A 55338-nucleotide genomic window follows, 5' to 3' on the forward strand; every position below is an offset into this window, starting at 1 on the left:
GAAGCGCGACGGCGCCTTGGGCAGGCCGGCGATCATCGCCGTCTGGGCCAGGGTCAGTTGCGCCACCGGCTTGCCGTAGTAGACCTGCGCGGCAGCGGCGATGCCGTAGGCGCGCTTGCCCAGGTAGATCTTGTTGACGTACAGGTTGAAGATCTCGTCCTTGGACAGGCTGCGTTCGATCTGCAAGGCCAGCAGGATCTCGGTCAGCTTGCGCGAGAAGGTCCGCTCCTGGCTGAGGAAGAAGTTCTTCGCCACCTGCATGGTGATGGTGCTGCCCCCGGAGCGCACATGCCCGCTCCTGGCCAGCTCCAGGGCCGCGCGTAGCAGCCCCGAGGGATCGACGCCGGAGTGCTGGCGGAAGTTGCCATCCTCGGCGGCCATGAAGGCCGCGAGGAAGTCATCGGGGATATCGGCGTTGGCGAGGGGAATCCGGCGGATCTCGCCGAATTCGGCGATCAGCTTGCCCTCGTGGCTGAGGATCTGCAGCGGCTCTTGCAACTGCACGTCCTTGAGCGTCGCTACATCGGGCAGTTGCGGTTGCAGGTACAGGTAGGTGCCGCTGGCGCCGAGCACCAGCAGGCTGGCGATGGCCAGGGCACACCAGCCCAGGTTCTTCAGTAGTCGCATCAAAGGTTCCTCGACTGCGGTTGGCGATGGGCCCGGCATGGGCCTCAAAGGGTTGCGCTGGCGGTGCGCCGTGGTTCGCCGAGCGCCGCCTGCTCCCCGGCGGCCGGCACGGCGTACTCGGCCTTGAGCCGGCCGCTGTCATCCAAGAGCCAGGCGTCCATCACCTGGCGCACCACCGGACCTGCCACCCGGGCGCCGGCCTCGCCGTTCTCGATCATCACGGCGACCACGATGGCCGGGCGCTGGGCCGGGGCGAAGCCGACGAACAAGGCGTTGTCGCGGTGGCGTTCATGGGTCTTGGCGCGGTTGTAGCGTTCGCCCTGCTTGATCGCCACCACCTGGGCGGTGCCGCTCTTGCCGGCGATCCGGTACTGCGCGCCACGGGCCGCCCGGCGCCCGACCCCGCGCGGGTGATGCATGACCATCTGCATGCCCTGGATCACCCGGTCCCAGGTCTGCGGGTCCTTGAGGCGGATGTCCGGCAGCGGCTGTGGGTCGACCAGGGCCTGGCCGCCGACCGACAGCGCCAGGTGCGGCCGGTGCCAGATACCTCGACTGGCGATCAGGCTGGTGGCCTGGGCCAGTTGCAGGGGGGTGACCTGCATGTAGCCCTGGCCGATTCCCAGGATCAGGGTCTCCCCGGGGTACCAGTCCTGGCGGCGGGTCGCGCGTTTCCACTCCGGGGATGGCATCAGCCCGGGCGACTCCTCGAACATGTCGATGGACACCCGCTGCCCCAGGCCGAACTCGCTGAGGTAGTCGTGCAGCCGGCGGATGCCCAGCTTGTGCGCCAGGTCGTAGAAGTAGGTGTCATTGGACCGCATGATCGCGTCGTACATGTCCACCCAGCCATCGCCGCCGCGATTCCAGTTGCGGTACTTGTGCCGGTAGTTGGGCAGTTCGTAGTAGCCGCGATCGAACACCCGCTGGCTCGGGGTGGTCACGCCGCTGTCGAGCCCGGCGACCACCACCATGGGCTTGATGGTCGAGCCGGGCGGGTAGAGCCCGCGCAGCACTCGGTTGAACAGCGGCATGTCGGCGGAGTCGCGCAGGGCGGCATAGGCCCCGGCACCGATGCCCTTGACGAAGGGGTTGGGGTCGAAGCTCGGGCGGCTGACCATGGCCAGCACCTGGCCGGTGTCCGGGTCCAGGGCCACCACCGCGCCCCGACGCTCGCCAAGGGCCGCTTCGGCGGCGCCCTGCAAGCGCACGTCCAGGCTCAGCACGACGTCCTGGCCGGGCACCGGCGGCTGGCGACGCAGTACCCGCATGACCCGACCCTGGGCGTTGGTCTCCACCTCTTCGTAGCCCATGCGGCCATGCAGCGCCTCTTCATAGAAACGCTCGATGCCGGTCTTGCCGATCAACTGGCTGCGCAGGTACTTGGCCGGGTCGAGACGCGAGTATTCCTGTTCGTTGATCCGCCCGACATAACCCACCGAGTGGGCGAAATGTTCCCCCAAGGGATAGACCCGCGAGAACTGCGCCTGGACGTCCAGGCCCGGCAGGTGGAACTGGTTCACCGCGATCAGGGCGATCTGCCGCTCGTTCAGGTCCGGCAGCAGCATCAGCGGCTCGAAGGCCCGCCCACGGCGTTGCAGCAACTTGGCGATCCGCGCCTGTTGCCCGGCGTCCAGGTCGAGGATCCGGCTCAGCCGGGCGATCACCGTCGCCACGTCGCCGGCCCGCTCGCGGGTGAGGAACAGGTTGAAGGTCGGCACGTTGCCCGCCAGCAGCACCTTGTTGCGGTCATACACCAGGCCCCGGGGCGGCGGGATCGGGCGCAGGTGGATGCGGTTCTTCTCGGACACCGCCACCTGGTAGTCGTGTTGCGTCACCTGCAGGACATACAGCCGGCCCACCAGCGCGCAGGTCAGGACGATCACCAGCACGGCGCTGGCGATGATGCGGCGGTTGACGATCCGCTGGTTGCCGGCCTGATCGTGGAAGGGGGTGTGCTCTGGCATCGAAGACTCTTGGGGCTGGGCAGTGACCGGCCAGGTGGATGGCCGGCCAGCATGGGGAACATTGGCGGTGGTCGCCGGGGGCAACCACGATCGTGGGTCGGAGCGCGGCGTGCCGTGGCGGTGGACGGATGCGCACAAGCATGGACATGGGCTGGCCTCAGCCCGGGTCCGGAGCGACCTGGTTCAGGCGCAGGGTCTCGGCCATGATCCGGCTGAACAAAGGCGCCGCTACCAGGCCGCCGAAGAAGCCGTGCCGGCGCGGGTTGTCCACCACCACCACGATCACGTAGCGCGGCGCGGCAGCCGGGGCGAAACCGGCGAACACCGCCCGGTAGGAGTGCGCCAGGTAGCCCTGGACTCCGGCACCGGTCTTGCGCGCCGTGCCGCTCTTGCCGCCCACCTGGTAACCCGCGACCCGCGCCCGGTAGATGCCCCGTGGCCCCTCGACCACCTGCACCAGCATGTCCCGCACGCGGTTGGCCACCTCCGGCGCCATGGCCTGCACGCCCTTGGGCGGCGCCGATAGCCGCAGCAGCGACAAGGGCAGGCGGACGCCACCGTTGGCCAGGGTGGCGTAGGCCCTGGCCAGTTGCACCGCGCTGACCGAGAGGCCGTAGCCGTAGGCGAGGGTAGCGGTTTCGCTCGGGCGCCAGGTTGCCCGGTTGGGCAGCACGCCGAGCCGTTCGCCGGGAAATTCAAGGCCCGTTGCCTGGCCCAGGCCGACCCGTTGCAGCAGGTCATGGATGCGTGGCGCGCCGATGTCGAAGGCCACCTTGCTGATCGCCACGTTGCTCGAACGCACCAGGATGCCGGTCAGGTCCAGGGTCTGGCCGGCGGTCCTGGAGGCATCGCGGATGGTGTAGCGGCCGACCTTCAGGGTGCCGGTGTCGACGTGCACGCTGTCGCCGGGTTTCCAGCGCCCGCTTTCCAGGGCCGCCGCCACCGAGAACGGCTTGATAGTCGAGGCTGGCTCGAACACGTCCACCACGGCGCGGTTGCGCATCATTGCCGGGCTCAGTTGTGCGCGGTTGTTGGGGTTGTAGCTGGGCTGGTTGGCCAGGGCGAGGATTTCTCCGGTCTTGACGTCTAGGATCACCACGCTGCCGGCATCGGCACCGTTGTCCTCGATGCCTTGGTGCAGCTCGCGATGGGCGACGTACTGCAAGCGCAGGTCCAGGGACAGCGCCAGGTGCTGGCCGGGTCGGGCCGGGCGGGACACGCCCAGGTCCTGGATCAACTGCCCACGCCGATCCTTCAGCACCCGTTGCAAGCCATCGTGCCCGCGCAGCAGTGGGTCATAGGCGAGCTCGATGCCCTCGCTGCCGCGGTTGTCGATATCGGTGAAACCCACCGCATGGGCCGCCGTCGCCCCGGCCGGGTAGAAGCGCCGCGACTCTTGCACGGCGTGCACACCGTCGATCTCGAGCGCTTGCACTTGCTGCAGCATGCGTTCGGCGACTTGCGGTGCCAGGCGCCGATGCAGGTAGAGAAACGCCTTGTGGCGATTGCCCAGCAGCAAGGCCTCCAGGCGGGCTGGCGGGATTTCCAGGGCCTGGGCCAGGGCCGGCCAATGCGGGCGTTGTTCGAGCAACTGCCGGGGGTTGGCCCACAGGGTGGTGACCGGGGTGCTCACCGACAGCGGCTGGCCGTTGCGGTCGGTGATCAGCCCCCGGTACGCGGGCAGGCCGAGGTGCCGCAGGCTGCGGGCATCGCCCTGCTTGATCAGGAAGGCCTTGTCGGTCACTTGCAGCTGGATGATCCGTGCGCAGATCGCCAGGGCCATGCCGGCGACGATGGCCACGGCCAGGCTGAAGCGCCAGGGCTGGCGGGTGGTTGATGCTGGAGTCATGGGGCAGTGCTTTGCAGGCCCGCGGCGGGCAGTCGATGGCTTGAAGAGGTCGTACACGGCGGGTCCAGCCGTGGCGTCATTCGGTTAACCAGGCAGGGCTGGGGATGTGCAACAACTTGAGGATCCGGGCATTGAGGCTGCCGGTCAGCGGCAACTCGCAGTCCATCTGGAATAGGAAGATCGCCTGGGCGGTCTGTTCACCCGCCACGCCATCGACCAGGCCCTGGTAGTAGTCCCGTGCGGCCAGCGCCAGTTGCAACTGGCTGATGACCTGCTGGCCGGATGCCGAGCCTGGGGCCTCCTGCATGCAGTGTGGCTCGGGCGCTGAGCAGGGGCCGGCGGTACCTGTGCCTGGCTCCTGGCTCGCCAGCGTTGCCGAGAACGCCCCGGCAGGCACCGCCAGCAGCAGGGCCAAGGCCGCCAGGGCTGCGCCGTGCTTGGCATGCTGTTTCATGTCTAGTCCCCTGGTATCCGCCGTGCCTTTCCTGGTGCCCATCGGGACCGGGTTGCACCGGCTGCGGATATTCCTGTGTCGCTTGAAAAGCCTTATCGCTCAATCGCTTAGTGGGCGATAAAAGGTTATGGGGGGACATTTTAAGAAGGCTAGAATATAGAGCAACGCGCTATATGGGCTATCTGATATGAATCCAGTTGATATCGAAGCGGTGGACCTCAACCTGCTCCGGGTGTTCGTCGCCTTGATCGAGGAGGGCGGGGCCAGTCGGGCCGCCATTCGCCTTGGGGTCACCCAGCCGGCGGTCAGCGCCGCCCTCGGGCGCCTGCGGGACATCTACGGCGATCCGCTGTTCGAGCGCACCGGCCGTGGCCTGCGCCCGACCACCCGGGCCAATGAGCTGGCGCCGCTGATCGGCGAGGCTATCGATCGTTGCCGCCTGGCCCTGAGCCTGTCGGTGGGCGGCCGGGAGACCCGTGGCCGGACCATTACCATCGGCCTTTCCGACGACAGCGAGATCGCCCTCGGGCAACAGATCCTGGCGGCGGTGGAGCAGCGCTTGCCCGGGCTGCGGATCATCTTCCGCCAGACCCACAGCGGCGTGGTGCAGGACATGCTCATGGGCCACAAGGTCGATATCGCCATCAGCGCCGGCGGCTTCTCATCCCAACTGGTGACCCGCACCCGCCTGGGCCGGGGCAACTACCTATGTATCGCCGATGCCCACAACTCGATCCCCCAGAGCGCCGCAGACTACGCGGGGCGCCCGCACCTGCTGGTGTCCTCGGCCGGCTACGTGGGCATCGTCGACGAAGGGCTGAACGCCGCCGGCTACAAGCGCACGGTCAAGGTCTCGACCTCGCACTTTGCCGCCGTGCCGTTCCTGCTGGTGGGCTCCAGCCTGATCACTACCGTGCCGACCCACGCCGCCCGGGCGATGGCGCGGATCACCTCGTTGCAAACCTTTCCCTGTCCCGTGCCGATGCCGTCCTACGAGCTGGAGATCGGCATGCGCGTGGGCAGCAAGCACGATGAAGCGATGCAGGTGGTCAAGGCGCTGATCCTGGATTGCATCAAGGAGCATTTCTTTTTGCAGTGAGAGGGACCTATTTACTCGAACGGATGTTAGAAAGCCGGAGTCAACCAGCTATCAGCGGCTCCACCTTCCAGCTTGGCTTTAATTTGAGTCGATTAGTCGGCGGACATAATCCATTGGAAGTTCAGTCGCTTTGCGTTCCGGTACCTTGATACCCGGAAAGATCTTGGCCACGCCTATGGCCAAGGTCATGCAGTCGTTGGCACCTAAGCTATAGCCTAGGAGCAACGGACCGGCAGACGTCATGTTTCCGGCGATTTGCTCCATCGAGGGACGAGCGAGCGCGAAAGCCCTGTCGTAATCCCCTTGGTTTACGGCGAGAACCAGGCACTGCTCTTGAGCATGCGTATAGCGTTCCTCGGTAAGGTATCCCGAAACATTCGGGATCAGGCCGGTGTAGGTCAACAGGGTTTGCGCCAATGGGGCGCTCGTGGTGTGGCCGATGGTGTAGTAGGTACGGTGCCCGGAGACGGCGGAGCGAGTGCTGAAGGCGAGGAACATATGGCCGGGAACACTAGCTGTTCCCGATGGACGAGCACAGATGAGTATCTCGCGCTCAAGCCCGTCGGCATCTGATTTCACCCGCAGATCCAGTTCCTTGTGTGGACCGGCCTGTGCGGCTGCAGAGGCCAGCAGTGCAAGGACTCCGAGGGTACGGGTCAGTATCGGCTTGAACGGCATAGTAAGAGCTCCGTTAACACCAGGGTAAACAAACACGCTTGCCACCGATTTTGCCCAGTACCATTGGTCGTGGCTGGGGCAGAATCTGGCCCGGATTGTTGAAGACTGAATTTGGCCCACCGAAGACTTGCTGGGGATTGTTGAAAAACGAATTGGGCCCGCCCAGCACCTGATTGGGATTATTGAAGACTGAATTTGGACCACCCCATATCTGACCAGGGTTGCGAGCGAAAGAGTTGTCGCCGCCCCATATCTGGTCGGGGTTGTGAATGACTGAGTTAGGCCCGCCAGCAATCTCCCCGAGGCTTCGTGCTACCCAACCGTTTTTACCAATCAGATCGTTGCTGTCACCAAAGCATCCGCTGCCGCCAATGCCCTCATTGAAGCATTTTGTAAGCTCGCGCATGGTGAGGCGGCTAGCCATGCAGCCAGCAGCGGAATACGGTTCACCGCCTGTGGCGGCGACGCACTGAACTGCTATTTGCTGTTCGGGATTGAGATTCAAGGCCATCAGGTTGGTACCGGCACAGACTGCGGTAGCCGTGGGATCACCACCACTTTCGGCGGCGCAACGTATGGCGATTTGTTGTTCGCGACTGAGATTCTTGGTCACTAGGTCGCCAGCTGCGCAAGCGGCAAAGGCACTGGTATCGCCCTCTGAGTCATGGGCGCACTTAAGCACGGCCTTTTGATCATTCGACAGGTTCTTCCCGGCAAAAGCGTTGCCAGCGCAGCTGAAAAAGTCGTTGGTGTCGCCTTTTGACTGCATGGCGCACTGAGCGACGACTCGCTGGTCCTCTGACGCTTTGATCGACAACTGGCCGGCGGCGCAAGAGGCAAATGCGCTACTGTCTTTTGACTCTACAGCGCATCGCAGGACCGCCTGCTCCGACTGCCCCATGACACTTGGCGCAGCGCAGTTGGCAAAAGACTCGGGATCGCCGGCAGTCGTGCCGCATTGAATGATGGCTCGCTGCTCGGAACTAAGCTCAATGGCAGGTATCGTCAGGCCCGTACAACTGATGAAAGCTTCTGGGTTGCCCTTGGCACTGAGGGAACACTGGACAGCTTTGCGTTGGTTCTCGGGGAGAGTGAGCCCGAAGTTTGGTGCGGCGCATTTGCTGAAGTCCAGAGCAGTGCGATTGCTGACGGCGCAGTCCAGAAGTGCCTGGTCGCGCTGGGGCAAGATGATTTTCTGACCTGCACAACCTGCGAAGCGACTAACGTCAGCACCTACTAGTCTTGCGCATTCCCTGGCCAGGCGCATTGGTTCACTCTGAAGCGCTGCCGGTAAGCCAAACTGTTGTTGTCCTGGAACTGGGCCTGACCAAGCGTCGAGCCCCATCTGTGGAAGCAGGGTGCAGGGCATGGGGCCCATCGGCCCCTGGCAGACGGGAGATCGTCCGAACGGGGTATTTACATTGCCGACGACATTTAGCTGTTGCAGATTTGGCGCCGCTGGTGGAGCTAGATTCATCGATTGTTGAAGAATGAAGACCTTCACCTGGGTACATGGTCCTGGTCCAAGCGGGCCAGCACAGATCGGCCCCATAGGTGTAGTGGTCAGAACTGGCAGAAGGATGGTGTTCTCGGCTTCGCTGGCCATGGCGATCCACATCGCTACGTCATAGCACGGACCTGGACCTAAAGGGCCGGAGCAGATTGGTCCTACTTGTGGATGGAAGTTTATTGGGGGCGCCATATGAATCATGGCCGCACGCTGCTGTAGTCCGATGTAGCGATTCACTGACTCACACATCGCCGGGCCGACCGGACCTTCACACATCGGCCCGAAGGTAGGGTCATTGCCGACCTGCATGCCAATCGGTTTCATGCCGTAATAGCCTGGTGTCACTGGACTGGGTACGGGACCGGGAATGAATACAGGCGGGCCGCCCTGCGCTATTGAAGCGAAGAACAAAAGGATGAGCAGGACACCCATTGGTAGCGCAAACTTCTTACGCCCTTGAGCACCCTGTACTAGGTGGGGCGCATAACAATCCTTGTCCATGGGTAGCTCCTTGTTCGGTCTTATCTCGTACTGGAAATACGAGATAACGCGAGGAGAAAGGGACATGGCTTCTGGCCATATCGTGCAGCTTAGCAGCGCATCCAGGGACTGCTGACTTTCTACAAGTCTCTTTTGTAGAGGGCGACCTTGGACCAGAGTCCAATCCTGAGGACTGTCCCTGATGGCCAGGTTGGATTCGCTAAAAACGACTAGGCTTCGAGCAAAAACGAGCAAGGGCTCGTCACACGCTGCCACCCTTCATTCGGGGCAGGCATTGCATGTACCGCAAGGAGCCACCAATGACCGCTTTATCCTGGACCCAGGTCCGTGAAATGCCCGGCGAATCACTGGAGTTCGGCGCCGCCCATGTGCGTTGTGCCTGGCGTCGCCACACCCTGGCGGCGCACAAGTTCGCCAGCCTGGAGCATGCTTTCGTCAGCAGCCCCCACGCGCTGCCGAGGCTCTTGCAGGACGTGGGCGGCAACCCCAATGCCCGCCAGCACGAGGAGCGTGGAACAGCGGTGTTTGCTGCGGTGTGGTACCCGACAGGGCAGTGGGCGATCTTGTGCGACGCGACCCGCGCCACCCTGGTGCCTCGCGCCGCAGTCGAGGCACTTGCGGCCTGCGGGCAACGCGATGACCGTGTTACCGAAGCGCTGCGGGTGCTTTTTGCGGCAGCGCCGGCGAGTCTTTTGCGGACGCTGGACGAGGCTTTTTATCGTTTGAATATCGCGCGACCTACTGCCTGAAAGTTGCATCTGCCTGCCGATCAACTCGGTTAAATCGCACGTTGTTTCAAACACCGAAGTTGAAAGCGATGGATATTCTTGGCCGGTTGCCTGAATAGCGTTGCACCGAATGCAAAAGCCATGAGGGAAACATCAGGAAGGTGCCACTTTCCGGAACTTGGGTGATGCCAAAGCCCGCAGCCAAACAGTCCTTGATGCGCATGCGCAGTGCCGGGTTATAAGTCGAGGCGATCATGCCCCTGGGGTCGATGAATTCGATATCGCCTCCCACCTGCAGTTGCTCTTCGCGCCCGCCGGTATCGACCCAATAGACCCCGGACCAGAATGCCCCGGGGTGCCCATGCAGTGCATTGGCATGGCCGGCTTGATTGACGTTGACCCAGGCGTTGATCTTCCACTCGAAGTTGGGTTCGACCAGGCCGTATTGTTCGCTGTGCACCGCAGTGAGTTGGCTGGCGAAGTCCTTGGCGAATTGCACCAGGGATTCGCAAGTCGTGCCTCCCCAGAGGTTGAAATCGCTCGCCGATTGCCAGCCGCCGTCGTTGCTGTGCTGCGCGCCGCGCAGGTCCTGGGCCATGCGGCTGTCGATCAGGGCCTTGAGTTGCACATTCAGCGCTTGGGCATCGGGGTGGCGCAGGCTCGCTACCGGCGTGGCGAACAGATGGCGGATATTGATCAGTTGCGGGTCCACGAGGGTGTTGGCAAGAGGCATGTAAATTCCATTTAAAGTACCAGGATGGCTCTGGCTAGTTGCAGGTCCGAGAGTTGCGAGTCTCCCGTTACTTGGCGAATCCTGGCAAATGCCGCTTCAATGCGGACCCCGCGAATATCGCCGTCACTGGCAACGAATGCCGCTGCATCGTCCTTGGCGGCCAGCACGATCTTGTCGTCCTTGAACGAGCCGCTAGTGCCTTTGGACGCACTCATGGTGAGACTGACCGAAATATCGGTGGTCATGACGAAACTGGTGGCGTGGGCATGCATGCTCATCAGGCCGCAAACAACACATAACAGGTGGGGAAAGTTTGGCCGTTTCATTGGATCTACGAAGGTTAAGTTGGGGTTAAATTCGGGGGTGAACCCTACCAACGGGTAACCTTCGGCAACCTCAGGGCTTTTGCTAAAGATTGTTAAAAAGTGCGATGGGCGGGTCTTTTTTAAACTTTGCAGGCAACTTTCAAGTTGCCCTCAACAGCCAGAAATTGATTATCGGAAACCGCCGCAGCGGCGCGGCGAATTAAGTGCCGGATCGCCTATTTTCAGCGCTGTTGGCTGGGTTTTCGCCGCCGCCTCTGCTGGTAGAGCAGCGGCGGGGTGCGGTAGCGGTTTCAGTCGGGGTAGGGGCTATGGCCTGGCGCCCAAGCGCTGCACCTCGGGGAACAGCTGGCCCAGGGTGCGATGGGCCTGGGCCGCCTCCAGGTAGGCGTAGAGCAGGTCGGTCAGGTCTTCGAAGCCCAGGCGTCGGCCGTCGAGCATGGGATTGCACAGCCACAGGCGGACCCGCATGCCCGCCGCCACGCTCCGGGCGTTGGGCGCGGCCACGGCCTTGAAGCCGGCCGGGGCCAGCTCTGGCGCGCGCTGGCCGGCGCTCACCGAGAACACCACGGCCAGGCTCAGGTAGCGCTGCTCCAGTTCGAAGGCATCGAAACAGGTCCAGGGCGTGGGTTCGGTGGCGTTGGCGAACTGCAGGCTGTCGGCGCTCAGTGCCAGCACCCGCTGGCCGTGGCGTCGGCGCAGGGCCTCGGCCCCCATCAGGCCGGCGAGCCCAGCGCCGAGCAGCAGCGCGCCAGGCACCCAGAACAACAGCTGGGCCGAGTGCAACTGCCAGGCCGTGGGCAGGCTGGCCAACCAGCCGCCGATGGCCAGCAACAGCACCGAGAGCAGGGCCAGCAGGGCCGCCTGGCCCAGGCAGCGCTCATGAATCTCGCACTGGCCCTGGGGGCCGTCGGCGGCCGCTTGCAGTTGTTCCAGCAGCGCTTCCTTGCCGGCGTTATCCACGGCCTTGCAGCTCATCCAGTTGCTGCTGGGCGTTGGCGGCCTGGCAGTAGGCGTCCAGCAGGGCCGAGATGTCATCGACGCTGAGTTTTTGCCCGGCGCGCATCAGGCCGGCGGAGTGGATGCGGATCTGCGGTTGCGGGTCGCGCAGGGCCACTGCCTGGTTGCCGAACAGCTGGCGCACCGGGCGATGGCTGGGCAGCGGGGCGTCGGCGCGCAAGGTCAGTTGTTGCAGGGTTTGCAGCAGCTCGTCCTTGACCTGGATGTCCACCACGTCGGTGAGGTTGACTGGCGCGCTCAACGGCTCGGCGAACAACTGGCGCCGGGTCAGGCGCATGAAGACCTGCTGGCCGGCGTTGCGGTGCTGCCAGCTGACCACGGCGAACAGCAGGGTCAGGAACAGGCCGCAGAGCAGCAGGCCGGTCTTGCCCTGGTGCAGGCCCAGGGCCAGGGCGCCGAGGGACGCGAGGGTCAGCAACGGGCCGAACACCTGGTAGCGGCGGGTGTTGGTGAACTCGCTCTGCTCAGGCACGCGCTCGATCACCTGTTGCAGCTCGGCGATCACTCGCTGGCGCTGGGCGGCCTGGGGATGCTCGGCCATGGGCGGGAGGGCGGAATCGGGGTGTTGGGCATCGGTCATGGGGGAGCCTTGGATCAGGGGAGGGAACAAGCACGGGCGGCGCGGGGGCGCTCGCCCGCGTGAGGGTCATTGCGCCTTGAGGTAGTCGTTGAGGAAGGCCTGGGCATTGCCATAGCTGGACAGGTTGTCGTCATAACCCACCTTCAGCGGCTTGGCCTGGCCCGGCAGGTGCAGCTCGCCATAGCCTTCCTGGAGCACCAGCACCACGAACTTCTGGCCGTCGACCTGGGTGAAATAGCGCGTGTCGCGGGAGGTCTGTTCCACGTTCATCTTCTGGATGCGCATGTTCCAGTCGTGGTCGGCGTCTTCCACCTGCACCAGCGCCTGGTTGGCGCTGCGCTCGCCGATGCGCAGGGTCCAGACCTTCACCCCGTGCGGGCCGTTGTAGGCCACCATCTTGTCCGCCACCTGCGGGCGTTCCTCGGCCTGGGCCATCCCGGCCATCCCGGCCACCAGGGCCAACGCCATGGCCCATGCGGCCGTCCATCGGCTATACAAGTGCATCCTTCACGCTCCTGAGAAATTGAAAAGGGGCAGCTATTGAAGTCGGCGCTGGCCGCGCTGCCAAGCACTATGACCGTCGCGCACACTAAAAATGCCGTCGCTCACAAGTGGCGATGGACAAAGTGTGAGTGGGTTACCATTGGCCACCGCACGCCAGGCAGTCATGGACACGCTTTACCGATGGAATGCTGGAACCCCTATCTCGACACCCAATTTCGCTTCGACCGGCCCGGCGCCCTGGCCCGTGCCGGGGTCTTCGATCCCACTGCCCGCCGAGTGATGGGCAGCGCCATCGGCCACTACCGCGCCCGCACCGTGCGCGCCCATGTGCAGTACTTCGACTGCAACCTGCAATTTCCCGAGCCGCTGCGCATCCACAAGGTGCTGCCCGACAGCCTGTGCATCGTCCAGGTGCTCGACGGCCAGTGGCGGCACCGGGTCGATGGCCAGCTCAACCACTACACCCCCGGTGCGCCCCACGCCCTGGGTCTGAGCGAGACCATGGAAGCGGTGGACCAACTGCCCGCCGGCAGCCACGCCTGCCTCTCCGGGCTGCGTATCGCCGGGCATTACCTGCGCGAACTGGCCGAGGAAGACTCCAGCCTGCAACCCTTGCTCGGCCTGCTGGACGACGGCATGTGCTTCAGCGAATTCCAGCGCTGCCAGGCCCTGGGCAACCTGCTGCGACGGCTATACCAGTCGCCGTACCAGGGCGCCCTGGAGCGCCTGCACCAGGAGAGCCTGAGCCTGGCGGTGCTGGTGGAGCTGGCGGCGCACCTGCAAGGCCAGCGCCCCGGGCCACCGCCAACGGTACGTGGTCGCCTGGACCTGGCCCACGAAGCCCGGCGCCTGCTCGACGCCCAGCTGATCGAGCCGCCCGGCAGCCAGGCCCTGGCCCAGCAACTGGGCGTGGGGGAAACCACCCTGCGCCGGGCCTTCGCCCAGGTCTTCGGCCAGTCGATGCTGCAGTACCTGCGCCAGCAGCGCATGGAACTGGCCCGCACCCTGTTGCGCCAGGGCAAATGGCAAGTGGCGCAGATTGCCTATCGCCTGGGCTACGCCAACCCCGCCAATTTCAACCACGCCTATAAAGCCCACTTCGGCCACCCGCCAGGGGTGGAACGCGGCAAGCCCTAGCCTCTTGAGGATGATGAACCATGAGCACATTGACTGCGCTGATCGCTGAAGCCAAGGCTGGCCTCTCTGTGCAGCAGAACATTCCCCAGGCTGCCTGGGAGGCCATCGCCCGGCAGTGTGGCGAGGCGGAAATCGTCGAGATCGAGGCGCGCATCGCCACGCTGACCGCCCAGCGCGAAGCGGTGGAGGAGTGGGATGGCGACACCCTGGATGACCTGTATTTCGCCATCGCCAACTTCACCCGCTTGTTGGCACTGGCCGTGGCCCATGGGCGTGGAGAGTGAGGGGGGCGGTTGACCGCGCAACGGATTAGTTCAAGGACAGCCTGAGTGAGCGCCACACTTTGGCTGACGCATCCCTGGCGCCCGAGCCCACTCAGACAAAGTCCGCAGGCTCGAAGCGCTCGCTGGTATCCATGCGCACAAAGCGCAGGCCCAGCGTTTGCAGATGGGCCTCATACAACCCCTGGGCGCAATAGCTGATCAGCAAGCTGCGGCGGCGCGCGCCGCCGGGGTTCAGGCTGGCCCCATGCACCAGATCGGCATCGAACAGCAGAATGTCTCCCGCAGCGCCCGAGAGCTGCACCGCATGGCACTCATCGCTGAAATCAAAGGGCGCCAAAAGCTCCCCCGGGCGGTGACTGCCGGGCACGATGCGCGTCGCGCCATTGGCCGGTCCATAGTCATCGAGATAGACCAGGGCAATGGCCCGATCCCCGAGGCGCTGCTCCGACAGATCCCGATGCAGCGCCTGATGACCGCCTCCCGGCAACGGCTCGCGGCCCTCCACCTGAGCCAGAAAAAAACGCTCCCCAATCAACTCGCCGGCCACCGCCAGCACCGCTGGCAACCGACAGACCGCCTGCACCCGCGCATCCAGATCCACCAGCGCATGACGCCAGTCCGGCCCCCGAGGCACCGGCCATTGCTCAGGCGCAATCACCCCCGCCTCGAACGTGGCCCGCAGCTCAGCCAGCCAATCGGCGGGCACTGCTTGGCGCAGCAACTGGTAACCGTTTTGATGGAGTTGTTCGCGGTCGATCATGAGGGGGCAGATGTCCTTATCCGTGGTGGGGGAGAGCATAACGGCTCGCTAATCCGAGCAACATAACCGGCTACGGTTTAGCGGTTGCCGGACCCTGAGCAGAGCGCCTAGCCTGCTGCGGTCGCTGCAAAATCAGCGACCGGGCCTGAGAACCCGGTAAGATGCAGGCGCACAAGCGCCCGCCCACGATGCTGGCGCATTTTTGTGCCCGTCTATTCGTGTTATGGCGGCTGTGCGTGGGAGACCTTCGGGTCTGCCGGGTTCCTGTATCTCCGGTTTCTCAGCCCGCGCACAGCTGCCACCCATTCGCCTGAGAACGAACGCGGCAGCTCTCATTACCGATATGGGAGTTTCAATCATGTACGCCCGTAATCTATCTGGACCTTCCTTTCGTAATACCCGTCTCCGGGCTGTTGTAGGAGGTGTCCGATGAGCACTTCCACCACAGTCAAGACGTTGGGTTTCGTTACCTTTGGCAGTTGTGCCGATCCTGAATTAACGCTGTTTCGCGTAAACGCTGATGTGCCTTTGGAGCAGGCGTTGGAGCACGCCTCGACACTCCTGTACTACGCCAAGAAACTTGCGCTGGATGCCGCGATGGAAGAGCAGGGTGAGCGCTATGCTTGGGCTTCGCACTTTTTGGCGGAGATGGGTAAGGCGGTGATAGATGATGTGAGTTTGGGGTTGGGTGGAAGAGCGGCTGAGGGAGGGGCTCTGAGTTAGGGCTACACCGTACTAAGTAGATAGAAGCGCCGCTTATTGTTGGTTGATAAGCGGCGTCTTTGAGATTTGAGGAGGCAGCTTTCGGCCAATAGCGGACGTCTGTTTCCTACCTTTCCTCTTCCAAAAGCTCATTATCCGGCTGTATCTGGCCGTTTGGCAGATTCAGTTTGGCCATCTCGGCAAGGCAGACGGTGATGTAGGCTAGCTCCTGAGTCAGCTCATCTGCCCGCCTGCGCAAGAGTCTCAGGCGCGCCTCAGCGTCCTTTTGCACCCCTTCTGGGGCCTGGGCAAGTTTGGCAAGCTTCCCTACCCACTGATCGATCTTATCGTTCACTTCAACCAGCAATGCCTTACATGCAATTTCCTTCTTGAGAGGGAAAAGCTGGCATTCAAGTAAGCGAATCGCGTCGTAGATCCTGACCACTTCCCTACTGGTTTTTGAATGTACGAAGTTTAAACTTCCCTCATCAAATGCGTGGTGTTCTTGGTTCTGGCCGGCCCAGTTCACCAGATCATTTTTGATCAGATTGAAGTGGACAGGATCGTAAGCGAGCACCGGCTCGAGCAGTGAGAAGGTTCTCTCCAAGCTGACCTGCAGATATACGTTCTTCTTCAGTTGAGACTTACCGAACTGAGCAGTGATAAACACGGCATTTTCCAGGCAGTACTCGATCACAATCGACTCGAACCAAATCCGGCAATAGATCAATGCCTGCCTCACGTCATAAACGCGCAATGCATCGTGCACCTTGCCTTGAAACCCACCGGAGTGGTCGAGCGCCACGATGCCTTTGTTCGTATAACTCAAAACGCAACTTGTATGCTGATCGGCTTGAGGGTGCCGATCAGCGATGATGCAGAAGCGCTCCCAGAACAGACGGTCATGTGTTGTCACGACCATCTGAGTACGCCGAAGGTAACGGTCAGAGAAGAATAGATCGATGATGTTCGACCGATGATCGCTATCGATCGCGTTCACGACGTCATCGAAGACAATCAGTGGGAGCTTATTCTTCTCTGCCATTGCCAGCAGAAGCGAGAGGCCGAGCACACGAAGGTGCCCTTCGCTCAACACCGAGAAAGCATCCTGCACTGTGCCGTTTGCGCCGTTGATCTTGATTCGATAGTTGTCGTTGATCTTCTCGAAGCGGATAGAATCAATACGCTCATGCTCATCGTCATGATCGTTGATGGCTTTGTAGTACTCAGCTGCTTTCGTCTCGATCCCAGTAATACGTGCTTTCTCAAGGTGCAGTTTGTATCCCTGCAGATCTTGATAGAGGTTGCTGTACTCATCCTGCAACTGACGAATGAGGGTATTGAACCGAGCCGTATCGGCATCATCACGTTTTAAACTATTTCGTCGAACAATGAGGCCCGCGATTTTTTTGCCTGCAGTCTCAATCAGTTTTCTGCAGGTGTTTTTGGTACCAAACAGGTCTTTGATTGAATCTTGCTTCTGCTGGAGTAACTCGACCGAACTACCTAGGCGAGAGATCTCCTCCGAAGCTTGCGCAAACACTTCGGCCTTCTGTTCACAAGCCTGTAGGTAGGTCTCAATCTCGGCTGCCTCATCTCTAACAAGCGAGTCAAAGTGACTTAGCACGCATGCCGCACACGCTCCTCGATCGGCAGATGTCTGGAGGTTGGCCAGTTTGCTTTTGAGGTCGTCTAGATGAAGACGACAAGGGATATCCAGCCGGGTGTTCTTTTCGACTCCCACAAGCCCAGCGGCCACCGCTTTAACGACTTGAAGAATCTTCTCGTCATTGCGTTGGTCAGCAGCTCTTAAGCGCTCCAGCCGGCTTAAGGCCTGAAGCTCTCGTTTTGCCTTTTCAAATGGGTTCTCCACGACGAGTTGCAACGGAGTAGAGCATGCTGGACAGGTGCCATTTTCTTCCACTTGGCCCAGGTCTTTAATGGCCAAGTAAACGGCTTCGTAGTTAACATCCTTGGCACTTTTTAAAAAAAGGGCCTCGATCATCGACTTTCGGGCAAGGAGGTAGCGAGCGGTACGTGCTGCGCGCTCGATTCGAACGAAAGAATCAACGACTGGAGCTTCTGCAAGTTTCAATTGTTCAGCCTTGCGGATCTTCAGCTCAATCTCGCTCTTCAGCCGCAAAAATCTAATTCGAACAGCAGATTGCTGATCCGACTGCAGACCGAGCGCCTCGCATACTTGGTCATTGATCTCAGTCATGCTTTTGAAGTGACCCTGGCGTTCGGCAAGAAGGTCTTTTCGGTCTAATTCAACCTGGGTCAACGCTTCGGCCTGGTCTGGCTTCAAGTACTGGGTGAGATTGAAACTCTCCGGTTTCACGAACCGCCCGATGACCTCTTGAAACTCTTCAAGGCCGAAGAGGCTGGCCACTACATCGCTTTCAGCGCTCCCAGTATCCTTAGAGCCGAGCAATGAGAACTCTTGAAGACGGTTGCGATCAATGAAGCACGCTGACCAAGCTAGACTCTTGGTCACGGCTTTTCTGTCCCGGCCCACCAACGACAGCGTCGGCTTTACACTGCCCCTCGCAATATAGGTCTTCACCTTCGTTTTCCGGCGATCTGCCTCTTTGATATGCCCGGTCGTGCCGTACTCAATCGCCTCGCAAAGCGAAGACTTCCCCCCACCATTAGGTGCGTAGAAGATGTTCTTCATTTTGCTAAAACGCAGAAAGCATCCCCTGTCATCCGCACTCAACTCGCCGAAGCCCCTGAAGTTTTTAACCTGCAAATCCAGCAATGGGCTGAGGCCTGAAAGCGCCACCCAGTCCAGTTCCGGCCTAGACTCCAGCCCCCTTTTAAACAGCGCACCAATACGTTGAAAATTAGTATTCAGTAGTTGGTCAGCGTTCGACGCGAGATAGGACTTGATGTGGTCTGAATAGCGTCCGCGATCCTGGCTCGCCTTGGCTATGCACCAGAGAAGGGCCAGATAACCATCTGATTTACCACTCAAGTGGCTTCTGGCAAAGCTCAATAGATATTGACTCATTCGCATGCCCTCCCTGAAGTATCTTCAGCCTAGCCTGAGCGGGGCATCTCGCCATCAGGCAGGTATCTGCAGTAACTCAGCTCAGCAATCCTACCGGCCGCTTTTGGCCGATAGCTGCCGTTTCCCCCTCAAAACGTCGGCGGCGTGATCACCCACAACACCACCTCATCTTCCGTCCCAGGGTTCCCATACTTATGCGGTTCCTGGCTGGAGAAATTAAAGCTGTCCCCCTAGCTCAGCTGAAAATACCGTTCCCCCACCCACAGCTCAAAGCCCCCCAGCAGAACATAGCCGGAGTCTTCCGGCATCATGGCTGTAACTTGTAGTGTTTCGATGGGCTGGTTACCCTCCCGAATGCGGCGGCCGGAGCGTGGTGAACGTGCCCGTTAGGCTAAATGGACGAGTTCCTCTGTTTGAAGTTTTCAAATACGAAGATCGTTTTTCAGCATGGAGAGAATGAAGTACTGAGCAGGTTGGAAGCGGTCATTCTGTCTTTTACCAACGTATGGGCGATTCAGCATTAGTTTTAATCATAATGAAGATACAAAGGACGTTCCCAGTGGAAAAATCATCCATTAAGAGCTTTTTGGCTCTTGCTTCTGTCTTTTTAGCTGCATTCGCAAGTGCGAATGAAAGTGATCTAAAAATATCCGCCGAAAGCGAGATGCTGTACTTCAAAGCGCTGCCTTACCTAGAAAAAATCGATGAATTACAAAACGATATGTTCACTTTTCGAAAGCAGTTAGCGGTCAGTGAAAAGGTTCCCGACCAAAAAAAAGAACAATATAGAGACGAAATGCTTCGGCTTGTAAATGAAGGAGTACCTTTGCTCAAGCGTTCTGCTGAGGAAGGCAACCCAGCAGCGCAGTACCGTCTAGCGCTAATGTTGTCGACATTTGAATCTCGCGATCAAGTCGCTGAAAAGGTCTGCACTCTCCTAAAATCCAGTTTCAGTAACGGATTTACTCCAGCGGGTTTGCAGATGCTTTTCTATTGCTTCGATGAGGTTAAAACACCTGGGTATCGGTCACTTGTCGACGCGTTGCCTAATGATGAAACCCTGTATAGCAGGTACTACCCCCAGCCAACGATGATGCCGAGTTGCGATAGAAATAGCCGCTCTGACAGCAAACCAATCGTGTTGCTCGACGAAAAAAGTTTTCGCGCCAACCTTTATATGAGTATGGCGACTCAAATGTTGACGCAAAACCTTAAGCAAGAGCAGGTGCGGTTTCTCAATAAAGCCGCCGAGCATGGATGCACCAGGGCAATAGAAAGGCTGAAGCTCAGCAGCGCCACTAATGAAACTCACCCGTAACTGGAAACAAATGATTAACCGCGCCTGAATGAAATGGGCGAGCAACCCGCTCTGCTGATCGAGGCACAGTTCAGCGAGTGGTTGCTGCAGCAGTTCTACTTCCCAGCCTGTGACAGTTAGTTGTCAGTAACGGAAAGAGTGATGCATGGCAATGTCGCCCAAGTTGAACGCGTTGTTAGAGATCTCTTTTTAATTCTCTGATATAGACGAAGCGATTTTTCTTCCAGCTAAATGAATGTGCTTTTACTGAATGTGTCGCTGATGACTCCCACTCGAAATCTATATATGGAAATCTGTTTTTCAACATAAAATCTTTACTGAAGGTAAAAAACATTTCTGGTATGTTTTTTATTGGCTTGTATTTTAAGAGTATGCCTGATCTTTCCCAGTCTTGCCCAAGGTGGCTAATTACATTGAGAACTATTAGCGCCTGCTCGTAATTTGAAAGCTTCGATCGAAGAACCTTGGCAAGAGAAAGTTTTTCATTTTTACTCAGGCTGGATGACTCAATAAATACATAGGCTGAGTATAGGTTTCTAAAGTAGTGAGAGAGTCGGTTCTGGTGTCCGGAGTATATTTTTTTGGGATCTTTATTTCCTCGTCTTGTCTCATGAATTGCATCATGCACGCTCTTTATGTGCTTTTGATCGTAGTGCTTTAACGCGGTCGAAGCCACTACGTGTGGGCCAAAAAAAGTGTACGTGTACGCAATATCGATCTGACTGTTTATGTCCCATGCTGCGCCAGTGTCAGATACGGATTTTGTTATTTTATAAATTGCATAAAACTCGCTCAGAACGAGAACGAGAGCATCGCGACCTTTAAAGCTGTTTACCTGCATAGAGGAAACAATTTCCTCATGAGTTCTAAGCATCTCGGCAAAAACTTGGTATGTCTTTGATCTGTATTCGGTATGCCTAGTCGCCCTCCATGTGAGAATTACTGCAATGAGGGTGAATGCTCCGATAAGTGTCCCCCAAAAGCCACCCATGTAGTCCCCAAGCAGCCCGTAGTACTGCATGGTATCAGTTTTAGGGAGGGACAAACTATTAGGGATTATCTTGCTAAAATCCATTTTTAGATCTCTGACTATAAGTAAACGACACAATTGGGAATGATTTTTTCGCCAATTATGTCTGATAAAGTTTTTTGTCCATTAATAACTCTTTCAGCAGGTTGATAGTAGCGGTGGAAATTCGACATGAGGCGGAAAAAAACGACCTAGCCTTCACGGAAATTACGAAGTCGCTAACAGCGTGTCCATAGGTTTTAGCCGGTTACTATCGCTCGTGACGAGGTATTAGCCATGTTCCCCTAGAGGTTGCTCCTGGCCGATAGCTTTCGTTCGGTGGCACCTCCGACTCATGCTGTCCTTGGTAGATCAATCTCGACCTTCTTGATCATGCATTGACCCCTCAAACCAATAATTTAATGGAGACAGATCTCCCATCTGCGCGATCGGTAGCAGCCTTTACCCATTCCCCTCAAAACGTCGGCGGCGTGATCACCCACAGCACCACCGCATCCTCCTCTCCAGGGTTCCCATACTTATGCGGCTCCTGGCTGGAGAACCTGAAGCTGTCCCCCTCGCTCAGCTGGAAATAGCGCTCGCCCACCCACAGCTCGAAGCTCCCCGACAGCACATACCCGGCTTCCTCGCCCTCATGGCTGTAGCTCTCCTTGCTGTAGGTGCCCGGGGGAAAGCGTGAGTGCAAGAATTCCAGTTGCTGGGTCGGTTGTGGGGTCAGCAGTTGGTCGACGATGCCGTTTTCGTAGTTCACCTGCAGCCGCTGTTTCTTGCGCACCACGTAGCCCTGGTCTTCGGGGGCGGTCTGGGTTTCGCTGGCGAAGAACCACTGGATGGTCACGCCCAGGCTACGGGCGATGTTGAACAGGGCGGGGATGGAGGGGTAGGCGAGGTTGCGTTCCAGCTGGCTGATGTAGCCGGCGGTGAGTTCGCTCTGCCGGGCCAGTTCGCTCAGGGTCAGGCCGCGGCGTTTGCGCAGGCCGCGGATGCGCGTGCCAAGGAACTGCGGGCCGCCGGGGGCCTGGTGGTCGCCGCCGGGCTCGGGCAGGTGGCTCGCGGGCGGCGTCTTGCTGCTTTGGGTCATGGCGGGCTCCAGGCTTGGAAGGCGGGCGCGTCCGAGCACCCGTCCTGCAAAAGCCCTGGAGTATAAAGCAGCCTCAAAGCGCCCAGGCGACTTTCAAGCCTTCGTGGATGGCTTCTTCGACGGTGCGCGGGGCCAGGCAGTCGCCGATGCGCTGGAAGGCCACCAGGCCCTTGAGTTGCTCACCCAGGTCGTCCACCGGCTGGTGGCCCTGGCACAGCACCAGGCTGTCGACGTTTTCCAGCAGCATCGGCTCGCCGCTGGCGGTGTGCTGCAGGTACACGGTGTTGTCGTCGCAGCCGTAGAGGCGGGCGTAGGGGATGATCGGCAGCCCCAGCTTGTGCAGTTCCCCGGCCAGTTGGTCGCGCACGTACAGCGGCAGGCTTTCGCCGCAGTGGGTGCCGTTGACCGCCAGTTGCACCTGGTGCCCGGCGCGCAGCAGGCGCTCGGCGATGCCCGGGCCGATCCAGTCGCAGCGCCAGTCGGCCACCACCACCGAGCGCCCGAGCTGGACCTCGTCGCGCAGCACTTGCCAGGCGTCCACCACTTGCAGCTCGCCGGCGCGCTCGAAATGGGGCCAGTAGGGGCGGGCGCCGGTGGCGATGATCACGTGATCGGGCTGTTCGCGCTCCACCAGGGCGCGATCGACCCGGGTGTTGCGCACCACCTCGACCCCGGCCAGTTGCATTTCCCGTTGCAGGTTGGTGCTGGCGCCGCCGAATTCGCTGCGCCGGGGCAGCAGTTGCGCCAGCAGCACCTGGCCACCGAGCTGGGAGCCGGCTTCGTAGAGGGTCACCTGGTGGCCGCGCTGGGCGGCGACGGCGGCGGCCTTCATGCCCGCCGGGCCACCGCCCACCACCAGGATGCGCTTGCGCTGTTGGGCCGGCCGAGCCTGGGCGTACAGCAGTTCGCGGCCGGTTTCCGGGTGCTGGATGCAGGAAATCGGCAGGCCCTTGTGGAAGTGGCCGATGCACGCCTGGTTGCAGGCGATGCAGGCACGCACGTCGTCGACCCGGCCGCTGTCGCTCTTGTTGGGCATTTGCGGATCGCAGATCAGCGCCCGGGTCATGCCGCACACGTCGGCCTGGCCTTTGGCGAGGATGGCCTCGGCTTCCTGGGGCTGGTTGATGCGCCCGGTGACGAACAGCGGGATCTGCAGCGCGGCCTTGAAGGTCCCGGCTTCGCGGGCCAGGTAAGCCGCTTCCACCGCCATGGGCGGGACGATATGCACGGCGCCGCCGAGGGAGGCCGAGGTGCCGGCGACGATGTGCAGGTAGTCCAGCTGGTCTTGCAGGTGTTGGGCGGCGGCCAGGGACTCGTCCTCGGTCAGGCCCTCGGGGTCGCGTTCGTCGGCGCTGATGCGCAGGCCGATGATGAAGTCGTCGGCGGTGCTGGCGCGCATGGCCGCCAGCACCTCGCGAATAAAGCGCAGGCGCTGCTCCAGCTCGCCGTTGTAGCCGTCGCTGCGGCGGTTGACCCGCGGGTTGAGGAACTGCGCTGGCAGGTAGCCGTGGCTGGCCACCAGCTCCACGCCGTCCAGGCCGGCCTGGTGCAGACGCCGGGCAGCGTCGGCGTAACCCTGGATGATCGCGTCGATCATCTCCTGGTCCAGGGCCCGGGGCATGACCCGGAAGCGCTCGTTGGGCACGCCCGAGGGGGCATAGGCCACCGCCAGCAGGCCGTCGGCGGACTCCATGATCTCGCGCCCCGGATGAAACACCTGGGACAGCACCAGCGTGCCGTGGGCATGGCAGGTCTCGGCCAGGCGCCGGTAGCCGTCGATGCAGGCATCGTCGGTGGCCATCAGCACGTGGCTGGTGTAGCGCGCACTGTCGTGGACCCCAGCCACCTGCAACACGATCAGCCCGACCCCGCCTTCGGCCCGGGCCCGGTGATAGGCGATCAACTGCTCGTTGACCAGGTTGTCGGTGGGCATCGAGGTGTCGTGGCCGCTGGACATGATGCGGTTCTTCAGGCGCTTGCCACGGATCTGCAACGGCGCGAAGAGGTGCGGGAAGGCGGTGGTCATGGCGCGGGCTCCAGGCTGGCCAAGGGCAGGGCGATGCCTTGGCGTTGTTATTGTTTGCCTATAAAAATTTACCGGTAGTAAAAAATCAACTTGTTTTTTTACTGATCCTTGCAGTAGCTTCGATTGGCGCCCCAGCCTGCGGGGCGCCCCTCACAACAATAAAAAAGGGCCGTGCCGGAGCTGTCCGGCAGGGCACCGTCACGAGGAATCACCGATGAAAGCGCTCACCCGCAAGCATGGTTGTTCGTTCCTGGCCCTGAGCCTCGCCCTGACATTGGGCCTGGACAGTGCCCGGGCAGCCCCCGACATGGTCGTGGTGGGGTACGGCGGAGCCGGCCAGAAAGCCCAGGATGTGGCGTTGTTCCAACCCTTTGCCAAGGCCGATGGCAGCAAGCTGATCCAGAGCGAGTACAACGGCGAGATGGCGCGGATCAAGGTCATGGTCGACACCGGCAACGTCGATTGGGACGTGGTGCAGATCGAAGGTCCGGACCTGATGCGCGGCTGCGACGAAGGCATGTACGAACCCCTGGACTGGAAGGCCCTGGGCCACGCCGACGAACTGATCGCCGATGCCGCCCAGCCCTGTGGCTCGGCTGTGCTGGTGTGGAGCGTGGCCATCGCCTACGACCGCAACAAGCTGGCCAGGGCCCCGGCCTCCTGGGCCGATTTCTGGGACGTCAAGCAGTTCCCCGGCAAGCGCGGCCTGCGCAAGCGCGCGGTGTACAACCTGGAGTTCGCGCTGCTGGCCGATGGGGTCAAGGTCGAGGACGTGTACAAGGTCCTGGCCACGCCTGAGGGGGTGGATCGGGCCTTCGCCAAGCTCAGCCAGCTCAAGCCGTACATCCAGTGGTGGGAGGCCGGGGCGCAGCCGGCGCAGTGGCTCAGCGCCGGCGATGTGGTGATGACCTCGACCTACAGCGGTCGCATCGCCGCGGCCGCCCAGGACGGTGCGCCCCTGGCCGTGGTCTGGCCCGGCAGCCTGTATGGCATGGATTACTGGGCGATCATCAAGGGCTCCAGGCACGTGGCCCAGGCCAAGCGCTTCATTGCCTACGCCAACCGCCCCGAGGCCCAGGTCGACTATGTGCGCGCCATTCCCTACGGCCCCACCAACACCCTGGCCGCGGCCCGGCTCGACCCGGCGCTGGCCCAGTGGGTGCCGACCTCGGAGCAGAACCTCAAGGGCGCCCTGGCGATGAACGTGGAGTTCTGGGTCGATCATGGCGAGGAGCTGGAAGAGCGCTTCAACGCCTGGGCCAGCAAGTAACCCCAACGGGCTGGACGTCGGCGGACGTGCGGCCCTATCGTTTGCCAGCCCAACAGCCTGGAGGACTCCAATAATGAATAAGATCGTGCCCAGCCCCCACGCCCTGACCGAGCGCAGCGCCACCGAGCAGCGCCTGCGCGAAGAGCTGGCGGCCTGCTACCGCCTGATCGCGCACTTTCGCATGACCGATTTGATCTTCACCCATATCTCGGTGCGCCTGCCCGGGCCCGAGCATCACTTCCTGATCAACCCCTACGGGCTGATGTTCGAGGAAATCACCGCCTCCAACCTGGTGAAGATCGACCTCGATGGCCAGGCCGTGGAGCCTTCGCCGTACCCGGTGAACCCGGCGGGGTTCGTGATCCACAGCGCCATCCATGGCGCCCGCGACGATGCCCAGTGCGTGTTGCACACCCATACCAAGGCCGGTTGTGCGGTGGCGGCGCTCAAGTGCGGCTTGCTGCCGGTGAACCAGATTTCCATGGAGTTCTATGGCCGGGTGGCCTACCACGACTACGAAGGCGTGGCCCTGGACCTGGCCGAGCAGCAGCGGCTGGTGGCTGACCTGGGCGACAAGAGCGTGCTGATGCTGCGCAACCACGGCCTGCTCACCGTGGGCGAAACCGTCAGCCAGGCATTCTTGCGCATGTATTACCTGGAGAAGGCCTGCGAGATCCAGCTGGCGGCCCAGGCGGCGGGGGAGATCGTGCTGCCACCGGACGCGGTCTGCGCCCACACCGAGCGCCAGTTCAACGACCCGGGCCGGCCGTTGCAGGAGGGCGAACTGAGCGACCCGGACGCCATGCAACTGGCCTGGGCCGCGCTGCTGCGCCTGCTCGAGCGCATCGCCCCCGACTACCGCGATTGACCCTCCACCCCAGCGGCCGCAACACCAAGCACCGCAGCGCGGCAGGCAAACCATGGATAACGATTGGCGGCTAGTGCCGAGCCGTGCGCAGCCTGCGGCAGCGGCTACACGAAGCCTGTAGTCGCTGTCGAGCGCAGCGAGGCTGCGTCAAGGCCCGCAGGGCCTTCAGCGATCGACCGGCCAACACCGTCCCGACACCGCTGGGAATCTGGCCAGTTCACAAAGGCTTGTTGTACAGTCGTTCAACTGTCATTTCCCGTCATTGCCAAGGAGTCATGCCCCATGAACCAGGAAGCGCGCTTTTCCCGCCTGGAACCCGGGTTGCGCAAGGCCGAGCTGATCGAGGCGACCCTGACCTGCCTCAAGCTCCACGGTTTCCAGGGCGCGTCGATCCGCAAGATCAGCGCCGAGGCCGGGGTCTCGGTGGGGCTGATCAGCCATCACTATTCCGGCAAGGACGAGCTGGTGGCCGAGGCCTATCGCTCGATCACCGGACGGGTCATGAACCTGCTGCGCGAAGCCATGGACCAGGCCGCGCCGGCGCCCCGGGAGCGTTTGTCGGCGTTCTTCCGGGCCTCGTTCTGCGCCGAACTACTGGACCCGCAACTGCTGGACGCCTGGCTGGCGTTCTGGGGCGCGGTGAAGACCGCCGAAGCGATCAACCAGGCCCACGACCATTCCTACGCCGAATACCGCAACGAACTGGCCGGGCTCCTGGCCAGCCTGGCCGGGGACCAGGCCTGGGCCGACTTCGACGCGGACCTGGCGGCCATCAGCCTCAGCGCCTTGCTCGACGGCCTGTGGCTGGAGTCCGGGCTCAACCCCGGGACCTTCAGCCCGCAGCAGGGCGTGCAGATCTGCGAAGCCTGGGTCGAGGGCGTGCTGGCCAGCCAGGGGCGGGGCTTTCGCCAGCCGACATAGGGCTGTTGATCGGTTGTTCAGTAATGGCTAGGCTGCTGCGCACAAGGCGACACCTCTAATAAAAATAATCAGGAACACAGGCGATGACTCCTCGGGTATTGATCGTCGACGACGATCCGTTGATTCGCGAACTGCTCCAGGCCTATCTGTCCCAGGAAGGCTACGACGTGCATTGCGCCGCCACGGCGGAACAGGCCGAGAGCTTCCTCGACCAGCACACGGTCGATCTGTTGCTGCTCGATATCCGCCTGCCCGGCAAGGACGGCCTGACCCTGACCCGCGAGCTGCGGGTGCGCTCGGAGGTGGGGATCATCCTGATCACCGGGCGCAACGACGACATCGACCGTATCGTCGGCCTGGAATGCGGCGCCGACGACTACGTGATCAAGCCCCTCAACCCCCGCGAGCTGGTGTCCCGGGCCAAGAACCTGGTCCGCCGCGTGCGCCATGCCCGCCAGCCGCCAGCGCCGGCCAGCCATCCCAGCCCGGTCAAGCAGTTCGCCGACTGGGCCCTGGACACCGACCGCCGCCGGCTGATCGACGCCCGGGGCGGCGAGACCCTGCTGACCCATGGCGAATACCAGCTGCTCAGCGTGTTCCTGCGCAACAGCGGCCACACCCTCAGCCGCGACCAGTTGATGGACCAGATCCGCAACCGCGAGTGGGTGCCCAGCGACCGCTCCATCGACGTACTGGTGGGGCGCTTGCGGCGCAAGCTGCATGACGACCCGGCCGAGCCGGAGCTGATCATCACCATCCACGGTGCCGGCTATCTGTTCACTGCCAGCGTGGCCGCCTGAGGTGCTGCGCCGCGCCTGGGCCCTGGGGCTGATGCTGCTGGCCGGCGCGGCGCTGGCCGAGCCCCGGCCGACCCTGAAATATTGCGACTACCCGGTGTACCCGCCGATCTCCTGGAGCGACGGCAGCCAGGTGCGCGGCCTGGCCCCGAGCCTGGTGCGCCAGGTGCTGGGGGACTTGGGATACCAGGTGCAAGTGGTGGTGCTGGGCAACTGGAAGCGCTGCCTGCTGGATGCCGCCGCCGGCCGCGTGGACGTGGTGCTGGCCTACCGCACCGGCCAGCGCCAGCAGGGGCTGCGGTTCTCCCGGGTGCCGGTGCTGCGCGAGGAGGTGGCGTTGTTCGTCAACCGCCGCCACTTGCCGCGCTTCCAGCAGTTGCAAGACCTCACCGCCTATCGCGGCGGCCTGCTGTTCGGTGAGAGCTACGGCCAGGATTTCGACCGTGAGGTGGTGCAGCACGGCAACATCGAGTGGGTGTCCAGCAGCGTGCAGAACTTCGGCAAGCTGATCCGCCAGCGCATCGATTTCATCCCCCACGAGCGGCGTACCGGGCAGTTGTTCATCGAACGCCTGCCGGGCGCCCAGGACATCGTCGCCTTGCCCCAGGCGATCAGCGTCGACTACCTGCGCCTGGCGGTGTCGCGCCAGTCGCCCTTGGCGGCGCGCATGGACGAGATCGACGCGCAGTTGCAGCGCCAGGTCGACAGCGGCGCGGTACAGCGCTGGCTGGACCAAAGCCAGGCCGACTACCGCGCCATGCTCAAGGCCCAAGCCGGTGTGGCGCCATGATCGGCCCACGGCCCGGCGGCCTGCTGCGGCGCCTGTTGCTGTTCATCCTGCTGTTCAGCCTGTGCTTCACCGTGCTGGCCAGCGCCGTGCAGCTGTACTTCGAATACCGCCGCGAAATGCGCGACATCGACAGCCGCATGGAGCTGATCCGCGCCGGTTACCTGGGCAGCCTGGAGCGCAACCTGTGGGACCTCAACCAGGAACAGCTGACGGTGCAGTTGCAGGGCCTGGTGGACTTTTCCGATGTGGCCCGGGTGCACCTGCTCAGCAGTGATTTCGACCTGCAACAGGGCAGTGCCGAGCTGATCGGGCCTTTGCGGGTGGAGCGCTTCGCCCTGAGCTACCAGCCGCCGTCCGGGCCGCGTCGCGAGCTGGGGGAGTTGCAGGTCAGCACTGACCTGGGGGCGGTGTACCGGCGCCTGTACACCACCGGGCTGGCCAGCCTGCTGTGGATGAGCGTGTTTCTCTGCGGCCTGGCGGTGGCGCTGTCCGGGCTGTTCTATCGCCTGGTCACCCGGCACTTGCAAGTCATGGCCGAGTTCGCCCGCCGCGTGGCCGGCGGCGACTTGCAGCAGCCGCTGCACCTGGACAAGCGCCAGCGCCCGGGCGGCGACGAGATCGACACCGTGGCCGGCGCCCTGGACGACATGCGCCGGGCGATTCTCGATGACATCCAGCGCCGCGAGCAGGACCGCCAGGCCCTGCAGGACAAGCGCGACGAATTGCAGAAAATGGTCCAGCGCCGCACCGCCAGCCTGATGCACGCCAAGGACGAGGCCGAGGCGGCCAACTTGGCCAAGTCACGCTTTTTGGCCACCATGAGCCACGAACTGCGCACGCCGTTGAACGGCATCCTCGGCATGGCCGAACTGTTGCGTGGCGCGCCGCTTGCGCACCAGGACCGCCAGCGTTTGCAGGCCCTGCACAAGGCCGGCGAGGGTTTGCTGACGATCCTCGACGAGGTGTTGTCCTTCGCCCGCCTGGAGGAGGGGCAAAGCCGCCCGGAGGCCCGGGATTTTTCCCTGCGCCAGTTGCTGGAGGAGGTCAGCACACTGCTCGAACCCCGGGCCCGGGAGCACGGCACGCAGTTGCAGGTGCACGTCGACCCGCGCTTGGCCCCGGGGCAGCACGGCGCCGAGCAGTACCTGCGCCAGGTGCTGAGCAACCTGCTGGCCAACGCCATCCGCTTTACCGAAGGCGGCTGGGTGCGGGTCGAGGTCCAGGTGCTGGAGGACGGACCACAACGGCAATGGCTGCGCTGCTCGGTGGCCGATAATGGCATCGGTATCGCGGCCTCGATGCGCGACAAGATCTTCGAGCGCTTCGTCCAGGCCAGTGACGCGGTGAGCCAGCGCTATGGCGGCACCGGCCTGGGCCTGGCGATCTGCAAGCACTTGGTGCAGCAACTGGATGGGCGCATCGGCGTGGACAGCGAGCTGGGGCAGGGCAGTCGTTTCTGGTTCGAACTGGCCCTGGGGGTCGGCCTGGGGCTACCGGCGCCACCGCCGGTCGCGGCACCGGTGCCGGGGCTGAAAATCCTGGTGGTGGAGGATGTGGCGCTCAATCGCGAGGTGGCCCAAGGCTTGTTGGAGCGCGACGGCCACCAGGTGTGGCTGGTGGAGGACGGCGAGGCGGCGCTGGAGCTGTGCCAGCGCCAGGGCTTCGATTTGTTGCTGCTGGACGTGCAACTGCCGGGTATCAGTGGCATCGAGCTGTGCCGCGAGCTGCGCCGGCGCCCGGGGCCCAATCGCCAGGCGCGGATCTTCGCCCTGACCGCCAGCGTCCAGCCGGCCCTGGTGCGCAGTTACCTGGAGGCGGGGATGCAGGGCATCCTCGGCAAGCCCTTGCAGATGGACAGCCTGCGCCAGGTGCTGGCCACTGCGGAGCAGGCCAGCGAGGAATTGGCGGCGCCAGCCCGGAGCGCCGAGGGCGTGCTCGACCAGGAACTGCTGGATACCCACCGCAGCCTGCTGGGGGAGCAGAAGTTGCAGGGGCTGTTCAAGGTCCTGGCGAGCACCCTGGACCAGCAACGGCCGTTGCTCGATGACGCCCTGGCGGCGGCCGACAGTACCCAGGTGCAGCACCTGGCTCACCGCCTGGCCGGCAGCGCCGACTCCCTGGGCTTTTGCGAACTGGCCCGGGTGCTGCGGGCGCTGGAGGATGCGGCGGGGCAGTCCGGCGTCGCGGCAATGGCCGCCCAGGTGCCAGACCTGCAGCAGGCCTGGCAGCGGGCGCGCAGGGCCCTGGATCAACTGCTGGCGGCCTGAAGTACAAAAACCTTACGACTTTTTACATCTTCGATCTTTTGCTTCAACGCGAACTTACATGGCTTTCCAATAATCGGTCGAGCCGCGCCCGCCGCGGCCTTCGAAGCTTATTGGAGATAATAATAATGAACCGCCTGCAAGCTGCTGCCCCATCCCGTCGTACCCCTTCCCAGCGCGCCCTGCGCCTCACCGACTGCTGAGGTGCGCCGTGACGACCACTACTGAACGCAAAGGCATCCAACTGACCCGGGCCTTGAAGAGCCGGCACATCTTCATGTTGTCCCTGGGAGGGGTGATCGGCACCGGGCTGTTCATGGGCTCCGGGGTCACCATCAACCAGGGCGGTCCCTGGGGGGCGATCCTGTCCTACCTGGTGGCGGGCTTCCTGATGTACCTGGTGATGGTCTGCCTGGGTGAGCTGTCGGTGCAGATGCCGGTGTCCGGCTCGTTCCAGGCCCATGCCACGAAGTACATCGGCCCGGCCACCGGCTTCATGATCGGCTGGGTCTACTGGATGAGCTGGGCCACCACCGTGGGCCTGGAGTTCACCGCCGCGGGCATGCTCATGCAGCGCTGGTTCCCCGGGGTGCCGATCTGGTACTGGTCGGCGTTTTTCGTAGCCTTGCTGTTCGGCATCAACGCCCTGGCCACCCGCGCCTTCGGTGAGGCCGAGTACTGGTTCGCCGGGATCAAGGTGCTGGCGATCCTCAGCTTCATCGTGGTCGGGGTGCTGGTGATCTTCGGCGTCATCGACCTGCCTGGCGGCGCCCCGGCGCCGATGTTCGACAACCTCACCGGCGATTCGCTGTTTCCCAACGGCCTGCCGGCGGTGTTCGCGGTGATGATGACCGTGGTCTATGCCTTCCAGGGCTGCGAGATCATGGGCGTGGCAGCGGGGGAGACCGACCAGCCGGAAAAGAGCATTCCACGGGCGGTGCGCAACGTGGTGTTCCGGGTGCTGATCTTCTACGTGCTGGCGGTGATGGTGCTGGCGGCGATCATTCCCTGGCAGCAGGCCGGATTGGTGGAAAGCCCGTTCGTCCAGGTGTTCGACATGGTGGGCATTCCCTATGCCGCGGACCTGATGAACTTCGTGATCCTCACGGCGATTCTCTCGGTGGGCAACTCCGGGCTGTACGCCTCGACCCGCATCCTCTGGGCCATGTCCAAGAGCGGCATGGCGCCCAAGGCGCTGTCGCCCCTGAGCAAGCAGGGCGTGCCGCTGCGGGCCCTGGCGATCACCCTGTGCTTCGCCCTGATCTCGCTGATGACCAGCTTCATCGCCGCCGACACCCTGTTCATGGTGCTGATGGCGGTGAGCGGCATGGCCGGCACCGTGACCTGGATCGTCATCGCCCTGGCCCAGTACCGCTTCCGTCGCCAGTTCCTGCGTGAGGGCGGGCAGTTGGAGCAGCTCAAGTACCGTGCGCCGTGGTTCCCCCTGGTGCCGCTGCTGTGCATCGTCCTGTGCAGTTCGCTGTTCGTGTTCCTGGCCCTGGATGAAACCCAGCGCCCATCCTTGTACTGGGGCTTCGGTTTCATCGCCCTGTGCTACGGCGCCTACTACTTGGTGAATCGCAAGCGCCAGGCCCAGCCATTGGCCGCCGCCACCTGACAGCCGAAGGCCCTGCGGGCCTTGGCGCAGCCTCGCTCCGCTCGACAGCGGCTACAGGGTTTTGTAGCCGCTGCCGCAGGCTGCGTACGGGGGCGCAGCGGCCGCAAGGTCTGCATCTTTACCGGGTTGTAGTGGCTTGTTCGAAGTTGTAACAGCCGCTCGGTCACAAATCGTTCGAATCACTATTTATTCAATAAAAACAACAAGATAGATAGGTGATCCGGCCCTGGCCGGCGCATCGGTCCAGCAATTGCCGTCTTGTTGAACAGTCGTTTAGCATGGTCCGCAACTCACCTCCCTCATGCCAAATACAATCATTCGAGGACGCCCATGAGCACTTCATCGTCGCTGCTTTGCCAGATCGAGGCGGGTATCGCCTGGATCACCCTCAACCGCCCGGACCAGCGCAATGCCTTGGACATTCCCGGCCTGCGCCAATTGCACGGCTTGCTCGAGCGCTGCCAGGACGACCCGGCGGTGCGGGTGGTGGTGCTGGGCGGCAGCGGCCGCAGTTTTTGCGCGGGCGCCGACCTGGCCGAATGGGCCGAAGCCGAAGCCCGGGGCGCCCTGGAAAGCTACGGCTGGACCGAAACCGCCCACGCCCTGATGAGCTGCCTGCACAGCCTGGACAAACCCACCATCGCCGCCATCAACGGCACGGCCGTGGGCGCCGGCATGGACCTGGCGCTGTGCTGCGACCTGCGGGTAGCGGGGCAGTCGGCGCGGTTCAAGGCCGGCTACACCGGCATGGCCTATTCGCCGGATGCCGGTGCCAGCTGGCACCTGCCAAGGTTGATCGGCAGCGAGCAGGCCAAGCGCCTGCTGTTCCTCGATGAGCTCTGGAGCGCCGAACGTGCCCTGGCCGCCGGGCTGGTGGGCGAGGTCTGCGCCGACGAGCAACTGCGCGCCACCGTCAGCGAACTGGCCGGCCGCCTGGCCAACGGCCCGACTTTCGCCTTCGCCCAGACCAAGCGCCTGCTGCGCGAAAGCGCCGAGCGCGACCTGCCCGGGCAACTGGCCGCCGAACTGGCCGCCGGCTTGCTGTGCGGGCGCAGTGCCGACGGCACCGAGGCCCTGCGCGCGGCCACGGAAAAACGCCCGCCGCGCTTTATCGGTCGCTGAGCCGCGACCCAATCCACTTATTTCGCACCGTCAACCCGCCACAGGTAGCGCCATGAACTTCCAACTCAGCCAAGAACAAGAAATGTTGGTCGATGCAGTCCGCAGTTTTGTCAGCAAGGAGTTACTGCCCCACGAAGAGGCGGTGGACCGCGCCGACGAGGTCCCGGCCGAACTGGCCGCAGAGATTCGCAACAAGGCCATCGCCGCTGGTTTCTATGCCTTCAACATGCCCGAGGAGGTCGGTGGCGGTGGCCTCGACTACCTGTCCCAGGCGCTGATCGAGCGCGAGCTGGCCAAGTGTTCCTGGGCCCTGCATGTGTTCGTCGCCCGACCGTCGAAGATCCTCATGGCCTGCACCGGCTCGCAGATCGGCGACTACCTGCTGCCTTGCGTGCAGGGCAAGAAGATCGACTGCTTTGCCCTCACCGAACCCGGCGCCGGCTCCGATGCCAATGCCATCAAGACCCGCGCCGTGCGCGAGGGCGGCGACTTCGTGATCAATGGCGCCAAGCACTTCATCAGCCACGCCGGGCATGCGGATTTCGCCATCGTCTTCGCCGTCACCGGCACCTACGAGCACAACGGCCGCCAGCGCAATGCCGTGACCGCGTTCCTGGTGGACCGCGACACCCCGGGCCTGACCATTCGCCGTGGCCCCAAGTGCGTGAGCAACCGTGGCTACCACACCTTCGAGATGTTCTTCGACGACTGCCGGGTGCCGGCCCACCAGGTTTTGGGGGAGGTGGGCAAGGGCTGGGAGGTGGCCAACGCCTGGCTCACCGCCGGGCGGGTGATGGTCGCGGCCAACTGCGTGGGCCAGGCGCAGCGGGCGCTGGATGCCTCCCTGCAATGGGCGGCGGACCGCAAGCAGTTCGGCCAGGCTATCGGCAGCTACCAGGGGGTGTCGTTCAAGCTGGCGGACATGGCCACGCAGATCCGCGCCGCCGAGCTCTTGACCCTGCACACCGCCTGGAAGATGGACCAGGGCAGCATGACCGACGGCGAGGCCGGCATGGCCAAGCTGTTCGCCAGCGAAGTGCTGGGCAAGGTGGCCGACGAGGCGGTGCAGATCTACGGCGGCATGGGCCTGATGGACGAAGGCCCGGTGGAGCGCATCTGGCGCAACGCGCGGATCGAGCGGATCTGGGAGGGCACCTCGGAGATCCAGCGGCACATCATTTCCCGTGAACTGCTGCGGCCGTTGCTGCGCTGAACCGCCTGGAGAACCTGAGTCATGTCCCAGACCCTACGTGACAACCTCAAGCGCCTGCTGGCGCCCCGGCACCTGGCCTTCGTCGGCGGCCGCAGCATGGCCCGGGCCCTCAAGCGCTGCGCCGAGGGCGGTTTTGCCGGCGACCTGTGGCTGGTCAACCCGCAGCACGCGCAGATCGACGGCGTGCCCTGCGTGGCCAGTATCGACCAACTGCCTTGCGGCCCGGATGCGGTGTTCGTCGCCACCCACCGCGAGCTGACCCTGGACTGCGTCGCCCAGCTGGCGGCCAAGGGCGCGGGCGGGACGATCTGCTACGCCTCGGGGTTCGCCGAGACCGGCGCCGAGGGTCAGGCTCTGCAACAGCGATTGCTGCAGGCCGCCGGCGACATGGCCCTGCTGGGGCCCAACTGCTACGGCCTGCTGGATTACCTGCACGGCGCCGCCCTGTGGCCGGTGGCCCACGGCGGCCAGAAGGTCGAGCGGGGTGTGGCGGTGCTGACCCAGAGCGGCAACTTCGCCTACAACCTGTCCATGAGCGACCGTTCGTTGCCGGTGGCCTACATGGCCTCGGTGGGCAACCAGGCGCAACTGGGCATCGCCGAACTGATGGACGTGCTGCTGGACGAACCCCGAGTCACCGCCATCGGCCTGCACCTGGAAGGCCTGAAGAACGTGCCGGGGTTCGCCCGGGCTGCGTACAAGGCCCTGGAAAAGGGCATTCCAATCATCGCCCTGAAGACCGGGGTGTCGCAGATCGGCGCCGAGTTGGCCCTGAGCCACACCAGCTCGCTCTCCGGCTCCGATGCGCTGTACGACGCCTTGTTCCAGCGCCTGGGGGTGATCCGCGTCAGCGGCCCGGTGAGTTTTGTCGAGACCTTGAAGGCCGCGTCCTGCGGCCAGTTGCCCGCGGGCCCGCAGTTGATGGCCCTGGCCTGTTCCGGGGGCGATGCCGGGTTGATCGCCGACTACGCCGAGCGCAACGGCCTGGAGTTGCCCAAGCTGGCGAGCGAGCAATGCCAGGCGCTGGCCCAGGTGTTGCCGGGGTACGCCAACCTGGTCAATCCGCTGGATTTCACCACCGCGATCTGGGGCGATGCCCAGGCCTTGCAGCAGATGCTCGATACCGTGCTGGGCAGCGCAGCCGACAGCGCCATGCTGGTGCTGGATTACCCGGCCGAGTTCACCGGCGAGCGCAAGGAATGCGACCTGCTGCTGGAGCTGTTCTGCGCCGCGTTGCAACGCCATGGCAAGCGCGGTTTCGTCACCTCGGCCTTCCCCGAATTGCTGCCGGCGGCGGCCCGGGAGCGCCTGCATGCCCTGGGCATCCCGGCCTTGCAGGGGGTCGAGGACGGCCTGGCGGCCTGGGGCCGGATCGCCGCCTACCAGGGCCGGCGCCAGGCCTTGCTGGAACTGGGCGAGGCGGCCCTGGTGCCGCTGTGTCCCGAGGCCCTGGAGGGGACGGGCCAACTGCTGGATGAATGGCAATCCAAACAGGCCCTGCGCGAATTTGGCCTGCGCATTCCCGAGGGCCTGCTGAGCACTCCCGAGCAGGCGCTGAGCGCTGCGGCGGCGGTGGGTTATCCGCTGGTGCTCAAGGCTGTCAGCGTCGAGCTGCCGCACAAGACCGAAGCCGGCGCGGTGGCTCTGAACCTCAAGGACCCCGAGGCGCTGGGCGCGGCGCTGCGGCAGATGCGCGCGCGGATCGCCGAGCATGCCCCGGGGGTGGTCTTCGACCAGGTGCTGCTGGAGCCCATGGCCGCGCCGCCCCTGGCCGAGCTGATCGTCGGCATCAAGCGCGAGGAGCATTTCGGCCTGGCCCTGGTGATCGGCGCCGGCGGGGTGCTGGTGGAGCTGCTCAAGGACAGTCGCAGCCTGTTGCTGCCGACTCATCCGGCGGCGATCCGCCAGGCCGTGCTGCAACTGCGCAGCGCTGCCTTGCTGCAAGGCTTTCGCGGACGTCCGGCGGCCGACCTGGACGCGCTGGTAGCGGCCATCGGTGCGGTGGCCGACTACGCCTGCGAACACGCGGCGACCCTGCTGGAACTGGATGTGAACCCATTGTTGGTCGGTGCCCGCGGCACCGTCGCGGTCGATGCGTTGATTCGCCTTGGCCGGGTATGAGGAGAGAGACATGCACGAACAGACCTTGACCGGTGGCCAGGCCCTGGTGCGCCTGCTGGCCGGCTACGGCGTCGACACGGTATTCGGTATTCCCGGGGTGCACACCCTGGAGTTGTATCGCGGCCTGCCCGGCAGCGGCATCCGCCATGTGCTGACGCGCCACGAACAGGGCGCCGGGTTCATGGCCGACGGTTATGCCCGGGTCAGCGGCAAGCCGGGGGTGTGTTTCGTCATCAGCGGCCCGGGGGTGACCAACGTCGCCACGCCCATTGGCCAGGCCTATGCCGATTCGATCCCGCTGCTGGTGATTTCCAGCGTCAACCACAGCGCCAGCCTCGGCAAGGGCTGGGGCTCGCTGCACGAAACCCAGGACCAGCGCGCCATTACCGCGCCGATCACCGCGTTTTCGGCCCTGGCCCTGAGCCCCGAGGACCTGCCCGAGCTGCTGGCCCGGGCCTTCGCCGTATTCGACAGCGAGCGCCCGCGGCCGGTGCATCTCTCGGCGCCGTTGGATGTGCTGGCGGCCCCGGTGGCCCGGGACTGGACTGGCGAGGTGCGGCGGCGCCCGGCCCGTGGTCCCGCCGCAGCGGCGGATGTGCACCAGGCGGCGGACCTGCTGCGTCTGGCCAAGCGGCCGATGATCATCGCCGGCGGAGGGGCTTTGCACGCCGGCGCGGCCCTGCAGGAGTTGGCGACCCGGCTGGGCGCGGTGTGCTTCAGCAGCGTGGCCGGCAAGGGCCTGCTGGCGGACCGGGCGCCGCTCAATGCCGGTGCGACCCTGTGCGTGGAGCCCGGCTGGCAGTTGATCAGCCAGGCCGATGTGGTGCTGGCGGTGGGCACCGAGATGGCCGACACCGACTACTGGCGCGAGCGCCTGCCGCTCAACGGCCAGCTCGTGCGGCTGGACCTCGACCCACGCAAGTTCAACGACTTCTACCCCTGCGCCGTGGCCTTGCACGGCGATGCCCGGCAGACCCTGGAGGCCTTGCTCGAGGACCTGGAGCAGCCGCCGGCGGACTCCAGTTGGGCGGTCGGTGCGGTGGCCAGGTTACGCCGTACGGTGGACGAGGGGCAGGGGCCGTTGCAGCGCATTCACCAGCAGATTCTCCAGCGAGTGGCGGCCGAGCTGCCCGAGCGCGGCTTCATCAGCAGCGACATGACCCAGCTGGCCTACAGCGGCAACTACCTGTACCCCAGCCAGGGGCCGCGCAGCTGGTTGCACCCCACCGGCTACGGCACCCTGGGCTACGGCCTGCCGGCGGCCATCGGCGCCAAGCTCGGCGCGCCCGGTCGCCCGGGCCTGGTGCTGGTGGGCGACGGTGGTTTTCTCTACACCGTGCAGGAGCTCGCCACGGCGGTGGAGGAACTGGACAGCCCGCTGGTGGTATTGCTGTGGAACAACGACGCCCTGGGCCAGATCCGCGATGACATGCAGGCCCTGGACATCGAGCCCATCGGGGTTTTGCCGCGCAACCCGGACTTCACCGCCCTGGCTCGGGCCTTCGGTTGCCCGGTGAGCCAGCCGGCCAGCCTCGACGAGCTGCAACAGGCGCTGCGCCGTGGGTTCGCCCAGCCCGGGGTGACGCTGATCGAGCTCAAGCACGCCTGTGCCCAGGCCTGACCTACATTTTTTGCCAGGAGTTTCGCCATGCGTTTTTCCAAGCTGACCCAACGTATCGCCGGCGATGGCGCCGCCGCCTGGGATATCCACTACCGGGCCCTGGCCAAGCGCGAGCGGGGCGAGCCGGTGTGGCTGCTGTCGGTGGGCGACCCGGATTTCGACACCCCGCAGCCCATCGTCCAGGCGGCCATCGACAGCCTGCGCGACGGCCATACCCATTACGCCGACGTGCGCGGCAAGCGTGCACTGCGCGAGGCCATTGCCCGCCGTCACCAGTCGCGCAGCGGGCAGGTGGTGCAGGCCGATGAGGTGGTGGTACTGGCCGGTGCCCAGTGCGCGCTGTACAGCGTCGCCCAATGCCTGCTGGACCCGGGGGACGAGGTGATCGTCGCCGAGCCGATGTACGTCACCTACGAGGCGGTGTTCGGCGCCTGCAATGCCCAGGTGGTGCCGTTGCCGGTACGCGCCGAGGAGCGCTTCCAGGTGCGCCCAGAGGACGTGGCCGCGCGCATCACCGGCAAGACCCGGGCGCTGGTGCTCAACAGCCCGCACAACCCCACGGGGGCGAGCATTCCCCGGGCCACCTGGGAGGCGTTGGCGGCGCTGTGCATCGAGCATGACCTGTGGCTGATCTGCGACGAGGTCTACAGCGAACTGCTGTACGAGGGCGAGCACGTCAGCCCGGCCAGCCTGCCGGGCATGGCTGAGCGCACCGCGACCCTCAACAGCTTGTCCAAGTCCCATGCCATGACCGGCTGGCGCCTGGGCTGGGTGGTGGCCCCGGCGCCCCTGGCCGCGCACCTGGAGAACCTGGCGCTGTGCATGCTCTATGGCTCGCCGGAGTTCATCCAGGACGCCGCCATCGTCGCCCTGGAGCAACCCTTGCCACAGTTGGCGGCGATGACCGAGGCCTACCGCCAGCGGCGCGACCTGGTCTGCGATTGCCTGGCCGACTGCCCGGGTGCCCGGCCGCTGAAGCCCGATGGCGGCATGTTCGTGATGGTCGACATTCGCGCCACGGGCCTGAGCGCCCAGGCCTTCAGCGAACGGCTGCTGGACGAGCAGGGGGTGTCGGTATTGGCCGGTGAAGCCTTCGGTCCCAGCGCCGCCGGGCATATCCGCCTGGGCCTGGTGCTGGAGCCCGAGGCCCTGCGCGAAGCCTGCCGGCGCATTGCCCGCTGCGCCAGCGATTGCCTCGCCTAGGCGGAGGATCGTCGGAAGGCCCTGCGGGCCTTGGCGCAGCATCGCAGGCTCAGCAGCGGCTACAGGCTTGGTGTAGCCGCTGCCGCAGGCTGCGTACGGGCGCGCAGCGGCCGCAGGGTAGGGGATCGTTGGAAGGTGTTGGGGGTTAAGCGCGGTCGGTTTCCAGGGGCGGGTCGAAGGCCACGAACAGCTGGTCGGCGGTGATGTTGGCCAGGTCCTGGCGCATGTTGCGCTCCAGCAGGCTGAACAGCCGGGTGAAGACGTCGAACACCTTGCAGTGCTCTTCCATGCCAGAGAAGGGGTTGTCGATCTTCTCGGCGATCAGCGAGCTTTCCTGCACCGCGTCGTAGACGTCCTGCAGGGTGATCTGCGCCGCTGGGCGGGCCAGGGTCAGGCCGCCCTTGGGGCCACGGCAGGAGGCGAGGATATCGGCCTTGACCATCTGCGACACCAGGTTGCGCACCCGCGCCGGGTGGATCTTGACCCATTTGGCGATGGTCTCGGTGCGCAGCTTCTGCGGCGCGTTGGCGGCCACGAAGGACAGGATGTAGGAAGCGGTGATCAGGCGGGTCGACTGGCTCATGGGTGTCTGCAAGTCCCTGGGAAGGCGCCAGTATGCCAGCGCTGGCCGTTCAACGACGCGGTGAAAGCGATTGTGTGGAAAATAAAGTATTTGTTACGGTAACAATTATAAATAAACCCCGAGGAACCGCCATGAATGTGCTGATCGTCCACGCTCACCCCGAGCCGCAATCCTTCACCGCCGCGCTGCGCGACCAGGCTCGCAGCACCTTGGAGGCCCTGGGGCACCAGGTGCAGGTCAGCGACCTGTACGCCATGGACTGGAACCCGGTGGCCAGCGCCGCCGACTTTGCCCGGCGCGATAACCCCGAGTACCTGGTCTATGCCCTGGAGCAGCGGGTGGGGGTGAAGAACGGCGGGATCGCCGCCGACATCCAGGGCGAGCTGGACAAATTGCTGTGGGCCGATCTGCTGATCCTCAATTTCCCGGTGTACTGGTTCTCGGTGCCGGCCATGCTCAAGGGCTGGATCGACCGGGTGCTGGTGTCCGGGGTGTGCTACGGCGGCAAGCGTTTCTACGACCAGGGCGGCCTGGTGGGCAAGAAGGCCCTGCTGAGCCTGACCCTGGGCGGGCGCGAGCACATGTTCGGCCAAGGGGCGATCCACGGTCCGCTGGAGGATATGTTGCGCCCGCTCTTGCGCGGCACCCTGGCCTATGTCGGTTGCCAGGTGCTGGAGCCGTTCGTGGCCTGGCACGTGCCCTATATCAGCCAGGACGCGCGCGAAGGGTTCCTGGCCCAGTACCGCCAGCGCCTGGAGCGCATCGAAGAGGAGCAACCGCTGGTGTTCCCGCGCCTGGAACAGTTCGACGAGGCCCTGTACCCGTTACCGGCGTGATGGGCTTCGTGTAGCCGCTGCCGCAGGCTGCGCATGGGCGCGTAGCGGCCAAGGGGTTGGTAATTGCTGGAAGGACCTGGGGGCCTTGGCGCAGCTTCGCAGGCTCAGCAGCGGCTACAGGGGGTGTAGCCGCGGCCGTGGGGGGATCGGCTCAGAAGCGCAGGGTGACACCGGTGGTCAGCCAGCGGTCGCGCCGGTCCGTCAGGTGCTGGCCCAGGATCAGGTCCAGGTCCAGGGCGTGGCCGATGTGCAGGCGCGGGCCGGCTTGCCAGGCTTGTTCGCCGCCGCGCTGGCCGTAGCGTTCGGCGATCAGGGTCAGGCTGGGCAGCAGTTCGTATTCCACCCCCGTGCCCCAGGTCCAGCGATGGTGCTGCTGGCCGTCGTCATAGGCGTGGCTCCAGCCGGTACTGAGGTTCAGGTGCAGTGCGTCGCTGGGGCTGAAGGTCAGCGGCAGGCTGAGGTCGCCGCCGTCGAAGCTGTGGCTGCGGTTCAGTGCCCAGTGGGCGGAACCGGCGAGCGCCAGTTGCAGGCCCAGGTCGTCGCGGTCCAGCAAGGCCAGCTTGACCTGGGGGCTGAGCTGGGTTTCGCCGTGTTCATCGGTTTCCTGGCGTTGCAGTGCGGCGCCCAATTGCACCCCAGGCAGTTGGCTGAAGGTGCAGGCCGGGACCAGCACGCTGTTGTGGTTCGAGCCTTGGCGGCGATCGACCTGGTACCAGAGATCGACATTGCATTCGCCGGGGGCGTTGATCCCGCCGTTGTCCACCACGTAGGCGCCACCGGCGGCCTGGGCCTTGGAGCACAGGGCCAGGGTCGCGGTGGCGCCGGCGGTGATGGCCAGGAACAGCAGGTTGCGCTTGAGCATGCGGCTTTTGGCGACGGGCAGCGGTTGGCCCCAGGCGCGGGAGCGGGAGGAGCGATGCGGACGATGCTGGGTCATGGCGAATCTCACGGCTGTGGGCGCCGGGTTGGCGGCGCCCGGGGTTGGAGTCATGAAGTGGCGGGTGATCACTCACCCAGGCCCAGGGTCTGGATGCCCTGGGTCCGGGCTTGGGCCAGCAGTTCCTCGGTGTCGTCGCCACCGGGCAGGGCGAGGACGATGTCGGGGCGGCTGTCGGCCAGCATGAAGCGGTTGCGCAGGCGCTCGGCATGCTTGCCGTGCAACTGCCAGTTGGGCGGGTAGCGGACGAGGTCGGCGCCGATCTCCCGGGCCCAGTCCTCGATCTGCGCCCCGAGGAACTGGCTGCCGCCATGGATCACCACCCGTACCGGGTGCAGGCGCTGGAAGGCCTCCAGTACCTGGCGGCAGCGGCGGCTGTCGGTGTAGTGGCGACCGGCGCAGATCAGGACGCGCATCGGCTGTCCTCCCGGGTGTCGTGCGACTGGCCGGGCAGGGTCTCGGCCAGTGGCTCGCCGAGATAGCCGTGCTCGATGTCACGCTCGCCGGCCCGCTCCAGCACTGGGTAGGCCAGGGCGGCGATGTGGTGGTGAACCCGCCGGTAGTCGCGCAGCAGGCGCTGGAAAATGTCCCCGGACTCGGCCCAGGCGCTGCGGTCTTCGCGCAGTTGGCGAAAGTGCTCGCGGCCGGCGGCGGCTTCCAGGCGGCGCACGTTCTCCTTGCGTGCCACCAACTGATGGGCGGTGGCCAGGTCTTCGCGCAGGAACACCGTGACCGCGAGGCTGAGGCTGGCCAGCAGTTCCTGGTGCAGCGGCACCAGGGTCCCCAGCTCGAAGGCGGAGAACGGCTCGCTGCGACGCAGGCGTCGTACCGCCAGCTGCGCCAGGCTGCTGCTGAGGATGTCGCCGGCGTGTTCCAGGTTGATCACCAGCAGCAGGATTTCCTGGGAGCGGTCGGCGTCCTGGTCGCTGATGCCTTCCTTGCCGATGTCCGCCAGATAAGCGCGGATCGCCGCGCTGAGCAGGTCCAGGGACTGGTCGATCTGGCGGATCTGCTCGGCATTGGCCACCTGCGAGGTGCGCAGCAGTTGCAGGACCCGGTCGAGCATGCCCGAGAGCATGTCGGCCATGCGCAGGGCCTCGCGGGCGGCATTGGCCAGGCCGATATTGGCCACTTCCAGCCCGGCCTCGTCCAGGTACAGCGGCATGCCCGGGTCGGTCACTGGCGGTGGGGCCGGCAGCAGGCGGGTCAGCAGCTTGCCCATGGGCTCGGTGAAGCCGATGAACAGCAGCCCCAGCACCAGGCTGAAGACGCTGTGCAGGTAGACCACCAGCAGCGCCCCGGGCAGCTGGCGCACGCCTTCGAGCTGGGCCAGTGCGCCGATCCACGGCAATACCAGCGCCACCCCGGCCAGGCGCACCAGCAGGTTACCCAGGGGCAGGCGCCGGGCGACGTTGCCGCTGGCGCCCAGCAGCGAGGGCAGGCTGCCGCCGAGATTGACCCCCAGCACCAGGGCCATGCTGGTGGCCGGAGACAGCAGCCCGGTGCCGGCCAGCGAGGCGACCAGCAGCACCACTGCCACGCTGGAGTGGCACATCCAGGTCAGCACGACCGCCACCAGCAGCGCCAGCAGCAGGTCGCCATCCAGGCTTTGCATCACCAGGCGCAACACCGGGGTGTGTTCCACCGCACCCAGGGTGGCGCCGAGCGTGCCCAGGGCCAGGAGCATCAGGCCCAGGCCGATCAGCGCGGCGCCGATGCTTTCAAAGCGCGAGTCATCGCGCAGGCGCAGGCACAAGAAGCCCGCCAGCAACGCCACCGGGGCGGCCAGCGAGAGGTCCAGGCTCAGCAGCTGGACCACCAGGGTCGAGCCGATGTTGGCCCCCAGCATCACCGCCAGCGCCGGGGCCAGGCCCAGGGTGCCGGCGGCGGTGAAGGAGCTGGCCATCAGGCTCACTGCGGTACTGCTTTGCAGCACCCCGGTGATGCCGACGCCGCACAGCAGCGCCAGCCAGCGGTTGTTCAGGTGTTGCCCGAGCCAGTGGCGCAGCGGGCTGCCGAAGCCGCGCAGCAGCGAGTTGCAGATCATCTGCGAGCCCCACAGCAAGAGGGCGATGGCGCCGGCCAGGTTGATCAGTAGGGTGGTTCCCGACATGAGGGTTCTCCCGGGACGGGTGCGGGTTCAGGCGATCGCCAGGCGCAGCGAGGCGCGGTTGATGGCGGCGCTCAAATCCAGCACGAAACGCATTTCCACGGCGCTCAACAGGCCCCGCGCATAGAGACGGCAACCCAGGCGGGCGAGCAGCCGGGCACAGGCGCACAAGGCGCAGACCAGCAAGGCCTTGAGGCCGCGTTGCAACGAAGAAAAAGGCTTGAGGTACATGGCGACGCTCCTTTGGGGCGAGCGCTGTCGGTGTCGGCACGGCGCGGGCCGCGCCGACGGTGGCAGCAGTGGGCTGGATGATCGCAAGCGACCGCCGGCGGGCGGCCGCGCCACGTTTCAGGCCCTTAGAACCACTGCTTGAAGCGGCGGATGTACAGGGTCTTCATGGTCTGGGCGACCACGCAGTAGCTGAGCAGGGTGCCCACCAGCCAAGGGAAGTACTCCCACGGCAGCGGCACCAGGCCGACCATGCTGCCCAGGGGCGAGAAGGGCACGTAGATCCCCAGCGCCATCACCAGTCCAGTAGCCAGCATCACCGGCAAGGCCGCGGTGCTCTGGATGAACGGGATCTTGCGGGTGCGCAGCATGTGCACCACCAGGGTCTGGGACAGCAGCCCCTCGATGAACCAGCCGGATTGGAACAGCGCCGCCATCTCCACGCTGTTGGCGGCGAACACGTACCACATCAGGGCGAAGGTGGTGATGTCGAAGATCGACGAGGTCGGCCCGATCCAGATCATGAAGCGCCCGATGTTGTTGGCGTCCCACTTGCGCGGCTTGGCCAGGTACTCCTTGTCCATCTTGTCCCAGGGCAGGGCCAGCTGGGAGAAGTCGTACATCAGGTTCTGCAGCAGCAGGTGGATCGCCAGCATCGGCAGGAACGGGATGAAGGCACTGGCCACCAGTACCGAGAACACGTTGCCGAAGTTGGAGCTGGCAGTCATGTTCAGGTACTTCATGATGTTGCCGAAGGTCTCGCGGCCCTTGATCACCCCTTCTTCGAGCACCATCAGGCTCTTTTCCAGGAGGATGATGTCCGCCGATTCCTTGGCGATGTCGGTGCCGCTGTCCACCGAGATGCCGACGTCGGCATCGCGCAGGGCCGGGGCGTCGTTGATCCCGTCGCCGAGGAAGCCCACGGTGTGGCCGTTGGCCTGCAAGGCCTTGAGCACCCGCGACTTCTGCAGCGGGGTCAGCTTGGCGAACACCGTGCGTTCTTCCACCAGCCGGCCCAGGACTTCATCGTCCATGTGCTCGATGTCGCGGCCCAGCAGTGGCTCGCCGGCTTCCAGGCCGACCTCACGGCAGATCTTGGCGGTGACGATAGGGTTGTCGCCGGTCAGTACCTTGACTGCCACGCCGTTGTCGCGCAGGGCGGCGATGGCCGGGCCGGCGGTTTCCTTGGGCGGATCGAGGAAGGTCAGGCAGCCTTCGATCACCAGTTCGCGCTCATCGCTGGCGCTGTACTGGCTGCGGGTCTGGCCTTTGGGCAGCTCCCGGGTGCCCACCAGCAACACGCGAAAGCCGTCACGGTTGTAGCTTTCGGCCAGGGTCAGCAGTTGTGCCCGGCGCTCGGCGTCCAGCGCCACGGTGATGCCGTCCTGGCGCACCCGGGTGGCGGTCTCGAGCATTTCCTCCACCGCGCCCTTGCACACCAGGAGGTGCTGGCCATGGGCGTCAGCGAGGATCACCGACAGGCGCCGGCGCACGAAGTCGAACGGCAATTCATCGATCTTGCGCCAGGCGGCGGGCGGGGTGAAGCGCGGGTTCTCTTCGGCGAAGGCCACCACCGCGCGGTCCATCAGGTTCTTCATGCCGCTCTGGTGGTAGCTGTTGAGCCAGGCCAGTTGCAGTACCTGGTCGCAGCGTTGGCCGTCGATGCCCACGTGGTGCTCGAGGATGATCCGGTCCTGGGTCAGGGTGCCGGTCTTGTCGGTGCAGAGCACGTCCATGGCGCCGAAGTTCTGGATCGCGTTGAGGCGCTTGACCACCACCTTGCGCTTGGCCATGGCCGCGGCGCCCTTGGCCAGGTTGGCGCTGACGATCATCGGCAGCATTTCCGGGGTCAGGCCGACGGCCACCGCCAGGGCGAACATGAAGGCATCGGCCCAGTCGCCCTTGGTGAAGCCGTTGATCAGAAGCACCACCGGCACCATCACCAGCATGAAGCGGATCAGCAGCCAGCTGACACTGTTGACTCCGCGGTCGAAGGCGGTTTGCGAGCGCGAGCCGACGATGGAGCGGGCCAGGGAGCCGAAGTAGGTACGCGCGCCGGTGGCCACCACCACGGCGGTGGCGGTGCCGCTGACCACGTTGGTGCCCATGAAGCAGATGTTGGGCAAATCCAGCAGGTCTTGTTGGTCGGCGGCCTGGGCCTTGGCGGATTTCTCCTGGACGGCGCCCAAGGTGTCGTACTTCTCCACCGGCAAGGCTTCGCCGGTGAGCACCGCCTGGCTGATGAACAGGTCGCGGGATTCGATCAGGCGGATATCGGCGGGGATCATGTCGCCCGCCGAGAGCTGGATGATGTCGCCCACCACCAGTTCGCGCATCGGTACTTCGCGTACCCGGGCCTGCATGCCCATCTGCTCGCGCCGCAGGACCGCGGCGGTGGTGCGGACCATCGCCTTGAGGGCCTCGGCGGCCTTGGCCGAGCGGTGCTCCTGCCAGAAGCGCATCAGGCCGCTGGCCAGGACCATCACCAGGACGATGATGACCCCGGTGAGATCGGTTTCTTCGCCGGCCTGCAGCGGCAGCCAGAAGTCGGTGAAGAAACTGATACCGGTCAGGGTCATCAGCACATAGATGAAGGGGTTGTTGAAGGCTTGCAGCAGCTGCACCAGGGCGTGCGGCGGACGGTCGTGGGCGACCTCGTTGTGGCCGTCCCGTTGCAGGCGGCCTTCGGCGTCCAGTTCGGTGAGGCCGGCGGTGCTGGAGTTGACATTGGCCAGGGTCACGGCCAGGCCGTTCTGGGCTTCACGGGCGGCGCGCATCGACAGCTTGTGCTGGTCGCCGGTGGCGTTGTGGTTGCGGGAAGTTGCGATTTTTACAGTCATGGGTGTGTGCTCCTGCCGCTTGCTGACGGCGCGACACACGAGCTACTCAACTAATCAAAGGCGAGCGAAAGTATGTCGAACCGCAGGTTGGCGATCGATTTTGATCTGGGCGTCTTTCAGGATTTAACGTTCGCTGTCCATGCAATGAAGTTGCATGGGCAGCGAACCTACTACTGGCCTCTTCCATAACTTTCTCCAGCATGTTCATTAACTTGAAGGCGATAGGGTGCCGACAAGTTCCTATATAAGGAATTCGTCTTTGAATAACGAAAGTTATTGGCGCCTGGAACTTAGGTGCGAGCCCCGAGATACCGGCCAAGGATCAAGGCGGACTGGGTGAAGAGCCAGGCCGCGCCCCGACTCTGCGGGTCCTGGCTGTCGTCGAAGCTCCAGCGTTGTTGCAGTTGGCCGCTGGTGGGGCAGACACGCCAGTTGGCCCGCAGGTGCGTGGCGCAGGCAGCTGTGGTGCGAGAGAAAGGCGAGCGGGCCTGGGCCTTGGGCTCAGGGCGCAGCTTGACCCGCATGGTCGCGGCAAAGGCGCGAACACCGGGCATTACAGAGGAAGTGAAGGTCATAACAGTTGCCTCGCGACCGGACTGGCTCCGGAGGAGGCAAGTTACGTAGGAGCGTCAAGCTCTAGCGCAGCTCACCCGACCGTGGAGTCGAGTCCCGTCTTGTTCAGGGTTAAGTGCCTGGCGGTGCCCGAGGGCCGCGACCAGACAGCGTCTAGATACTGTGTCCATTGGCTTCTTTGGTGAGTTGGAAAAAAGGCCGGTTTGACCGGCCCGCGCAATTTACTCAGGGCGCTGGGATGAGTCAAGTTCAAATTGCCCGATAATCAATGTTCGATGATGTTTTTTTCAGCTGAGGTTCAGGCGCGGGATAAGTAACTTGTGAACTTGAACATATGAAGTAGACGGATAATAAAAAGTGCCCATGATCGAAAAGCATCATGGGCACTCAATAGTCGCGAAGTTGCCAGGACCTCAATGGAGCAGGTGCTGGGAAATGTCCTTGTAGGTGGCGCTGTCAGTGGCGGCCATCAATTGCCGGCCATCCTTGAAGGTGCCGATGAAGGTCACCTCGTTTTCCGTGCCCGCGATCAGGTAGCCGGCCAGGGCCCCCACCGGACCCAACAACATGGCGCCGGCCAGGCCGTAGCCCAGGGCGTCGCGGTTGGCCACGGGACTTTCGCTGGCGATTTCCAGGGACTTGAACGCCGATGCCTTGACGTCGACCCCGGCACTGTTGAACACCGTCTTGAGCCTGAAGGTACCGTGCCGGTACTCACCGGTGCCTTGCAGGAAATCACCCGATAAAACCTCGATCTTTGCCATGTTGAATCATCCTTATCCAAGCATAACCAGACAGGCCATTGGGCTCGCCGTCATGGCGAGCGTCAACGGAGTTGCGATGAAGGGCACTACCACCAGTCAGCAGCCCTCGTGCATCCAGCCTCGGCCAGTGCTCCGCTGGCGATGCTGATCCAAGTCAGGGCTGTGAATGTTTGTAGCAGCCAGCCGACCAGTGCCCCGGGGCTTCCGACCAGCGGTGCGGCCAGCGATGGCAGAAGGGGACGAGCGGTATGAAGAGCCAGTGTCCGGCCATTACCTTGCGGTGATTCGTGACGGTTGTATTACCCTGCGTCACTGATTGTCGTCCGCTCTCGGGTCCCTGGAGTCGCCATGCCTCGCTTCGCCGCCAACCTCAGCATGCTCTACCCGCAACACGCCTTTCTCGATCGCTTCGCCGCAGCTGCCGCCGATGGCTTTGCCGGCGTGGAATACCTGTTTCCCTATGAGCATCGCCCTGAGGAACTCAGGCAGCGCCTGGACGACCATGGCCTGCAGCAGGTGCTGTTCAACGCACCACCGGGGGACTGGGCGGCGGGAGAGCGTGGCACGGCCTCGCTGCCCGGACGCGAGCAGGAGTTTCGCGCAGGGTTCGCCCGGGCCCTGGAGTACGCCGCGGTGCTGGGTAATGCACGCATCCATGTGATGGCCGGATTGCTGGCCGACGAAGGCGAGCGGGCCCGGCACCATGGGGTCTACCTGGAGAACCTGGCCCATGCCTGCGCCCGGGCCGCCGAGGTGGGTATCACGGTACTGGTGGAGCCGATCAACACCCGGGACATGCCGGGGTTCTTCCTCACCCGCCAGGACCAGGCCCAGGCCATCTGCCGCGAAGTAGGGGCCGACAACCTCAAGGTGCAGTTCGACTGCTACCACTGCCAGATCGTCGAGGGTGACGTGGCCACCAAGCTGCGCCGCGACCTGGCGGGCATCGGCCATATCCAGGTCGCCGGGGTGCCGGAGCGCCATGAACCGGATCAGGGCGAGTTGCATTACCCCTACCTGTTCCAGTGGCTGGATGAGCTGGGTTACGCCGGCTGGGTCGGTTGCGAGTACCGGCCCCGGGGCGACACCAGCGCCGGCCTGCAATGGCTGCGGGACTGGCAGGCGCGTTGATGCGATGGCCCCGGGCTAGGGGCAGAAGGGGCAGTACAGGTTGTCCAGGAAGTCATCGCTGTGGATGTTCGCGTCCAGGACCTGCACCACCACCGGGCCGTGGCGCGGGCACTCCAGCACTTGCCCGGCGCCGCTGCGGGCGGGCTGTTCTGCGCTGAACTCGTTGCAGCCGCACCAGGGGCACTTTTGCAGGGGCTGTTCGTGCTGCCCGAGGATCGCCAGTGTCCAGCCGCAGCCGGTGCAGTTCAGGCGGTGAAGGGCGCGGGCAGGGGTGAAGGTGGGCATCGATGGTTCCTTGGCAGGGTACTCAGGCGTGGTTCAGCAGCCGTTTGAGCAGGCGGGTCAGCGGTTCCCGGGCCTTGCAGCTCTTGAACGGCGAAGGGATATGTCGCAAGAAGTGCTGCCAGGGATACCCCCCCGGATCGCGCCGGGTAGACAGCAGGTAATCGTGCAGGGCCAGGGCCGACTCCCGGTGGTAGGCCCACAGCAACTGGCCCCTGTATGGCACGCCGTAATAAGCCTCGGTTGGCCAGTTCAGTACATGCCTGGCCTGGTAATCGCAGTGCGGGCAACTGACTGATCCATGGTCCAGGCTGTGCTGGCGGTAGCCGTGGCGCGGTTGTCGCCATTGCTCGGCGCGATAGCCCTCGGGCAGCGGTCCCAGGCTCTGCAACGGGTCGCCATGCAGGCCGGGATAGTACAGGGCGTAGTGGCGGTAGTGGCCGCAGCTGTCTTGGGGGCGCCAGTATTCCAGCAACGGATGGGCCTGGAACCAGGGCACGTCGACCTTGCGCTCGATACTCACCGCCACCAGGAATTCGAAGTCGGCCTGGCCTGCGCATTGGGGGCAGGCCAGTGCCAGTTGGTGGGGCATGGGGTGGTACTGATAGAGGCCGGTCATGCTCGGTTCAATCGGTCGATGTGCGTGGGCGGTCGATCTTCCAGCGCTGCTTGAGCCGTTGCAAGCTGCCATCGCGCTCCATCGCCTCAAGGGCCTGCTGCCAGCGGGCGACCTGAGCCGGGTCGACCTTGGGCGAGAAGGCGATATAGGCATCCTGGTGCATCAGCGGGATCTGGTAGCGCAGCTGTTCCAGCCCCATGCCTTGCTCGGCGGCGAAGGTGCCGACGCTCATGGTGTCGGCGACCACGTACTGCACGCGGCCGATCTGCAACAGGCGCATCATGATTTCCGGGCTGTCCACGCCCCACAGGTTGGTCAGGCCCTGTTGCCGGAGGAAGCTGTAGACCAGCCACTTGCGCGGCACGGCGATCTGGCCCTGGGTCTGCTGCAGGTCGGCCACTGGCATGGTGTCGCTGCTGCGGCTGTAGAGCGCGGTCTCGGTCTGCATCAAAGGCCCGACCCACTGGTAGTGGGTTTCGCGCTCGGCGGTGCGCAGGATGGTGAACACCGCAGTATCGGCTTCCTCGCTGGCATCGCGCAGGGCCCGCAGCATCGGCCGTTGCTGGATCTGGACAGGGTCGCCGCTGCGTTGCGCCAGGGCCTGCACCACATCGACGCCGAAACCTGCCATGTGCTCGCCCTGCTGGAAGTGCAGCGGTGGGTGGTTGTCGGTCAGCATGCGCAGCGGCTCTGCGCTGGCCGCAAGGCTCAACAGGGACAGCATGGCTCCCAGCACCCAGTTCATCGCACACCTTGAGCACAAAAGAGCAGAGCTTAGTACGCGAGGATGCGGGCTGTCGCAGAAAATCCCAGGTATTTCCAGCTCTCGCGCCATCTGCCGGGGCGCCGGGGACAAGCCTGCACGCCAGCGTCGCCAGCGCTCGTGCCCCAGGAGTATGCTGCGCGCCATTTGCACCATGGACGCTAACCGATGCCCCGATCCTCGTTCACCTCCCTGCGGGCCGCAGGGCTGTTGTGCCTGGCCCTGGCCTGTGCCCCGACCGCCCAGGCTGCGGGCCTGGCTTGCGCCAAGGCCGCCACCGCCAGCGAAAAGGCGATTTGCGCCGATTCCTACACCTTGCAACTGGATAGCCAACTGGCCAGCGCCTGGACCACGGCCCTGGCCCAGTCCAGGGAGCCCAAGGCCCTGCGCCAGGCCCAACGCCAGTGGCTCAAGGAGCGCGATGACTGCCAGGCCAACCTGGCCTGCCTGCGCGGCACCTACCAGAGTCGCCTGCTGGAGCTGCCCTTTGTGAATGTGCCGTTCGCCTGGCAGGGCACCTGGCAGCGGGTGTCCACCAGCCCTTACTTCGCCGGTGAGCTGTTCATTCGCCGCCTGGCCCAGGACCGCCTGGATTTCGAGATCTCCGGCATGGGCGGCGCCAACTCCGGGGCCTTGCAGGGCGAGGCGCGGATCCGGGGCAATGAGGCGCACTATGCGGTGGAGGGTTGCAGTCTGGTTTTTCGCGCCCGCGATGGCCTGCTGGAGGTGGACCAGGAAGGCGAGTCCTATGCCTGCGGGGCGGGTAGCGGGGTGAACTACAGTGGCCGCTACGTGGCCTCCAAGCGTGAACTGAAACCGCATTACGATCTGCTGAGCACGGCGCTGGTGCATACCGAGGAGGAAGATCGCCAGGCCCGCCAACTGCTGGGCGCGGACTACCAGACCCTGCTCGATAGCGGCTCTGTGTTCATCGAGCAGCATTCGGCCGAGCTGCCAGACGCCCAGGTCACCCAGATGTGGCTGCGCGGGGTGGCGAACACCAATGCCGCGATCTTCCTGCGTGGGCCGCAGGGCCAGCTGTGGACCGCCATGCTGGTGGTGCAGGGGCCTGCGGACGAGGTACGGGTGCGCTACTACAGCAACGTGCCGGAGTGGAAGCACAGCCTGCCGGACGTGGTGCAGGCGTGGTACGAAGAACGCACCAAGGGCAAGCGTCTGGCGCTGGACATGATGCCCTGAACCCGGCGCCCTGGAATTTACGCGCGGGGATGCTGAAGCCTGCTCGCGCAACTGCTAGAGTCTCGCCCCTGGCAGGCGGGGACACCCGGTCCTGGCGGACAAATTCCAGCGGTTGGTGACGCGAAGCCCGCGAGAGCGTCTACGACTTGTGCAAGTGACACTGCCGCCGCCGTCATCGGCGCCTGGCACATTTGAAATTGGGAGAATCTGTATGGTCATCAAACCCCGCGTTCGCGGCTTTATCTGTGTGACGACCCACCCGGTCGGCTGTGAGGCCAACGTCAAGCAACAGATCGATTACGTCACCCAGCAGGGCGCCATCGACGCAGGGCCGAAGAACGTACTGGTCCTCGGCGCTTCCACCGGCTACGGCCTGGCTGCGCGGATCACTGCAGCCTTCGGCTGTGGCGCCAATACCCTGGGCGTGTTCTTCGAGCGCGGCAGCGTCGACGGCAAGCTGGGCACCGCCGGCTGGTACAACAGCGCGGCGTTCCACAAGTTCGCCGAAGAAAAGGGCCTGTACGCCAAGAGCATCAACGGCGACGCCTTCTCCGATGCGGTCAAGGCCGAAACCATCGAGACCATCAAGCGCGACCTGGGCAAGATCGACCTGGTGGTCTACAGCCTGGCCGCCCCGCGCCGCACCCACCCCAAGACCGGTGAAGTGCTGAGCTCGACCCTCAAGCCCCTGGGCAAGTCCGTGACCCTGCGCGGTGTCGACACCGACAAGGAAATCGTCAAGGAAACCACCCTGCAGCCTGCGACCCAGGAAGAGATCGACGGCACCGTGGCGGTCATGGGTGGCGAAGACTGGCAGATGTGGATCGATGCCCTGCACGAAGCCGGCGTCCTGGCCGAAGGCGCCAAGACCACCGCCTTCACCTACCTGGGCGAGAAGCTGACCCACGACATCTACTGGAACGGCTCCATCGGCGAAGCCAAGAAGGACCTGGACCAGAAGGTCATCGGCATTCGCAAGGAACTCTCGGACCTGGGCGGCGATGCCCGGGTATCGGTGCTCAAGGCCGTGGTGACCCAGGCCAGCTCGGCGATCCCGATCATGCCGCTGTACCTGTCGCTGCTGTTCAAGGTGATGAAGGAGCAGGGCAGCCACGAAGGTTGCATCGAGCAGGTCTACGGCCTGTACAAGGACAGCCTGTACAACCCGAACCCGATCATCGACGAAGAAGGCCGCCTGCGCGCCGACTACAAGGAGCTGCAACCTGAGGTCCAGGACCGTGTGAAGCAGCTGTGGGACGAAGTCACCAGCGACAACCTGTACCAGCTGACCGACTTCGCCGGCTACAAGCAGGAGTTCCTGCGCCTGTTCGGTTTCGAGATCGACGGTGTCGACTACGAAGCCGATGTCGATCCGGACGTGAAGATCGACAAGCTGGTCCAGCTGTAACCGCACTGCCCGCGTGACCCAACGCCCCTCCATCGTGAGGGGCGTTGTCGTTCATGGCTCAGGCCAGCTTCACGTTCATGGTGATCTGCGCGGTGAACACCGCTTGCTCCTGGTCATCGAAGGCCGTCACCGCCACCACCTTGTCCCCGGCGCTGGACCAGTCCACCGCGCTGCCGTCGGCCACTGCCCGGATATCGCCCTTGGCCTTGGCCAGGTAGGCCACGGTCATGCCCTTGGGAATCCACCGCGCACCGGCGGGAATCGACACATCGGTCATGACCCCGGCCGCCAGTTCGGCGGCATTGCACAGGGCGATGGCGTGCACCGTACCCAGGTGGTTGGTGATTTCCCGGCGAAACGGTACCCGCACCTGACAGTGGCCAGCCTGCAACTCATCGATCAAGGGCGTGATGCTGGAGAAGTAGGGCGCCATCTGGCAGGCCATCTGGGTGAATTTTTCCGCCCCGGCGGCGTTGAACATGCTGAGAACCTGGCTCATGGAAATGCCTCGCTGTGGTAGGGGAGCAGGGTTTACAGAATAATATTCTGTAAAAGAACAATATTCGGTAAAAAGAAAACCTGTCAAGCTATGGGCCTTGGCAGGCCGTTGAAAAACGTCGGCGAGGCAGTCAGCGCAAGGCAAAACAGGCGAAAAAGCGCAATTTACGAGTGCTAAATGAGCACTTTGACCGGGCGCGCACCAGCTTGTTTTCAACGCAGCGATGGCAACGCAGGTAGTTTTTAAACGGCCTGTTAGGCTCGTGCCTGCCCCATCCATTGACCCTGCAAGGAGCCAGATCCCCCATGCCGGATACCGATCTGCTGGAACGCTGCTACCCGGGCCGCCGCGCCGAACTCAAGCGCAACATCCTCCAGCAGGCCCTGGGCTGCTTCAACCGGCTGGGCCTGGAGGCCACCACCATCGAGATGATTCGTGCCGAATGCGAGACCAGCGTCGGCGCCATCTATCACCATTTCACTAACAAGGAAGGCCTGGTCGCCGCGTTGTTCTTCACCGCCCTGGACGACCAGGCGCAATTGCGCGACAGCTACCTGGCCCAGGCGCAGACCCTGGAGCAGGGCGTCCAGGCCCTGGTGCACAGCTATGTGGATTGGGTCGACGCCCAGCCGGAGTGGGCGCGGTTCCAGTTCCATGCACGCTTTGCCGTGACCCGTGGGCCCTTCAGTGAGGAGTTGGCCGAGCGCAACCGCACGCGCAACCGCAGCTTGCTGGAGTGGCTCAAGGCGCGTTCGGCGTCGGACGCTTTGCCGGCCATCCCGGCCGAACTGCTACCGTCGTTGATCATCGGCCAGGCCGAAAGCTATTGCCGG

General features: G+C 63.9%; 51 protein-coding genes and 1 pseudogene (2 of these 52 only partly in view). 23 read left to right on the top strand and 29 right to left on the bottom strand.

Annotation, left to right across the window (positions count from 1 at the left end):
• The 4 genes from GDH07_RS11330 to GDH07_RS11345 form a co-directional block, all read right to left on the bottom strand.
• Positions 1-630, bottom strand: partial view of a penicillin-binding protein 1A gene (locus GDH07_RS11330; protein WP_152897583.1) — the 5' end (the start) only. The gene continues 1713 nt to the left of window position 1, outside the view; 630 of the gene's 2343 nt are visible here — the first part of the coding sequence; it begins with the start codon at positions 628-630; its stop codon lies beyond the left edge, outside the window.
• Positions 631-671: 41 nt separating this feature from the next.
• Positions 672-2594: a penicillin-binding protein 2 gene (gene mrdA, locus GDH07_RS11335; protein WP_152897584.1), complete on the bottom strand. Its 1923-nt coding sequence runs from the start codon at positions 2592-2594 to the stop codon at positions 672-674.
• A 157-nt stretch (positions 2595-2751) separates the two neighbouring features.
• Entirely contained in the window at positions 2752-4443 is a 1692-nt protein-coding gene (locus GDH07_RS11340; RefSeq protein ID WP_152897585.1) for a peptidoglycan D,D-transpeptidase FtsI family protein, read from the bottom strand.
• Between the two features lie 76 nt (positions 4444-4519).
• Positions 4520-4897 (bottom strand): peptidoglycan-binding domain-containing protein, encoded by a 378-nt coding sequence (locus GDH07_RS11345; protein WP_178124044.1) that lies wholly within the window; start codon positions 4895-4897, stop codon positions 4520-4522.
• A gap of 187 nt (positions 4898-5084) precedes the next feature.
• Between GDH07_RS11345 and GDH07_RS11350 the strand changes: the two genes are divergently transcribed.
• The gene (locus tag GDH07_RS11350; RefSeq protein ID WP_022639884.1) at positions 5085-5996 is read left to right on the top strand and encodes a LysR family transcriptional regulator; all 912 of its coding nucleotides are present in this window, start codon (positions 5085-5087) and stop codon (positions 5994-5996) included.
• Positions 5997-6074: 78 nt separating this feature from the next.
• Here the strand turns inward: GDH07_RS11350 and GDH07_RS11355 are convergent, their stop codons facing one another.
• Both GDH07_RS11355 and GDH07_RS11360 read right to left on the bottom strand, forming a co-directional pair.
• Positions 6075-6674, bottom strand: coding sequence for a hypothetical protein (locus tag GDH07_RS11355; protein WP_152897587.1), 600 nt, complete (start codon positions 6672-6674; stop codon positions 6075-6077).
• A 13-nt stretch (positions 6675-6687) separates the two neighbouring features.
• Positions 6688-8751 carry a hypothetical protein gene (locus GDH07_RS11360; RefSeq protein ID WP_152897588.1) on the bottom strand — a complete coding sequence of 688 codons (2064 nt, stop codon included), beginning with the start codon at positions 8749-8751 and terminating at the stop codon, positions 6688-6690.
• A gap of 233 nt (positions 8752-8984) precedes the next feature.
• Between GDH07_RS11360 and GDH07_RS11365 the strand changes: the two genes are divergently transcribed.
• Positions 8985-9434 carry a hypothetical protein gene (locus tag GDH07_RS11365; protein ID WP_152897589.1) on the top strand — a complete coding sequence of 150 codons (450 nt, stop codon included), beginning with the start codon at positions 8985-8987 and terminating at the stop codon, positions 9432-9434.
• Positions 9435-9480: 46 nt separating this feature from the next.
• On the opposite strand, the gene GDH07_RS11370 is transcribed toward GDH07_RS11365, so the two are convergent.
• From GDH07_RS11370 to GDH07_RS11390, 5 genes are all read right to left on the bottom strand, one after another.
• Positions 9481-10146 (bottom strand): TIGR02466 family protein, encoded by a 666-nt coding sequence (locus GDH07_RS11370; RefSeq protein ID WP_152897590.1) that lies wholly within the window; start codon positions 10144-10146, stop codon positions 9481-9483.
• An 11-nt stretch (positions 10147-10157) separates the two neighbouring features.
• Positions 10158-10472, bottom strand: coding sequence for a DUF2388 domain-containing protein (locus GDH07_RS11375; protein ID WP_068583930.1), 315 nt, complete (start codon positions 10470-10472; stop codon positions 10158-10160).
• 306 nt (positions 10473-10778) lie between these two features.
• Positions 10779-11447 (bottom strand): hypothetical protein, encoded by a 669-nt coding sequence (locus GDH07_RS11380; RefSeq protein ID WP_178124045.1) that lies wholly within the window; start codon positions 11445-11447, stop codon positions 10779-10781.
• A complete protein-coding gene (locus GDH07_RS11385) occupies positions 11425-12069 on the bottom strand; it encodes a hypothetical protein (protein ID WP_053130527.1) in 645 nt (214 codons plus the stop codon). The genes GDH07_RS11380 and GDH07_RS11385 overlap by 23 nt, the downstream gene beginning before the upstream one ends.
• Positions 12070-12135: 66 nt before the next feature.
• A complete protein-coding gene (locus GDH07_RS11390) occupies positions 12136-12573 on the bottom strand; it encodes a hypothetical protein (RefSeq protein ID WP_124346641.1) in 438 nt (145 codons plus the stop codon).
• Between the two features lie 180 nt (positions 12574-12753).
• Between GDH07_RS11390 and GDH07_RS11395 the strand changes: the two genes are divergently transcribed.
• Positions 12754-13710, top strand: coding sequence for a helix-turn-helix transcriptional regulator (locus tag GDH07_RS11395; RefSeq protein ID WP_152897592.1), 957 nt, complete (start codon positions 12754-12756; stop codon positions 13708-13710).
• A gap of 20 nt (positions 13711-13730) precedes the next feature.
• A complete protein-coding gene (locus tag GDH07_RS11400; RefSeq protein WP_152897593.1) occupies positions 13731-13994 on the top strand; it encodes a hypothetical protein in 264 nt (87 codons plus the stop codon).
• A gap of 91 nt (positions 13995-14085) precedes the next feature.
• Here the strand turns inward: GDH07_RS11400 and GDH07_RS11405 are convergent, their stop codons facing one another.
• Positions 14086-14754 carry a phytanoyl-CoA dioxygenase family protein gene (locus tag GDH07_RS11405; protein WP_152897594.1) on the bottom strand — a complete coding sequence of 223 codons (669 nt, stop codon included), beginning with the start codon at positions 14752-14754 and terminating at the stop codon, positions 14086-14088.
• Positions 14755-15183: 429 nt separating this feature from the next.
• On the opposite strand from GDH07_RS11405, the gene GDH07_RS11410 reads away from it, so the two are divergent.
• The gene (locus tag GDH07_RS11410) at positions 15184-15477 is read left to right on the top strand and encodes a DUF3077 domain-containing protein (RefSeq protein ID WP_068583912.1); all 294 of its coding nucleotides are present in this window, start codon (positions 15184-15186) and stop codon (positions 15475-15477) included.
• A 106-nt stretch (positions 15478-15583) separates the two neighbouring features.
• Here the strand turns inward: GDH07_RS11410 and GDH07_RS11415 are convergent, their stop codons facing one another.
• A complete protein-coding gene (locus GDH07_RS11415; protein ID WP_152897595.1) occupies positions 15584-18469 on the bottom strand; it encodes an AAA family ATPase in 2886 nt (961 codons plus the stop codon).
• A 128-nt stretch (positions 18470-18597) separates the two neighbouring features.
• Positions 18598-18793 (bottom strand): annotated as a pseudogene (locus tag GDH07_RS11420) (cupin domain-containing protein); the annotation flags it as partial.
• Positions 18794-19028: 235 nt separating this feature from the next.
• Here GDH07_RS11420 and GDH07_RS11425 point away from each other — a divergent pair.
• Complete coding sequence (locus GDH07_RS11425; RefSeq protein ID WP_343038216.1) at positions 19029-19787, top strand: hypothetical protein; 759 nt, start codon at positions 19029-19031, stop codon at positions 19785-19787.
• A gap of 175 nt (positions 19788-19962) precedes the next feature.
• On the opposite strand, the gene GDH07_RS11430 is transcribed toward GDH07_RS11425, so the two are convergent.
• From GDH07_RS11430 to GDH07_RS11440, 3 genes are all read right to left on the bottom strand, one after another.
• Positions 19963-20862 (bottom strand): putative phage abortive infection protein, encoded by a 900-nt coding sequence (locus GDH07_RS11430; protein ID WP_152897597.1) that lies wholly within the window; start codon positions 20860-20862, stop codon positions 19963-19965.
• A gap of 409 nt (positions 20863-21271) precedes the next feature.
• A complete protein-coding gene (locus GDH07_RS11435; protein WP_152897598.1) occupies positions 21272-21898 on the bottom strand; it encodes a helix-turn-helix domain-containing protein in 627 nt (208 codons plus the stop codon).
• A gap of 73 nt (positions 21899-21971) precedes the next feature.
• Positions 21972-23924 (bottom strand): oxidoreductase, encoded by a 1953-nt coding sequence (locus GDH07_RS11440; protein ID WP_152897599.1) that lies wholly within the window; start codon positions 23922-23924, stop codon positions 21972-21974.
• A gap of 214 nt (positions 23925-24138) precedes the next feature.
• Between GDH07_RS11440 and GDH07_RS11445 the strand changes: the two genes are divergently transcribed.
• From GDH07_RS11445 to GDH07_RS11500, 12 genes are all read left to right on the top strand, one after another.
• Positions 24139-25194, top strand: coding sequence for an ABC transporter substrate-binding protein (locus GDH07_RS11445; protein WP_053130509.1), 1056 nt, complete (start codon positions 24139-24141; stop codon positions 25192-25194).
• A 73-nt stretch (positions 25195-25267) separates the two neighbouring features.
• A complete protein-coding gene (locus GDH07_RS11450) occupies positions 25268-26062 on the top strand; it encodes a class II aldolase/adducin family protein (RefSeq protein ID WP_022644048.1) in 795 nt (264 codons plus the stop codon).
• A 282-nt stretch (positions 26063-26344) separates the two neighbouring features.
• A complete protein-coding gene (locus GDH07_RS11455) occupies positions 26345-26983 on the top strand; it encodes a TetR family transcriptional regulator C-terminal domain-containing protein (protein WP_022644049.1) in 639 nt (212 codons plus the stop codon).
• Between the two features lie 83 nt (positions 26984-27066).
• Positions 27067-27783, top strand: coding sequence for a response regulator (locus GDH07_RS11460; protein ID WP_152897600.1), 717 nt, complete (start codon positions 27067-27069; stop codon positions 27781-27783).
• A 1-nt stretch (position 27784) separates the two neighbouring features.
• Positions 27785-28570 (top strand): substrate-binding periplasmic protein, encoded by a 786-nt coding sequence (locus GDH07_RS11465; protein ID WP_343038217.1) that lies wholly within the window; start codon positions 27785-27787, stop codon positions 28568-28570.
• A complete protein-coding gene (locus GDH07_RS11470; protein WP_152897601.1) occupies positions 28567-30837 on the top strand; it encodes an ATP-binding protein in 2271 nt (756 codons plus the stop codon). The genes GDH07_RS11465 and GDH07_RS11470 overlap by 4 nt, the downstream gene beginning before the upstream one ends.
• Positions 30838-31111: 274 nt before the next feature.
• On the top strand, positions 31112-32452 hold the full coding sequence (locus tag GDH07_RS11475; RefSeq protein ID WP_164485052.1) for an amino acid permease: 1341 nt from the start codon (positions 31112-31114) through the stop codon (positions 32450-32452).
• A gap of 330 nt (positions 32453-32782) precedes the next feature.
• Complete coding sequence (locus GDH07_RS11480) at positions 32783-33574, top strand: enoyl-CoA hydratase/isomerase family protein (protein WP_053130500.1); 792 nt, start codon at positions 32783-32785, stop codon at positions 33572-33574.
• Positions 33575-33626: 52 nt separating this feature from the next.
• Positions 33627-34787, top strand: a complete 1161-nt coding sequence (locus GDH07_RS11485) for an acyl-CoA dehydrogenase family protein (protein WP_022644056.1) — start codon at positions 33627-33629, stop codon at positions 34785-34787.
• Between the two features lie 21 nt (positions 34788-34808).
• Complete coding sequence (locus GDH07_RS11490; RefSeq protein WP_152897603.1) at positions 34809-36908, top strand: acetate--CoA ligase family protein; 2100 nt, start codon at positions 34809-34811, stop codon at positions 36906-36908.
• A gap of 10 nt (positions 36909-36918) precedes the next feature.
• Positions 36919-38529, top strand: a complete 1611-nt coding sequence (locus GDH07_RS11495) for a 5-guanidino-2-oxopentanoate decarboxylase (protein ID WP_152897604.1) — start codon at positions 36919-36921, stop codon at positions 38527-38529.
• Positions 38530-38556: 27 nt separating this feature from the next.
• Entirely contained in the window at positions 38557-39732 is a 1176-nt protein-coding gene (locus GDH07_RS11500; RefSeq protein ID WP_068595681.1) for a pyridoxal phosphate-dependent aminotransferase, read from the top strand.
• Between the two features lie 145 nt (positions 39733-39877).
• Here GDH07_RS11500 and GDH07_RS11505 read toward each other — a convergent pair whose 3' ends face one another.
• Entirely contained in the window at positions 39878-40315 is a 438-nt protein-coding gene (locus GDH07_RS11505) for an RrF2 family transcriptional regulator (protein WP_022644059.1), read from the bottom strand.
• Positions 40316-40446: 131 nt separating this feature from the next.
• Between GDH07_RS11505 and GDH07_RS11510 the strand changes: the two genes are divergently transcribed.
• A complete protein-coding gene (locus GDH07_RS11510; protein ID WP_085598709.1) occupies positions 40447-41151 on the top strand; it encodes an NAD(P)H-dependent oxidoreductase in 705 nt (234 codons plus the stop codon).
• Between the two features lie 151 nt (positions 41152-41302).
• Here the strand turns inward: GDH07_RS11510 and GDH07_RS11515 are convergent, their stop codons facing one another.
• The 7 genes from GDH07_RS11515 to GDH07_RS11545 all read right to left on the bottom strand — a co-directional run bounded on the left by GDH07_RS11515 (position 41303) and on the right by GDH07_RS11545 (position 48603).
• Positions 41303-42088: a hypothetical protein gene (locus GDH07_RS11515; protein WP_022644061.1), complete on the bottom strand. Its 786-nt coding sequence runs from the start codon at positions 42086-42088 to the stop codon at positions 41303-41305.
• A 68-nt stretch (positions 42089-42156) separates the two neighbouring features.
• Positions 42157-42504 (bottom strand): DUF2493 domain-containing protein, encoded by a 348-nt coding sequence (locus GDH07_RS11520; protein ID WP_022644062.1) that lies wholly within the window; start codon positions 42502-42504, stop codon positions 42157-42159.
• The gene (locus GDH07_RS11525) at positions 42492-44201 is read right to left on the bottom strand and encodes a Na/Pi cotransporter family protein (RefSeq protein ID WP_053130492.1); all 1710 of its coding nucleotides are present in this window, start codon (positions 44199-44201) and stop codon (positions 42492-42494) included. Before GDH07_RS11525 ends, GDH07_RS11520 begins: the two co-directional genes overlap by 13 nt.
• A gap of 27 nt (positions 44202-44228) precedes the next feature.
• On the bottom strand, positions 44229-44429 hold the full coding sequence (locus GDH07_RS11530) for a hypothetical protein (protein WP_053130490.1): 201 nt from the start codon (positions 44427-44429) through the stop codon (positions 44229-44231).
• Between the two features lie 125 nt (positions 44430-44554).
• On the bottom strand, positions 44555-47266 hold the full coding sequence (mgtA, locus tag GDH07_RS11535) for a magnesium-translocating P-type ATPase (RefSeq protein ID WP_022644065.1): 2712 nt from the start codon (positions 47264-47266) through the stop codon (positions 44555-44557).
• A 290-nt stretch (positions 47267-47556) separates the two neighbouring features.
• Positions 47557-47841, bottom strand: a complete 285-nt coding sequence (locus tag GDH07_RS11540) for a hypothetical protein (protein WP_152897605.1) — start codon at positions 47839-47841, stop codon at positions 47557-47559.
• A gap of 411 nt (positions 47842-48252) precedes the next feature.
• The gene (locus GDH07_RS11545; RefSeq protein WP_022644067.1) at positions 48253-48603 is read right to left on the bottom strand and encodes a hypothetical protein; all 351 of its coding nucleotides are present in this window, start codon (positions 48601-48603) and stop codon (positions 48253-48255) included.
• Positions 48604-48951: 348 nt separating this feature from the next.
• Here GDH07_RS11545 and otnI point away from each other — a divergent pair, with 348 nt between their 5' ends.
• Positions 48952-49734: a 2-oxo-tetronate isomerase gene (gene otnI, locus GDH07_RS11550; RefSeq protein ID WP_103324268.1), complete on the top strand. Its 783-nt coding sequence runs from the start codon at positions 48952-48954 to the stop codon at positions 49732-49734.
• Between the two features lie 15 nt (positions 49735-49749).
• Here otnI and GDH07_RS11555 read toward each other — a convergent pair whose 3' ends face one another.
• From GDH07_RS11555 to GDH07_RS11565, 3 genes are read right to left on the bottom strand one after another with little or no spacing between them, the layout of a single operon-like run.
• Positions 49750-50019 (bottom strand): zinc ribbon-containing protein, encoded by a 270-nt coding sequence (locus tag GDH07_RS11555; protein ID WP_022644069.1) that lies wholly within the window; start codon positions 50017-50019, stop codon positions 49750-49752.
• A gap of 22 nt (positions 50020-50041) precedes the next feature.
• Positions 50042-50635, bottom strand: a complete 594-nt coding sequence (locus GDH07_RS11560; RefSeq protein WP_152897606.1) for a hypothetical protein — start codon at positions 50633-50635, stop codon at positions 50042-50044.
• 7 nt (positions 50636-50642) lie between these two features.
• Positions 50643-51380, bottom strand: coding sequence for a substrate-binding periplasmic protein (locus tag GDH07_RS11565; RefSeq protein ID WP_152897607.1), 738 nt, complete (start codon positions 51378-51380; stop codon positions 50643-50645).
• A 186-nt stretch (positions 51381-51566) separates the two neighbouring features.
• Here GDH07_RS11565 and GDH07_RS11570 point away from each other — a divergent pair, with 186 nt between their 5' ends.
• Positions 51567-52598: a lysozyme inhibitor LprI family protein gene (locus GDH07_RS11570; protein WP_152897608.1), complete on the top strand. Its 1032-nt coding sequence runs from the start codon at positions 51567-51569 to the stop codon at positions 52596-52598.
• Between the two features lie 211 nt (positions 52599-52809).
• Complete coding sequence (fabV, locus tag GDH07_RS11575) at positions 52810-54006, top strand: enoyl-ACP reductase FabV (protein ID WP_022644073.1); 1197 nt, start codon at positions 52810-52812, stop codon at positions 54004-54006.
• A gap of 58 nt (positions 54007-54064) precedes the next feature.
• On the opposite strand, the gene GDH07_RS11580 is transcribed toward fabV, so the two are convergent.
• A complete protein-coding gene (locus GDH07_RS11580) occupies positions 54065-54505 on the bottom strand; it encodes a hotdog fold domain-containing protein (protein WP_022644074.1) in 441 nt (146 codons plus the stop codon).
• A gap of 305 nt (positions 54506-54810) precedes the next feature.
• On the opposite strand from GDH07_RS11580, the gene GDH07_RS11585 reads away from it, so the two are divergent.
• Positions 54811-55338 carry the 5' portion of a TetR/AcrR family transcriptional regulator gene (locus GDH07_RS11585; protein ID WP_152897609.1) on the top strand. The gene runs 90 nt beyond the window's last position, so the window shows 528 of its 618 coding nt (coding positions 1-528); the start codon lies at positions 54811-54813; its stop codon lies beyond the right edge, outside the window.

Source organism: Pseudomonas piscis, from assembly GCF_009380155.1.
Taxonomy (GTDB): domain Bacteria; phylum Pseudomonadota; class Gammaproteobacteria; order Pseudomonadales; family Pseudomonadaceae; genus Aquipseudomonas; species Aquipseudomonas piscis.

Excerpts from the sequence above, each read along its gene's own strand:
- mrdA (WP_152897584.1), bottom strand. The coding sequence starts at position 2,594 with ATGCCAGAGCACACCCCCTTCCACGATCAGGCCGGCAACCAGCGGATC.
- GDH07_RS11340 (WP_152897585.1), bottom strand. The coding sequence starts at position 4,443 with ATGACTCCAGCATCAACCACCCGCCAGCCCTGGCGCTTCAGCCTGGCC.
- GDH07_RS11345 (WP_178124044.1), bottom strand. The coding sequence starts at position 4,897 with ATGAAACAGCATGCCAAGCACGGCGCAGCCCTGGCGGCCTTGGCCCTG.
- GDH07_RS11350 (WP_022639884.1), top strand. The coding sequence starts at position 5,085 with ATGAATCCAGTTGATATCGAAGCGGTGGACCTCAACCTGCTCCGGGTG.
- GDH07_RS11355 (WP_152897587.1), bottom strand. The coding sequence starts at position 6,674 with ATGCCGTTCAAGCCGATACTGACCCGTACCCTCGGAGTCCTTGCACTG.
- GDH07_RS11360 (WP_152897588.1), bottom strand. The coding sequence starts at position 8,751 with ATGTCCCTTTCTCCTCGCGTTATCTCGTATTTCCAGTACGAGATAAGA.
- GDH07_RS11365 (WP_152897589.1), top strand. The coding sequence starts at position 8,985 with ATGACCGCTTTATCCTGGACCCAGGTCCGTGAAATGCCCGGCGAATCA.
- GDH07_RS11370 (WP_152897590.1), bottom strand. The coding sequence starts at position 10,146 with ATGCCTCTTGCCAACACCCTCGTGGACCCGCAACTGATCAATATCCGC.
- GDH07_RS11375 (WP_068583930.1), bottom strand. The coding sequence starts at position 10,472 with ATGAAACGGCCAAACTTTCCCCACCTGTTATGTGTTGTTTGCGGCCTG.
- GDH07_RS11380 (WP_178124045.1), bottom strand. The coding sequence starts at position 11,447 with ATGAGCTGCAAGGCCGTGGATAACGCCGGCAAGGAAGCGCTGCTGGAA.
- GDH07_RS11385 (WP_053130527.1), bottom strand. The coding sequence starts at position 12,069 with ATGACCGATGCCCAACACCCCGATTCCGCCCTCCCGCCCATGGCCGAG.
- GDH07_RS11390 (WP_124346641.1), bottom strand. The coding sequence starts at position 12,573 with ATGCACTTGTATAGCCGATGGACGGCCGCATGGGCCATGGCGTTGGCC.
- GDH07_RS11395 (WP_152897592.1), top strand. The coding sequence starts at position 12,754 with ATGGAATGCTGGAACCCCTATCTCGACACCCAATTTCGCTTCGACCGG.
- GDH07_RS11400 (WP_152897593.1), top strand. The coding sequence starts at position 13,731 with ATGAGCACATTGACTGCGCTGATCGCTGAAGCCAAGGCTGGCCTCTCT.
- GDH07_RS11405 (WP_152897594.1), bottom strand. The coding sequence starts at position 14,754 with ATGATCGACCGCGAACAACTCCATCAAAACGGTTACCAGTTGCTGCGC.
- GDH07_RS11410 (WP_068583912.1), top strand. The coding sequence starts at position 15,184 with ATGAGCACTTCCACCACAGTCAAGACGTTGGGTTTCGTTACCTTTGGC.
- GDH07_RS11415 (WP_152897595.1), bottom strand. The coding sequence starts at position 18,469 with ATGAGTCAATATCTATTGAGCTTTGCCAGAAGCCACTTGAGTGGTAAA.
- GDH07_RS11430 (WP_152897597.1), bottom strand. The coding sequence starts at position 20,862 with ATGGATTTTAGCAAGATAATCCCTAATAGTTTGTCCCTCCCTAAAACT.
- GDH07_RS11435 (WP_152897598.1), bottom strand. The coding sequence starts at position 21,898 with ATGACCCAAAGCAGCAAGACGCCGCCCGCGAGCCACCTGCCCGAGCCC.
- GDH07_RS11440 (WP_152897599.1), bottom strand. The coding sequence starts at position 23,924 with ATGACCACCGCCTTCCCGCACCTCTTCGCGCCGTTGCAGATCCGTGGC.
- GDH07_RS11445 (WP_053130509.1), top strand. The coding sequence starts at position 24,139 with ATGAAAGCGCTCACCCGCAAGCATGGTTGTTCGTTCCTGGCCCTGAGC.
- GDH07_RS11450 (WP_022644048.1), top strand. The coding sequence starts at position 25,268 with ATGAATAAGATCGTGCCCAGCCCCCACGCCCTGACCGAGCGCAGCGCC.
- GDH07_RS11455 (WP_022644049.1), top strand. The coding sequence starts at position 26,345 with ATGAACCAGGAAGCGCGCTTTTCCCGCCTGGAACCCGGGTTGCGCAAG.
- GDH07_RS11460 (WP_152897600.1), top strand. The coding sequence starts at position 27,067 with ATGACTCCTCGGGTATTGATCGTCGACGACGATCCGTTGATTCGCGAA.
- GDH07_RS11470 (WP_152897601.1), top strand. The coding sequence starts at position 28,567 with ATGATCGGCCCACGGCCCGGCGGCCTGCTGCGGCGCCTGTTGCTGTTC.
- GDH07_RS11475 (WP_164485052.1), top strand. The coding sequence starts at position 31,112 with ATGTTGTCCCTGGGAGGGGTGATCGGCACCGGGCTGTTCATGGGCTCC.
- GDH07_RS11480 (WP_053130500.1), top strand. The coding sequence starts at position 32,783 with ATGAGCACTTCATCGTCGCTGCTTTGCCAGATCGAGGCGGGTATCGCC.
- GDH07_RS11485 (WP_022644056.1), top strand. The coding sequence starts at position 33,627 with ATGAACTTCCAACTCAGCCAAGAACAAGAAATGTTGGTCGATGCAGTC.
- GDH07_RS11490 (WP_152897603.1), top strand. The coding sequence starts at position 34,809 with ATGTCCCAGACCCTACGTGACAACCTCAAGCGCCTGCTGGCGCCCCGG.
- GDH07_RS11495 (WP_152897604.1), top strand. The coding sequence starts at position 36,919 with ATGCACGAACAGACCTTGACCGGTGGCCAGGCCCTGGTGCGCCTGCTG.
- GDH07_RS11500 (WP_068595681.1), top strand. The coding sequence starts at position 38,557 with ATGCGTTTTTCCAAGCTGACCCAACGTATCGCCGGCGATGGCGCCGCC.
- GDH07_RS11505 (WP_022644059.1), bottom strand. The coding sequence starts at position 40,315 with ATGAGCCAGTCGACCCGCCTGATCACCGCTTCCTACATCCTGTCCTTC.
- GDH07_RS11510 (WP_085598709.1), top strand. The coding sequence starts at position 40,447 with ATGAATGTGCTGATCGTCCACGCTCACCCCGAGCCGCAATCCTTCACC.
- GDH07_RS11515 (WP_022644061.1), bottom strand. The coding sequence starts at position 42,088 with ATGACCCAGCATCGTCCGCATCGCTCCTCCCGCTCCCGCGCCTGGGGC.
- GDH07_RS11520 (WP_022644062.1), bottom strand. The coding sequence starts at position 42,504 with ATGCGCGTCCTGATCTGCGCCGGTCGCCACTACACCGACAGCCGCCGC.
- GDH07_RS11525 (WP_053130492.1), bottom strand. The coding sequence starts at position 44,201 with ATGTCGGGAACCACCCTACTGATCAACCTGGCCGGCGCCATCGCCCTC.
- GDH07_RS11530 (WP_053130490.1), bottom strand. The coding sequence starts at position 44,429 with ATGTACCTCAAGCCTTTTTCTTCGTTGCAACGCGGCCTCAAGGCCTTG.
- mgtA (WP_022644065.1), bottom strand. The coding sequence starts at position 47,266 with ATGACTGTAAAAATCGCAACTTCCCGCAACCACAACGCCACCGGCGAC.
- GDH07_RS11540 (WP_152897605.1), bottom strand. The coding sequence starts at position 47,841 with ATGACCTTCACTTCCTCTGTAATGCCCGGTGTTCGCGCCTTTGCCGCG.
- GDH07_RS11545 (WP_022644067.1), bottom strand. The coding sequence starts at position 48,603 with ATGGCAAAGATCGAGGTTTTATCGGGTGATTTCCTGCAAGGCACCGGT.
- otnI (WP_103324268.1), top strand. The coding sequence starts at position 48,952 with ATGCCTCGCTTCGCCGCCAACCTCAGCATGCTCTACCCGCAACACGCC.
- GDH07_RS11555 (WP_022644069.1), bottom strand. The coding sequence starts at position 50,019 with ATGCCCACCTTCACCCCTGCCCGCGCCCTTCACCGCCTGAACTGCACC.
- GDH07_RS11560 (WP_152897606.1), bottom strand. The coding sequence starts at position 50,635 with ATGACCGGCCTCTATCAGTACCACCCCATGCCCCACCAACTGGCACTG.
- GDH07_RS11565 (WP_152897607.1), bottom strand. The coding sequence starts at position 51,380 with ATGAACTGGGTGCTGGGAGCCATGCTGTCCCTGTTGAGCCTTGCGGCC.
- GDH07_RS11570 (WP_152897608.1), top strand. The coding sequence starts at position 51,567 with ATGCCCCGATCCTCGTTCACCTCCCTGCGGGCCGCAGGGCTGTTGTGC.
- fabV (WP_022644073.1), top strand. The coding sequence starts at position 52,810 with ATGGTCATCAAACCCCGCGTTCGCGGCTTTATCTGTGTGACGACCCAC.
- GDH07_RS11580 (WP_022644074.1), bottom strand. The coding sequence starts at position 54,505 with ATGAGCCAGGTTCTCAGCATGTTCAACGCCGCCGGGGCGGAAAAATTC.